This window comes from Streptosporangium sp. NPDC006013 (genome assembly GCF_040614275.1).
Lineage (GTDB): Bacteria > Actinomycetota > Actinomycetes > Streptosporangiales > Streptosporangiaceae > Streptosporangium.
This window is the reverse complement of sequence record NZ_JBEXUE010000002.1, coordinates 1-57671: the sequence shown is the minus strand read 5'-3', so window position 1 is coordinate 57671 and position 57671 is coordinate 1. Positions and strand designations below refer to the sequence as shown.

At 66.9% G+C, this 57671-nt stretch carries 39 protein-coding genes and 4 pseudogenes (1 of these 43 running past the window's edge); 20 read left to right on the top strand and 23 right to left on the bottom strand.

Going from position 1 to position 57671, the window contains the following annotated elements:
• The 3 genes in view from ABZ260_RS00730 to ABZ260_RS00720 are tightly spaced (at most 14 nt apart) and all read left to right on the top strand, a layout consistent with a single transcriptional unit that may run on beyond the window.
• Positions 1-902, top strand: the 3' portion of a protein-coding gene (locus tag ABZ260_RS00730) for an acyl-CoA dehydrogenase family protein (protein WP_355610964.1). The gene continues 232 nt to the left of window position 1, outside the view; 902 of the gene's 1134 nt are visible here — the last part of the coding sequence; its start codon lies off the left edge, out of view; it ends in the stop codon at positions 900-902.
• A 14-nt stretch (positions 903-916) separates the two neighbouring features.
• Positions 917-2098, top strand: coding sequence for an acyl-CoA dehydrogenase family protein (locus ABZ260_RS00725; RefSeq protein ID WP_355610961.1), 1182 nt, complete (start codon positions 917-919; stop codon positions 2096-2098).
• Positions 2095-2907, top strand: a complete 813-nt coding sequence (locus tag ABZ260_RS00720) for an enoyl-CoA hydratase-related protein (RefSeq protein ID WP_355610958.1) — start codon at positions 2095-2097, stop codon at positions 2905-2907. Before ABZ260_RS00725 ends, ABZ260_RS00720 begins: the two co-directional genes overlap by 4 nt.
• 410 nt (positions 2908-3317) lie before the next feature.
• Here ABZ260_RS00720 and ABZ260_RS00715 read toward each other — a convergent pair whose 3' ends face one another.
• Positions 3318-6203 (bottom strand): BTAD domain-containing putative transcriptional regulator, encoded by a 2886-nt coding sequence (locus tag ABZ260_RS00715; protein WP_355611030.1) that lies wholly within the window; start codon positions 6201-6203, stop codon positions 3318-3320.
• Positions 6204-6467: 264 nt separating this feature from the next.
• Between ABZ260_RS00715 and ABZ260_RS00710 the strand changes: the two genes are divergently transcribed.
• From ABZ260_RS00710 to ABZ260_RS00695, 4 genes are read left to right on the top strand one after another with little or no spacing between them, the layout of a single operon-like run.
• A complete protein-coding gene (locus ABZ260_RS00710) occupies positions 6468-6929 on the top strand; it encodes a hypothetical protein (protein WP_355610955.1) in 462 nt (153 codons plus the stop codon).
• A 3-nt stretch (positions 6930-6932) separates the two neighbouring features.
• Complete coding sequence (locus ABZ260_RS00705; RefSeq protein ID WP_355610952.1) at positions 6933-10739, top strand: GDSL-type esterase/lipase family protein; 3807 nt, start codon at positions 6933-6935, stop codon at positions 10737-10739.
• Positions 10740-10754: 15 nt separating this feature from the next.
• Entirely contained in the window at positions 10755-11210 is a 456-nt protein-coding gene (locus ABZ260_RS00700; protein ID WP_355610949.1) for a DUF2690 domain-containing protein, read from the top strand.
• On the top strand, positions 11210-11665 hold the full coding sequence (locus ABZ260_RS00695) for a DUF2690 domain-containing protein (RefSeq protein WP_355610946.1): 456 nt from the start codon (positions 11210-11212) through the stop codon (positions 11663-11665). Before ABZ260_RS00700 ends, ABZ260_RS00695 begins: the two co-directional genes overlap by 1 nt.
• A 648-nt stretch (positions 11666-12313) precedes the next feature.
• Here the strand turns inward: ABZ260_RS00695 and ABZ260_RS00690 are convergent.
• The 5 genes from ABZ260_RS00690 to ABZ260_RS00670 are packed head-to-tail and all read right to left on the bottom strand — an operon-like array spanning position 12314 to position 18983.
• A complete protein-coding gene (locus ABZ260_RS00690) occupies positions 12314-13795 on the bottom strand; it encodes an alpha-N-arabinofuranosidase (protein WP_355610943.1) in 1482 nt (493 codons plus the stop codon).
• A 3-nt stretch (positions 13796-13798) separates the two neighbouring features.
• Positions 13799-15922: a family 43 glycosylhydrolase gene (locus ABZ260_RS00685; protein ID WP_355610940.1), complete on the bottom strand. Its 2124-nt coding sequence runs from the start codon at positions 15920-15922 to the stop codon at positions 13799-13801.
• A gap of 3 nt (positions 15923-15925) precedes the next feature.
• The gene (locus ABZ260_RS00680; RefSeq protein WP_355610937.1) at positions 15926-16735 is read right to left on the bottom strand and encodes a carbohydrate ABC transporter permease; all 810 of its coding nucleotides are present in this window, start codon (positions 16733-16735) and stop codon (positions 15926-15928) included.
• Positions 16732-17655, bottom strand: coding sequence for a sugar ABC transporter permease (locus ABZ260_RS00675; protein WP_355610934.1), 924 nt, complete (start codon positions 17653-17655; stop codon positions 16732-16734). Before ABZ260_RS00675 ends, ABZ260_RS00680 begins: the two co-directional genes overlap by 4 nt.
• Positions 17655-18983 carry an ABC transporter substrate-binding protein gene (locus ABZ260_RS00670; protein WP_355610931.1) on the bottom strand — a complete coding sequence of 443 codons (1329 nt, stop codon included), beginning with the start codon at positions 18981-18983 and terminating at the stop codon, positions 17655-17657. Before ABZ260_RS00670 ends, ABZ260_RS00675 begins: the two co-directional genes overlap by 1 nt.
• A gap of 124 nt (positions 18984-19107) precedes the next feature.
• Here ABZ260_RS00670 and ABZ260_RS00665 point away from each other — a divergent pair, with 124 nt between their 5' ends.
• Positions 19108-20145 (top strand): LacI family DNA-binding transcriptional regulator, encoded by a 1038-nt coding sequence (locus ABZ260_RS00665; protein WP_355610928.1) that lies wholly within the window; start codon positions 19108-19110, stop codon positions 20143-20145.
• A gap of 296 nt (positions 20146-20441) precedes the next feature.
• Here the strand turns inward: ABZ260_RS00665 and ABZ260_RS00660 are convergent, their stop codons facing one another.
• The gene (locus tag ABZ260_RS00660; RefSeq protein ID WP_355610925.1) at positions 20442-21335 is read right to left on the bottom strand and encodes a carbon-nitrogen hydrolase family protein; all 894 of its coding nucleotides are present in this window, start codon (positions 21333-21335) and stop codon (positions 20442-20444) included.
• 90 nt (positions 21336-21425) lie between these two features.
• On the bottom strand, positions 21426-21956 hold the full coding sequence (locus ABZ260_RS00655; protein WP_355611027.1) for a DUF6879 family protein: 531 nt from the start codon (positions 21954-21956) through the stop codon (positions 21426-21428).
• Between the two features lie 12 nt (positions 21957-21968).
• Between ABZ260_RS00655 and ABZ260_RS00650 the strand changes: the two genes are divergently transcribed.
• Together ABZ260_RS00650 and ABZ260_RS00645 are read left to right on the top strand one after the other, a co-directional pair.
• On the top strand, positions 21969-22106 hold the full coding sequence (locus ABZ260_RS00650) for an integrase (RefSeq protein WP_355610922.1): 138 nt from the start codon (positions 21969-21971) through the stop codon (positions 22104-22106).
• A gap of 521 nt (positions 22107-22627) precedes the next feature.
• Positions 22628-23260 carry a DUF2637 domain-containing protein gene (locus ABZ260_RS00645; RefSeq protein ID WP_355610920.1) on the top strand — a complete coding sequence of 211 codons (633 nt, stop codon included), beginning with the start codon at positions 22628-22630 and terminating at the stop codon, positions 23258-23260.
• 489 nt (positions 23261-23749) lie between these two features.
• Here ABZ260_RS00645 and ABZ260_RS00640 read toward each other — a convergent pair whose 3' ends face one another.
• Both ABZ260_RS00640 and ABZ260_RS00635 read right to left on the bottom strand, forming a co-directional pair.
• Positions 23750-27196: an AAA family ATPase gene (locus tag ABZ260_RS00640; protein ID WP_355610917.1), complete on the bottom strand. Its 3447-nt coding sequence runs from the start codon at positions 27194-27196 to the stop codon at positions 23750-23752.
• Positions 27193-28428 (bottom strand): DNA repair exonuclease, encoded by a 1236-nt coding sequence (locus ABZ260_RS00635; protein ID WP_355610914.1) that lies wholly within the window; start codon positions 28426-28428, stop codon positions 27193-27195. Before ABZ260_RS00635 ends, ABZ260_RS00640 begins: the two co-directional genes overlap by 4 nt.
• Before the next feature lie 366 nt (positions 28429-28794).
• Between ABZ260_RS00635 and ABZ260_RS00630 the strand changes: the two are divergent.
• Positions 28795-28929: pseudogene (locus ABZ260_RS00630) on the top strand (IS5/IS1182 family transposase); the annotation flags it as partial.
• Positions 28930-29194: 265 nt separating this feature from the next.
• On the opposite strand, the gene ABZ260_RS00625 reads toward ABZ260_RS00630, so the two are convergent.
• Complete coding sequence (locus ABZ260_RS00625) at positions 29195-29923, bottom strand: DUF3800 domain-containing protein (RefSeq protein WP_355610911.1); 729 nt, start codon at positions 29921-29923, stop codon at positions 29195-29197.
• Positions 29924-30306: 383 nt separating this feature from the next.
• Here ABZ260_RS00625 and ABZ260_RS00620 point away from each other — a divergent pair.
• A pseudogene (locus ABZ260_RS00620) lies at positions 30307-31399 on the top strand (IS3 family transposase); the annotation flags it as partial.
• Positions 31400-31484: 85 nt separating this feature from the next.
• Here the strand turns inward: ABZ260_RS00620 and ABZ260_RS00615 are convergent.
• A pseudogene (locus tag ABZ260_RS00615) lies at positions 31485-32191 on the bottom strand (transposase); the annotation flags it as partial.
• Positions 32192-32273: 82 nt separating this feature from the next.
• Here ABZ260_RS00615 and ABZ260_RS00610 point away from each other — a divergent pair.
• The 4 genes from ABZ260_RS00610 to ABZ260_RS00595 all read left to right on the top strand — a co-directional run bounded on the left by ABZ260_RS00610 (position 32274) and on the right by ABZ260_RS00595 (position 41175).
• Positions 32274-33500: a helix-turn-helix domain-containing protein gene (locus ABZ260_RS00610; protein WP_355610908.1), complete on the top strand. Its 1227-nt coding sequence runs from the start codon at positions 32274-32276 to the stop codon at positions 33498-33500.
• Between the two features lie 54 nt (positions 33501-33554).
• The gene (locus ABZ260_RS00605) at positions 33555-34808 is read left to right on the top strand and encodes a hypothetical protein (protein ID WP_355610905.1); all 1254 of its coding nucleotides are present in this window, start codon (positions 33555-33557) and stop codon (positions 34806-34808) included.
• A complete protein-coding gene (locus ABZ260_RS00600; protein WP_355610902.1) occupies positions 34805-38107 on the top strand; it encodes a hypothetical protein in 3303 nt (1100 codons plus the stop codon). The genes ABZ260_RS00605 and ABZ260_RS00600 overlap by 4 nt, the downstream gene beginning before the upstream one ends.
• Before the next feature lie 167 nt (positions 38108-38274).
• The gene (locus ABZ260_RS00595) at positions 38275-41175 is read left to right on the top strand and encodes an RNaseH domain-containing protein (RefSeq protein WP_355610899.1); all 2901 of its coding nucleotides are present in this window, start codon (positions 38275-38277) and stop codon (positions 41173-41175) included.
• A 296-nt stretch (positions 41176-41471) separates the two neighbouring features.
• Here ABZ260_RS00595 and ABZ260_RS00590 read toward each other — a convergent pair whose 3' ends face one another.
• From ABZ260_RS00590 to ABZ260_RS00580, 3 genes are all read right to left on the bottom strand, one after another.
• A complete protein-coding gene (locus ABZ260_RS00590; protein ID WP_355610896.1) occupies positions 41472-41789 on the bottom strand; it encodes a transposase in 318 nt (105 codons plus the stop codon).
• Between the two features lie 156 nt (positions 41790-41945).
• Positions 41946-43064 carry a hypothetical protein gene (locus tag ABZ260_RS00585; RefSeq protein WP_355610893.1) on the bottom strand — a complete coding sequence of 373 codons (1119 nt, stop codon included), beginning with the start codon at positions 43062-43064 and terminating at the stop codon, positions 41946-41948.
• 16 nt (positions 43065-43080) lie between these two features.
• The gene (locus ABZ260_RS00580; protein ID WP_355610890.1) at positions 43081-43539 is read right to left on the bottom strand and encodes a hypothetical protein; all 459 of its coding nucleotides are present in this window, start codon (positions 43537-43539) and stop codon (positions 43081-43083) included.
• A 32-nt stretch (positions 43540-43571) separates the two neighbouring features.
• On the opposite strand from ABZ260_RS00580, the pseudogene ABZ260_RS00575 reads away from it, so the two are divergent.
• A pseudogene (locus ABZ260_RS00575) lies at positions 43572-43703 on the top strand (IS5/IS1182 family transposase); the annotation flags it as partial.
• 3 nt (positions 43704-43706) lie between these two features.
• Here ABZ260_RS00575 and ABZ260_RS00570 read toward each other — a convergent pair.
• The 8 genes from ABZ260_RS00570 to ABZ260_RS00535 all read right to left on the bottom strand — a co-directional run bounded on the left by ABZ260_RS00570 (position 43707) and on the right by ABZ260_RS00535 (position 54059).
• Positions 43707-44813: a hypothetical protein gene (locus tag ABZ260_RS00570; protein ID WP_355610887.1), complete on the bottom strand. Its 1107-nt coding sequence runs from the start codon at positions 44811-44813 to the stop codon at positions 43707-43709.
• A 4-nt stretch (positions 44814-44817) separates the two neighbouring features.
• On the bottom strand, positions 44818-46911 hold the full coding sequence (gene fxlM / locus ABZ260_RS00565) for a methyltransferase, FxLD system (protein WP_355610884.1): 2094 nt from the start codon (positions 46909-46911) through the stop codon (positions 44818-44820).
• Positions 46912-46951: 40 nt separating this feature from the next.
• Complete coding sequence (locus ABZ260_RS00560) at positions 46952-48229, bottom strand: lanthionine synthetase C family protein (RefSeq protein WP_355610881.1); 1278 nt, start codon at positions 48227-48229, stop codon at positions 46952-46954.
• A complete protein-coding gene (locus ABZ260_RS00555; RefSeq protein ID WP_355610878.1) occupies positions 48226-51312 on the bottom strand; it encodes a lantibiotic dehydratase in 3087 nt (1028 codons plus the stop codon). The genes ABZ260_RS00560 and ABZ260_RS00555 overlap by 4 nt, the downstream gene beginning before the upstream one ends.
• 97 nt (positions 51313-51409) lie before the next feature.
• Complete coding sequence (locus ABZ260_RS00550; RefSeq protein WP_355610875.1) at positions 51410-51574, bottom strand: FxLD family lanthipeptide; 165 nt, start codon at positions 51572-51574, stop codon at positions 51410-51412.
• Positions 51575-51682: 108 nt separating this feature from the next.
• Positions 51683-51856 carry an FxLD family lanthipeptide gene (locus tag ABZ260_RS00545; RefSeq protein WP_355610872.1) on the bottom strand — a complete coding sequence of 58 codons (174 nt, stop codon included), beginning with the start codon at positions 51854-51856 and terminating at the stop codon, positions 51683-51685.
• A gap of 377 nt (positions 51857-52233) precedes the next feature.
• Positions 52234-52779 (bottom strand): GNAT family N-acetyltransferase, encoded by a 546-nt coding sequence (locus tag ABZ260_RS00540; RefSeq protein WP_355610869.1) that lies wholly within the window; start codon positions 52777-52779, stop codon positions 52234-52236.
• 8 nt (positions 52780-52787) lie between these two features.
• Positions 52788-54059 (bottom strand): hypothetical protein, encoded by a 1272-nt coding sequence (locus ABZ260_RS00535; RefSeq protein ID WP_355610866.1) that lies wholly within the window; start codon positions 54057-54059, stop codon positions 52788-52790.
• Positions 54060-54226: 167 nt separating this feature from the next.
• Here ABZ260_RS00535 and ABZ260_RS00530 point away from each other — a divergent pair, with 167 nt between their 5' ends.
• From ABZ260_RS00530 to ABZ260_RS00520, 3 genes are all read left to right on the top strand, one after another.
• The gene (locus ABZ260_RS00530) at positions 54227-55069 is read left to right on the top strand and encodes an SAM-dependent methyltransferase (RefSeq protein WP_355610863.1); all 843 of its coding nucleotides are present in this window, start codon (positions 54227-54229) and stop codon (positions 55067-55069) included.
• A 485-nt stretch (positions 55070-55554) separates the two neighbouring features.
• Positions 55555-56544: an ABC transporter substrate-binding protein gene (locus tag ABZ260_RS00525; protein ID WP_355610860.1), complete on the top strand. Its 990-nt coding sequence runs from the start codon at positions 55555-55557 to the stop codon at positions 56542-56544.
• An 8-nt stretch (positions 56545-56552) separates the two neighbouring features.
• Positions 56553-57626, top strand: coding sequence for a methyltransferase (locus ABZ260_RS00520; RefSeq protein ID WP_355610857.1), 1074 nt, complete (start codon positions 56553-56555; stop codon positions 57624-57626).
• Positions 57627-57671: the final 45 nt, after the last annotated feature.

The window sequence follows — 57671 nt, the reverse complement described above, 5'->3', positions numbered from 1 at the left end:
CGGCCCGGTACGGCGGCATGGTTCCGGCGCTGCCCGTGCTGGCCTACGGCCTGCACACCCTGGCCAGGTACGGCGGCACCGGGCACCGGGACCTGCTGGGGAGCGTGGCCAAGGGCGGCGCCCTGGTGACCGGCGCGGTCCGCGGGCCCGGCGGCGGCCGGGCCCTGGACACGGACGTGACGGCCGAGCCGTACGACGGCGGCCACCGGCTGACCGGGGTGCGGACCCACGTCCCGTTCGGCGCGCAGGCCGAGGCGATCCTGGTCCCGGCGCGGATCACCAGCGGACCGGAGGACGGCACCGTCGGGGTCTTCGTGGTGGACGCCGCCGCCCCGGGGCTGGCCGCCGCGGCGCACCCGGTCACCGACCACGTGCCCACCGCCCGGATCGCCCTGGACGCGGTGGCGGTGCCCGGACACGCACTGCTGGGCGGGCCGGCCCTGGCCGCCGAGGCCGCCGGACACCTGGAGCTGTCCGCGCTGCTGGGGGTGGCCGCCACCGCCTCCGGCCTGCTGGAGCGCGCCATGGAGCTGACCGCCGGGCACGTGAAGGCCAGGAAGCAGTTCGGCCGCGCGCTGGCCCAGTTCCAGGCGGTCACCATGCAGATGGGCGACGTCTTCACGGCGCAGCGCATCCTGGAGAACACCTACCTGGCCGCCGCCTGGCAGCTGGCGGCCGGCCGCACCGCCGAGGCCCGGCGCAGCCTGTCGTCCGCCTGCTACCTGGTCTGCCACGACGCCGTCCCGGCGCTGCTCACCTGCCAGCACCTGCACGGCGGCACCGGCCTCGACATCGACCACCCGCTGCACCGGTACGTCACCGGCGGGCTCGCCCTCGGCCAGTTCCTGGGCGGCACCGAGGCCTGCCTGGACGCGGCGGCCGGCTCCGCCCGGGTCAGCTGAGAGAGGACACCAGCGTGTACATCGACCTGACCCCCGAGGAGCGCGAGCTCCAGCGGGAGGCGGACGCCTACTTCGCCGGCGTGGTGACCGAGCAGGAGCGCGCCCAGCTGCACGAGGACGAGTTCGGCCCCGCGTACCGGGCGGTGTCCCGGCGGCTGGGCCGCGACGGCTGGCTCGGCCTGGGCTGGCCGGAGGAGCACGGCGGCCGGGGCCTCGGCCCGATGGCCGACCAGATCGTGGTCAGCACCGCCTTCCGGTACGAGGTCCCCTACCCGCTGGTCACCGTCTACTCGGTCGGCCCGGCACTCCAGGAGTTCGGCACCCCGGAGCAGCAGCGGGAGTTCCTGCCGCGCATCCTCGCCGGCGACCTGCAGGTCTCCATCGGCTACAGCGAGCCCGGCTCCGGCACCGATCTGGCCTCGCTGACCACCTCCGCCCGGCGTGACGGCGACTCCTACGTCGTCAACGGCCAGAAGATGTTCATCTCCGGCGCGCACACCGCCGACTACCTGTGGCTGGCCTGCCGCACCGACCCCGAGGAGCCGCGCACCCGGGGCATCTCGATCCTGCTGCTCGACACCGCCCTGCCCGGCGTCAGCTGGACGCCCATCCGCACGCTGAACCGCTCGCACCAGGTCAACGCCGTCTACTTCGACGACGTCCGGGTACCTGCGGACCGGCTGATCGGCCGGGAGAACAAGGGCTGGTCGGTGGTGGTCGGCCAGCTCAACTCCGAGCGGTTCATCGTCGGCCCGGCCGGCAAGATCCAGGCACACCTGGACCGGCTCCGGCACTGGGCCGCCGAGACGCCGCTGGGCGGGCCGGGCGGGAGGCGCCGGATGGCCGACCTGCCCGAGGTACGCCGGGCGCTCGCCGAGCTCGACGCGATCGTCACCGCGAACGAGCTGCTCAACTGGCGGATCGTCGCCGACACCGGCACCGGCACGCTGGGCGCCGCCGACGCCTCGGTGAACAAGCTGTACAACTCTGAGCGGCTGGTCGAGGCCGGCGCCCGGATCGCACAGCTGGTGCAGCGGTACGGCGACCCCGCCGACGAGCTGACCGCCGCCGTGCTGCGCGACACCGACCACGCGTTCAAGACCGAGCTGAAGCTGCCGGTCGGCGGCGGCGTCAGCGAGATCCAGCGGGAGCTGATCGCCACCGTGGGCCTGGGCCTGCCCAGGGCGCCCCGATGAGCGCCTCCGGGACCCCCGGCGTCGCCGGGACGGGCGGGACCGGCGCCGGACCCGCGCTGGTCGGGTACGACGCGGACCGCGAGCGCGGTGTCGCGGTGCTGACCCTGGACTCGGTCGCCAACCGCAACGCGCTGTCCCGCCCGCTGCTGGACCAGCTGACCGCACTGCTGCGGCGGGCCGCGGCCGACGACGCCGTCCGGGTCGTCGTGCTGCGCGCCAACGGCCCCTCGTTCTGCTCCGGCGCCGACCTCGCGGCGGTGCGCTCCGGCGCGATGACCCCGATCGTCGAGGGTGTCGTCGAGGTGCAGCGTCTCGTCGTGACCATGCCCAAGCCGGTGGTGGCGCGGGTACACGGCACGGTCCGGGCCGGCGGCCTGGGCCTGGTCGCCGCCGCCGACGTCGCCGTCGGGTCGCTGGAGAGCAGCTACGCCCTCACCGAGGTCCGCCTTGGGCTGGCCGCCGCCGCGGTCAGTCTCACCGTGCTGCCCCGGCTCGGCGACCGGGCCGCCGCCGACTACCTGCTGACCGGCCGGGTCTTCGGCGGAGCCGAGGCCGAGCGGGCCGGGCTGCTGACCCGCGCCGTGCCCGAGGCCGAGCTGGACGTCGCGGTCGACGCGTACCTGGAGGACCTGCTGCTGGGCAGCCCACAGGGCCTGCGCGAGGCCAAGGCGCTGCTCACCGCCCCGATGCGCGCCCGGATGGACGAGTTCGGCCAGGAGATGGTCGACCTGTCCGCGCGGCTGTTCACCTCCCCCGAGGCCAGACGCGCGACCGAGGCCCTGCTGTCCCGGACCCGGCGCCCCCGCTGAGCCCGCCCGCCGGGCCCTTCGCCTCCTGAGGAGTTACCGATGACGTTCGAGCACGAGGAGTCTCGAAGCGGTTCATCACCGGCTCCGGCCTGCCGTTCTCCCTGGTGGCCGTCACCGCTCGCACCGGCTCGGCGCGTGGCGGGCGTGCGCTCCAACGCGCGGCATGGTAGTGGGCGCCGGCCCATCGCAAGCCTGACGGGTCGTTGCCGAGCGGTATCGAGATCTCCCGGGTCTTCGGGCGCAGCCGGGCGCACGCCCGCTGGGGACGCCGTCTGCACCGGCTTGATGCCGATCCGGCCACGGCGCCGCACGTACGGTGAATGTTCGCGCAGCGGCTGGCGGGTGTGAGCAGCGCATGTTGGTGGCGGAGAACGGGATGGGCCGACAGTCCCGGCGGCCCGCGCCCCTGGTCAGCGCTGGTGCGTTGTGAGGGCGGCCATGGCCTTGGCATGCCAGGCAGGGGCGTTGGACGTGGCGAAGATCTCGGACGCCGTCTTCAGATGCTCGATGTGCCGGCCGTCGACGATGTGGCCGAGGGCCAGGTGCACCCGCCCCTCGAAGGTCTTCCCGTTGAGCCGGCGGCCTTGCTCCAGAGCCAGGGTGAGGGTGGCCCTGCCCTGGGCGAGATGACCGGCTGCCACCTCGGTTTCGCCCAGAATGAGTAGCGCTTCGGCTTCCTGGAAGAGGTCGCGCCGCGCGCGAGCACCCCGCACGACGTCGGTCAGGATGTCATGGGCCTCCTGGACACGGCCTTGGCGCAGGTAGGCGTCGCCGAGCGTGCGGCGCAGGTGGAGTTCGAGCTCGGGAATCCCCGAAGGCAACAAGGCGAGCCCTCGTTCGGCTGCGGCCTGCGCCTTGTCGAAGTGATCGCGTCGTTGGTGCAAGGCGCCGAGATGGAACAGCACATACGCAGCGGACGCCAGGTCGCCGAGATCCTCGAAGATCTCGAAGGCCTGCTCGAACGCTGCCAGAGCCGGTTCCCAGTCGGCGAGCACGCGGTAGGCGACGCCGGAGTCCGCCAGAGCCAGCGCGTGTCCGCGCTTGTCGCCGAGGCGCTCGTACAGGTCGACGGCCTCGCTCGCGCATGCGGCCGCGAGTGACAAGTTGCCCATCTGGTGGTGGAGGCCGCCGTGGCTCAGGAGGAGGGCGGCCGTGCCGCGGAGATTGCCCTGCCGGCGGCACAGTTGTAGGGCGAGCTCGTAGTCGGCGAGCTGGTCGTCCTGGTAGCCGCGCCTTTGCCGCAGCATCGAGCTGGTGGCGGTCAGCTCCCAGCACGGTTCGGACCAGCCTGCCCGGGCGGCCTGCTGGGTCATGGCGGAGAGGTTGAGGCGTTCGGCATCGAGCCAGAGCATCGGCTCGGGGACGAGTGCCGCGTGGTTGTCGGGTAACCAGCGTGCGCAGGCGCCTTGGACTTCGTCGATGTCCTCGCCGCGGAAGGTTCTGTCGGCGTGGGCGGTGAGCGCCAGCATGGCTCCGAGGGCGCGGAGGGTGGCCGCGTGCCGTTCCTCTTCCGGCTCGTCCGTCTCGGCGCGTTCGGCGGCGTAGAGCCGCACAAGATCATGGAAGCGAAAGCGTCGCTGCCCGACGCGGTCCACTCCCAAGGGCTGCAGCAGTTGCGCGTCGACGAGGTCATCCAGCAGGGCGTCCGCTTCGAGCAGGTCCGGCTGATCGAGCAGCGCCGCGAGGTGCCAGGCCGCCAGCCCGCCGGGTGCGTCGAGCAGGCTCAGCAGCCGGAAAGCGCGCGTCACCGGTTCGGGAAGGTCGCGGCAGGACAGCTCGAAGCCGCTTCGGACCTGCAGCTCCTCTCCGTTCAGGAGGTCGAGTCGGCGTTGCCGGTCAGTCAGTTGCGCCACCAGCTCCGCGATCGTGCCGGTCCTGCGGCTGGTCAGCCGGGCGGCCGTCAACCGCAGGGCCAGGGGAAGGCCGTCACACAATCGGGCGAGTTGCTCGGCGTCGTTCCGTTCCCGTTCGACCCATGGGGTGCCAAGCACTCCGGCGAGCAGGTCCACGGCTTCTCGGTCGTCGAGGGGCGAAAGTGGAACGGCTGCCGCGCCGTACTCGATGAGGAGGTCTTCCAGCCGGGGCCTGGCCGTGACCACTACGCGGCAACCTCGTGCACCCGGCAACAGCGGTCGGACCTGGGCGGCCGAAGCCGCGTTGTCCAGCAGGATCAGCACCCGCAGCGGGTGCAGGATGCTGCGGTACAGCGCCGTGCGCTCGTCGGTGTCGGCGGGGATCTGCTCGCTGTTGAGGCCCAGCGCGCGCAGGAACCGCCCCAGCAGGTCGTGTGGTGCGACCGGTTCGGCCAGGCGATCGTAGCCGCGCAGGTCGGCGAAGAGCTGGCCGTCGGGGAAGCGTGACAGGTTTCGGTGGGCCCAGTCGAGTGCGAGCGCGGTCTTGCCGACTCCGGCGATGCCGCTTACGATCGCCACCGGTGTCGGGCTCTCGGGGGCGATCAGTCCATCCAGCGCGCGAGCCGCTTGCGCGCGTCCGGTGAAGGCGGAGTTTGGCGGAGCCAACTGCGCCGGTACCACGGCCGACGCCGATCTGAGCGGCCTGACTGGGTACGTCTCCTGACGGAGGATCCGCTGCTGGAGGTCGCGGAGCTCCGGTCCGGGATCGAGGCCGAGTTCATGCGCCAGGAACTCGGCGGCGTCGTGGTAGGCGGCCAGTGCTTCGGCCTGCCGGCCGTCACCCCACAAGGCGGTCATCAGCTGGGCGCGCAGCTTCTCGCGCAACGGGTGGGCGAGAGCCAGCGACTTCAGCTCGGCGACGATCTCGCTGTGGCGCCCCAGGGTGAGTTCGGCGTCGAGGCGCTCCTCGGTCACGGTGAGCCGCAGCTCATCCAGGCGTGCCGCCTCCTCCCGCACGACGGCCAGCGCCTGCAGATCGGCGAAGGCCGGGCCACGCCACATCCGCAGGCTCCGGTCGAGCGTGGCTACCCCGGTGACCAGGTCGCCGAGGTTGATCGTCTGCCTGCCGTGCCGTACGGCCCGCTCGAACTCCAGTGAGTCCAGCGCGTCGTCGTCGACGGCGAGCAGGTAGCCGGAGGCCGCGGTGGTCACCCGCGAGGCGCCGAGCGCCTGGTTGAGCCGGTGGACATAGATGCGCAGGCTCTCGCGTGCGGAGGCCGGCGGAGCTGACTCCCACACGGCCTCGATCAGGTCCGTCGCCGGGACCACGGTATTCGGCCGCGACAGCACTGCGGCCAGAAGACGCCGCACTTTTGGTGGCATCGGCACGACGTCTTCCCGGTATCGCGCCTCCACCGCGCCCAGCACGCTGAACGTCAGCATTGTCACCGCCTTTCCCCACCCGAACCGGCCCACAGATGTCTCACGGATCTCTCACGGCATCCTCACGGCTGCCCGGTCAATATGGGGCCGGTCCGCAGAGATCGTTCTCGAACCTCGACATCGCCGGACTGGATCGAGTGTCGCCGCCCAGGCTCTGCCAGGGCAGTGCTCGTGCCCCAGCCGCCCTCCACCTTTCTCGAACGGAGCCCGATGGAACCGACTCGTGTCAGCCTTCGCCGGTCCTCGCTGATCATCATGAGCTCAGTGCTCAGCCTTGTGGCCGCATCGGTCGTGGTGGCCGCCCCCGCGCATGCCGCGATTGAGACGTGCGCCGTGAATGCCAACTACCAGCAGTACTACTACCCCCGAGCCGGAAACCACGGCACGACCCAGGTCTCCAGGGGCATCGACAAGCTGCGGGTGGCGATCAAGTCGGCCCAGATCCGTCCAGCCGGTGGCTCCGGTTACGACACCCTGGGCTGGGCGCTCCTCGTCGGTGACACCCGGGCGGTCAAGAGCACCGACCGGGTCAAGATCCAGATCTCCGAGAACGGCGGCAACTCCGTGGGCCGCGACTGTGGGTGGTCCGGGCCGCAAGGGTCTCCGACGAAGTTCGCCGTCAGCAGGATGTGGATAACCCGCGCCGACGCCAAGTTCGTGTTCCGCGCCTGCCACGGCTCCACCATCAACAACCTGACGGCTGTCACCTGCACGGCCTGGTGGTAGCCGGTGCGTACCCCGCTCGTGTCCGCCGCGCTCGTTGGCGCCGTGCTCGCGTCGGTGCTGGCCGTGCCGGCCGCACCCCTCACGGCGCCGGCCTCGGCCGCCGTCGAGGAGCCGGTCGGGTCCGTCCCCCCAGACCGGCGGGACGAGATGCTCGGCTCGGGATGGTCGGGCTCCGGCGACCTGGCCTGGACCGCCACGGGCGATTCCACCGGCTTCCACCTTCTGGTCGCCAGAGCCTCCGAGGGCTATCGGTGGCGAACCGCCGCGACGCTGTCCGAGGGCGGCTTCGACACCGACAGGTGGGTCGGCAACGTCTGCCTCACCGGCTCAGCCAAGCGGGCGGTGGTGGCCTACGCGCCACGCCAGTTCACCAACTCCGAGGCGCTCTTCCAGCGTGGCGCGTTCACCGCGCTGGTCGACCTGGAGTCCGGGCGGATCACCAAACTGGGACTGCACGCGAGCCTCGCGTACCACAGCCCGGGATGCGGCGCCGGTGAGAGCGCCGTGTTCAGCCAGGCGGGCGGGAAGGAGAGCACCGCCACCCGGCTGCACCTGGTGGATGCGGCGACCGGCAAGACCGCCGCCCCGGTCGAGGTGCCCGGCCAGGCCACCTCGGCGGTCCCGATGGGGGACTCGATCGTGGCGGTGGCGGGCGACGGCCTGGTGGAGGTCTCCGGCTCGGGGAAGGTGCGCCGGTACGCCCGCCCGGTGGGCACGCCGAGCCACCTGCGTCCGCACCGCGACGGCGGCTTGACCTTCCTCGCCGCCCACGGCGACGACCTGGCGACCGTCGAGCACCTGCCCGCAGGCGGGCAGCGGCCGGAGCGGCTGGCGAAAGGTCCGCTCACCCAGCTGGGCCTGGTGGCGGGGGCCGGCGGCACGGCCTACCTGACCGGCCGCCCCACCGAGGTCGGCGCGTTGCCCAGCCAGGTCGTCCAGGTCGCGGCGGGCGCGCACGACGAGGTCTCCACCGGCGGCGAGCTGTTCTTCTCCCACGCCGACGCGGGCGTGGGCGCGCCGGGGTCCGCCTCACGGGTGACGCTCAAGGCGCGCGTGGCCCGTACCGGAGCCGGCCTCGACTTCACGCTCGTCGCCGGAGGCCCACGGGCCGGGACCGGCCCCCGAGCGGCCGGAGGGCCCGCCCCGCAGACCGACAACCCCATCGAGCCCTGCGCGATCCCGCGCAACGACGCCCGCCGGCAAGCGCTGCAACCGCACTGGAAGCAGGTCGAATGGGCGGTCAACCTCGCCGTGCAGGGCGCGCTCACGACGCCGCGGCCCTCCAACTGGAACCAGTCGGGGCTGCCGTCCTGGTCGCCACAGGGCTTGCTCCCGCCCCTTCAGCTCAAGGGCGGCGGCCGGGTGCCCGCGCAGATCATGCTCGGCATCCTGGCTCAGGAGTCCAACCTGTGGCAGGCGTCCTGGCACGCTCTGGAAGGGGTCACCGGCAACCCGCTGATCGGCGACTACTACGGCAGGCGCGCCTCCGACGACGGCTGGAGCATCCTCTGGCGGGAAGCCGACTGCGGGTACGGCGTCGCGCAGGTCACCACCGGCATGCGCAAGGGCGACCAGGCCGAGACCATCCAGCGGGCCATCGCCCTCGACTACGCCACGAACATCGCCGCGGGACTGCGCATCCTGCAGGACAAATGGAACCAGGTCTACGACCACATCAAGATCAACAACGCTGACCCGGCGAAGCTGGAGAACTGGTTCGCCGCCGTGTGGGTCTACAACAGCGGGTTCCAGCCCGACGCGCGCTTCGGCAACGAGACCGGCTGCCGGCCCAGCCCCACCTGCACCGACCAGTACGGGAACTGGGGCCTGGGCTGGTCCAACAACCCGGTGAACCCCGACTACCCGCCCAACCGCGAGCCGTTCCTGGAGAAGAGCCAGGCCGACGCCGCCAACCCGCAGCGCTGGCCGTACCCGGAGAAGGTCATGGGCTGGGCCGCCCACCCCATTGTCAAGTACGACTTCCGTGACGAGTCAACGCACTCTGGCTATAACCAGGCGTGGTGGGGTGACGTCACCATGCGCGAGGGCGTGAAGCCGCCCCGGACCCTGTTCTGCGACGGCAGCAACTCCTGCACCCCCGCCGCGCAGCCCTGCCTCAGGGAGGACTTCCGCTGCTGGTGGCATAAACCGGTCACCTGGAAGGAGGCCTGCAACTACGAGTGCGGCAACGAGAACATGCGCTTCCCGACCGACTATCCGGAACCGGAGTTCGCCCTCCATCCAGGCGAGGTCGAGCAGAAGAAGATGCCGGTGGAGCACTTCCGGCCCAACTGCGACCCCTACACCACCGGCTTCAACGGGAGCAACGCCGTCCCGGCCGGTTCACTGATCATCGACGATGTGCCCGACACGGTCGCCTCGGTGCGGCCCGGCTGCGGCCGTCGCTTCACCAACGCGGGCTCGTTCGCCCTGGACTTCGCCAAGGACGACGAAGGGCAGGAACGCTCGAAGATCGACTTTCACCAGGCCGGAGGCGGGCTCGGCGGCCACTTCTGGTTCGCCAACACCCGTCGGCCCGCCGACGGCGCCTACCGCGTCACCGGCACCTGGACCCTCGGCCGCACACTCCACCAGTGGGCGCGGGTGATGGTGCACATCCCCGACCACAACGCCGCCACCCAGCAGGCCGTCTACACGGTCGACACCGGGGACGGCCGGCGGAAACGCGCGGTCCTGCAACGCGTCCGGCAGCACCGCTGGGTCTCCCTCGGCGTCTTCGATTTCGGCGGCGTGCCCTCCGTCTCCCTGTCCAACCTCACCGAGGACGGCGACGGCGAACAGCGGATCGCCTGGGACGCCGTCGCCTTCCAGCTCCTGAGTTACGAGCCCCGGCACCAGATCGTCTCGCTGGGCGACTCGTACGCCTCCGGCGAAGGCGCCTCGACGGCGGCGCAGCACGACTACTACACCGAGACCGACAGTGACGGCGGCGGCGTCGAAGGCACCTACAAGGACCCCGACTACCTATGGAAGTACGGCAACGCCTGCCACCGCTCCAAGTACGCCTGGGCCCGCGCGGGCAGCCTCGCCGACCGCCTGGCCCTGAGCATCGGCGAGCGGCACGACACCTGGGACCCGAGCCTGGAGCACCAGTTCCACGCCTGCTCGGGCGCGGTCACCGGCAACCTGACCGGCGAAGGGCAGTTCCGCGAACCAGGCCAGCTCGACAAGGGCTACCTGGACGAGAACACCACGCTCGTCACCCTGTCCATCGGCGGCAACGACGCCCGCTTCAGCACGATCCTCATCCACTGCGCCAAGCACTCCCTGACCAGAGGGCCCTGCCAGGAGACCACCTTGGAGGAGGACGGCGACGTCCCGCTCGGCCAATCTGTTCCCCGGCAGATCAAGGACGTCGTGCGCCCGGCCGTCCACGACACCCTGCTGGAGATCCACCGCAAGGCGCCGAACGCGGCCATCGTCCTCATGGGCTACCCGCGGCTGTTCGACGACGCCTGCGTCTGGGGCGTCTGGGGCATCAACGCGGCCACCGCCCAATGGCTCGGCGAGATGGCCGGCGTCCTGAACGAGGCCCTGCGCGCGGCCGCGTCCGCCGTCTCCGCCGACACCGGCGCGGTCGTGTCCTTCGCCGACCCCCGTGAGGAGTTCGCTGGCCACGGGGCGTGCGGGGATCAGGAGGCCATCCACGGCGTGATCGTGTCCCGTACGCAGGGTGAGAGCCCGGACGGCCTCCCGGTTTCCCAGCAGTCCTTCCACCCCACGAAGGAAGGCAGCTCCGTGCTGTACCGCAACGTGTTCAACCGGGCCCTGCGCGACATCAACCGCTGACGAAAAGGAGACATCATGCCCACCAGCACCACAATCGGACGCGCGCTCGCCGCGGTGGCGTTAGCGTGCGCGACCCTCGCCGTCACCGGCGGGCCATCGGGCGCCACCACGGCGCTGTCCTGCAAGGGAGCCACCTGCGTCGGCAAGGACCCGGCCGCCTACGGCTGCGACGACGACGCCGAGCGCATGGACATCGCCTCGTCCGACAACTGGAGCAAGAGCGTCCGCCTGATGAGGTCCGCCAAATGCTCCGCCTACTGGGCCGTGGGGGTCGACCAGAGCTCGTGCTGCGGCTACACGGTGGTGAAGGCGGTCCGACAGATCAAGACGACCTACGGGTGGTACAACCAGCGGGTCCAGACGGTCGACCACAGCAACGGCGCCGGCACACGGTGGACCCCCATGAACCAGAACACCAGTGGCGACCGCCACCAAGCCTGCTACTACGTCTGCACCTCTTGGAAGTCCTGATGAAGATGCTCACACTCGGCCGCGCCGCACTCGCGGCGGCCCTCGCCGTCACCGCGCTCGGCGGCGTCACCGCCTCCGCCCAGGCCGCCGCAGGGTGTTCCGGGGCGTCCTGCGTGGGCAAGAACCCCTCCACGATGGGCTGCACCGCGGACCAGACGATCCTGGAGCGCGTACGGATCGACTCCTATCTCGAGTTCCAGCTCGTCTCCTCGGCGGCGTGCGCGGCCCGCTGGGGAGCCTTCAAGGTCAGCACCACCGGTTCCGCGGGCAAGGTGACGTTGACCGCGACGAGGCAGGTGAAGACGCCGTACGGCTGGTACAAGAACGGCGAGGAATGGGTCGTGGCGGACCTGTCCAAGAAGGGCACCACCCGCACCGAGATGAACCGCAATACCGGCGACGACCGGCACAGAGTCTGTGCGAACGGGTTCGGCTGCACCGGCTGGAGATCGTGAAGCCGGACGTGCCTCCTCCCGGACATGCGCCAGCCACCGCCCGTCAGGGCCGTCGTCGCTGTCGGCCGGCCGTCGGGCACGAGCGGCTGATCGGGTTGTCCCGCAGCTGGACCGATGGCTCGGCCGGCTGTTCGCGCCGCACAACCTGGACCGGACTCTCGACGCTCTGGCGGCCGCGCAGAATCTGGTCACGCTGGAGGCACAAGCACTCGCCGGGGCGCCGGCAGATCGCCGAGTGTGGATCGAAAGCTCGCTCAGCATCGGGCCGCCCTTGAAGCGGGGGCCAACCCGGTGCTCGTCGCCGGATGGATCCAGGAAGAGCTCGATCGCAAGGCTGTGGCTGAGGAACGTCTCAAGCGCGCGTAAGCCCGTTGGGCCCTCCAACTGCGATGACGACATCTACGATCACTGCAGACCTCCCGCGAGCCGCCGCAGCGCCTCTTCGATCAAGGGGGCGAGCGGCACCGGCGGCTCGACGCGCAGCCAGTGGCCGACGGCGACCTGCGTCGTGGTGATCACCGCTATGTCCTCGACCCGGACGTTGTCGAGGCCGTGCTCCAGCGCGAGCTGGACCGCGGCCTCGACAGAGCGTCCCGGGTCTCCTGCTTCTTGCGTTCGCGTAGCCCGGTCATGCCTCGGGTCTACAAATTATTGCTGATCGCGCAAATTTTCGCACTCCGCAAGGATCATCGTCCACGAGGCGGCGGGCAACCGCGCCGTCAGCCGGTCACCGTCAGCCTGTACGGTCAGCGGCTGCGGAAGGGCCTCCACCCGGTGCGGGTCGTCCCCGGCGGCGATCACCGAGGCCGACACCGGCCTGACCGCCGCCGGGAGCCGGGCGGTGAGGTCGAGGTCCTGGTCGGGCGACCGGTTGACGGCGAACAGCGCCACCTGGGACCCGTCGACGGTGGCCACCGCCGACAGCGCGGGCGCCTCGCCGTACCGTTCGGTCTCCAGGAGCGGCCCGAACGGCTCCACCCGCAGCACGGTGCCGCGCGCGTGCCGGGCCGTCAGCGCGAACGGGTGGAAGATCGTCTGACGCCAGGCCGGGCCGCCGGGCTCGGTCCTGATCGGCGCGATGATGTTGGCGAGCTGAGCCTGGCAGGCGATGCTCACCCGGTCGGCGTGCCGCAGCAGCGTGATCAGGAAGTCCCCCACCACCACGGCGTCGGCGGCGGTGAAGGTGTCCTCGATCAGCTCCGGCGCCTCCTGGAACGGCGAGCGCTCGCGCCCGGTGAACCGGCTCTGGTACCAGACGTTCCACTCGTCGAAGGATAGGTTGATCTTCTTCTTGCGCCGGAGTTTCGTTCCGATGTGGTCGGCCGTGGCCACGATGGCCGAGATGTAGCGGTCCATGTCCACGGCGCTGCAGAGGAAGCCGGGCAGGTCGCCGTTCTCCTCGTAGTAGTTGTGCAGCGACAGGTAGTCGACCGCGTCGTAGGCGTGTTCGAGCACGGTGGCCTCCCACGCGCCGAACGTCGGCATCCCGCTGTTGGAGCTGCCGCACAGCACCAGCTCGATGTCGGGGTCGACGAGCCGCATGGCCTTGGCGGTCTCGTTCGCGAGCCGTCCGTACTCGTGCGCGGTCTTGTGGCCGATCTGCCAGGGTCCGTCCATCTCGTTGCCGAGACACCAGAGCTTGATCCCGTACGGGTCGGTCACTCCGTGTGTGACCCGCAGGTCCGACCACTGCGTACCCGAGGGGTGGTTGGTGTATTCGAGCAGGTCACAGGCCTCCTGGATGCCCCGGGTGCCGAGGTTGACGGCCATCATCGGCTCCACCCCGGCGGCCCGGGTCCAGGTCATGAACTCGTTGAGCCCGAACGCGTTCGTCTCGATCTGCCGCCAGGCCAGGTCCAGCCGGGAGGGCCGGTCGGGGCCGACGCCGTCCTCCCAGCGGTAGCCGGAGACGAAGTTGCCTCCCGGGTAGCGGACCACGCTCACGCCCATCTCGCGGGTCAGCTCCAGCACGTCGGTGCGGAAGCCGTTGTCGTCCGCCGCCGGGTGGCCCGGTTCGTAGATGCCGGTGTAGACACACCGGCCCATGTGCTCGACGAACGAGCCGAACAGGCGCCGGTTGACGGGGGCGATGCGGAAAGAGGGGTCAAGGGTCAGGTGTGCTTGCGGCACAGGTCAGGCTCCTCGGTAGACGCGTACGTAGTCGAAGTCGGCGTTGACGGCCGGCTGGGCCCCTCCGTGGGCGACCAGGCCGATGCGCACGGCCGTGTCCTTGGGGAAGGTCCACACGCCGCCCCAGGTCCAGGTCTTGCCGTCGCGGCTGGATCCGGCGCGGAACTCGTGCTCCCCGTTGGCCGGGTCCACGTGGTGCGCCAGCCGCAGCCAGGTGGTCTTGGCAGGCGGGCCGACGATGTTGCCGCCGTAGGACAGGCGGTCGGCGAAGGTCAGCTCGCGGCCGTACTCGACCTGGCGGGTGTTCCAGATGGCGACCTGGGAAAGGCGGGCGAAGTCGTCGTCGGAGGCGTAGGCGACCAGCCCGGCCTGCTGATAGTTGCGTACGGTGTCCTCGCCCAGGTCGAGCGTGACTTTGGTCTCCACGACGTAGTCGCCCTTGGGGGCCTCGCGCAGCAGCACCGACGCCTTGTTGTCGGCCCCGACCAGGTCGGCGCCCTGGACGGGCCAGCGCAGCACGCCCTCCTCGATCTTGGCCGCAGCGTCCTGCCGCACCCAGGTCCAGCGGGAGTCGAGCGGCCCGTTGAACTCGTCGGCGTCCAGCAGCCTGCCCGTACGCGGCGGCGGCGCCACCTTGGTGACGGCCTTGAACAGCGGGGCGGCGGAGACGTTGTCGAAGTCGGCGCCCCCGTCGGAGACCAGCCCGATCGTGCCGTTCGCGTTGCCCGTGACGGTGACGCTCGCCTTCGGGTCACGGAGCCGAGCCTCGGTCACCTCGGCGGTGATCGTCCGTCCCTTGACGGTGACGGCCAGGTTGTGCCAGGTCGCGACCCCTCCGGGGAGCGCCACCGTACGGGACGCGCTGCCCGAGGTAAGCGTCAACCCGTCGCGTGAGACGACCGCGGTCGTGCCGCCGATGCGAATCCCGGCGGACTTGTCCGTCTTGAGGTCGGTCTCGACGCGGACGTCCCCGCCGAGCGACTTGCGGCTGATGAGCGTGCCCTGGCCACGGACATATCCATCCTGTACGGTCCAGCCGGCCGTGTTCCGCCAGCCCGACAGATCGCCCGCGAACCGATCGTCCACGACCCCGCGGGTCACCGGCCTCTCCCGAGACTGCTCGGACGGCCCGGCCCCCGCACGCACGGTCGGCCAGCCGTCGATCCAGTCCAGCCGGTCCAGCAGCATGGGCCGCTCGTTGATCCCGTACGGCTCGTCCAGGAACGGGTCGCTTCGATCGATGGCGTGGTAGAGCATCCAGTCCTGACCGGAAAGGTCGGTGAGCTGGGCGTGGTGGCCGGTGCCGATGAAGCGGTTGCCGTTCTGGGCCAGGACAGGGGTGCCACCGGCGCGCGAGGCCAGCAGCGGCACGCCCTCGCGGTCGACGAACGGCCCGCGCGGGCTGGTCGAGCGCCCGGCCAGCACCGAGTAGCCGGTGGTCGGCCCGGCGCAGCAGTTCGCCGAGGAGGCGAGCAGGTAGTAGTAGTCGTCGTGGCGCACCACGTACGCGCCCTCGAACTTGTTGTCGATCGCCACCTGCTGCGGCTGCCCGGTGGCGTGCAGCCCGTCGGCGGACAGCTCGGTCACCCACACGCCGCCGAAGTACCCGCCGAAGTACAGGTACTTGCGCCCGTCCATGTCGGTGAACTGCGAGGGGTCGATCGTGTTCCAGTACGAGTTGCCCGAGGGACGCGGGGCGACGACCGGGGCGTCGATGTGCGTCCACGGCCCGGTCGGCGTGGGTGCCGTGGCGGCGCCGATCGAGTAGTCCCAGTTGGCGGGCGTGGTGGCGGTGTCGGTGACGGTGAAGTACATGACGTACCGGCCGTCGAGGTAACGGATGTCCGGTGCCCAGAACAGACTGCCCGGCGCCGCGTACGACGGCAGGTTGTCCGGCCCGAACGCGTCGCCCACGTAGGTCCAGTTGACCAGGTCGCTGGAGCGGGCGATCGGCAGCGTGTGCATGACCTTCTCGCCCTCGCGCAGCGGGTCCGACGTGCCGTAGGAGTACCAGTAGCCGTCCTGCCCGCGGATCACCGCCGGGTCGGCGAACGTGTCGGAGAAGGAGTTGGAGACCGGATTGGTGAAGAGGGAGAGGATCAGCGTGGCAACGACAGCCAAGTGCATGGGTCAGCCTTTCAGGCCACTACGAGAGATGCCTTCGATGACGTATCGCTGGGTCAGACTGAAGAGGATCAGGACGGGGATGCTGGCCAGCGCCGCGCCCGCCATGATCACCGGATAGTGGATCGTGTACGCGCCCTGCAGGATCGACAGGCCCGGCGGCAGCGTGAAGTACTCGGGACTGAAGATGACGTAGATGGGCCAGATGAACTCGTTCCAGTTGGACAGGAAGCTCAGCACGGCCAGCGTGGCCAGCGCGGGCCGCGACAGCGGCAGCGTGATCCGCCAGAAGATGTGCCAGTGGTTGGCGCCCTCCATCAGCGCGGCCTCGTCCAGCTCACGCGGCAGCCCGAGGAAGAACTGCCGCAGGAAGAACACCCCGAACGCGCCCGCCGCCCCCGGCACGATGAGCGCCGTCAGGCTGTCCAGCCAGCCGAGCTGGTCGACGATCAGGAACTGCGGGATGAGGAAGACGAACCCCGGCACCAGCAGCGTGCCGACGATCATCCCGAACATCAGCTTCTTACCGCGGAACTCCAGCCTGGCCAGCGCGTACGCGGCCAGCGACGACACCGCGAGCACCAGCAGCATGTGCCCGGTGGCGGCGATGAGACTGTTGGCGAACCAGCGCAGCACCGGCGTGTCCGTGGTGCCCTGGAAGACCGTCCCGTACGCGGACGTCGTCGGCTCGGCGGGCAGCAGCGTGGGCGGCACCCGGGTGGCCTCGGTCTGCGTCTTGAACGACACGCCCAAGGCCCACACCAGCGGCCCCACGAACAGCACGGCGAGGGCCACCAGGCCCGTGTAGCGCTTCATGACCGGGTCCTGAACAGCCGGAAGTTGACCACGCTGACCAGGATCAGCAGCAGCGTGAGCAGGTAGCTCATGGCCGAGGCGCCGCCCATCTTGTACTCCCTGAGCCCCTGCTGGAGGATGTACATGATCGCGGTCCGCGTCTCCCCGCCCGGCGCCCCCTGGGTCAGCAGGTACGACTGCCCGAACATGTTCGCCGAGGCCAGGATCGTCGTCGTCACCACGAACAGCGCGACGGGCCGCAGCCCCGGCAGCGTGACGTGGGCGAACTCGCCCCACCGCCCCGCGCCGTCCACCTTCGCCGCGTCGTACAGCTCGCGCGGGATGTCCTGCATCCCGGCCAGGTAGATCACCGCGTTGAACCCGATCGTCCACCAGACCGTCACCCCGACCAGCGCGATCCAGGCCCACGGCGTCGCGGTGGTCCAGGGGATCGGCGTGCCGAGTATCCAGCCGACCAGGCCGAGGTTCGGGTCGAGCAGCAGCCGCCACATCAGGCACACCACCGCCACGCCCAGCACGAACGGCGCGAAGAACAGCCCCCGGAACAGCGTCCTGCCCCGGAAGGGCCGGTTGAGCAGCAACGCCACCCCGAGCGGCAGCACGACCAGGAACGGCACGCTGAACAGGGTGAAGATCCCGGTCGCCCGCATCGACATCCAGAAGTCGCCGTAGACGGGCGACTGGTCGTCGAACAGCGCCGTGTAGTTGTCCAGGCCGACGAACGGCTTGCCGTCGAGCATGTAGTCCCAGTCGTGCAGGCTTACCCAGATCCCGAACAGGGCCGGGGCCACCACGAACACGGAGAACAAGATCAGGTACGGCGCCAGGAACAGGTACGGCGTCGCCTTGCCCGATCGGGGAACGCGCACGTCCCGCCCCGACGTCTCTTCGGCCGCCCCCTTCGCCGAGATCGCGACCATCAGGCGCCGTACTTCTTCCGGTTGGCCTCAAGGATCTTGTCGGCCTTGGCGGCGGCCTCCGTGAGCGCGTCCTTGGGGCTCTTCTTGAGCAGGATCGCCGCGTTGATCGCCTGGTCGACGACCGCGGAGGCGTCCCCGATGCCCGCCACCGACGGCAGGAAGTACAGGTAGTCGATCTGGGTGCCGATCGTGGCCTGCTCCTTCAGCGCCGCGAACTCCGCGCCGTCGCGGATCGACTTGCGTGCCGGCACCTGGCCGCCCTTGGCCCAGTCCAGCGAGTGGCCGCTGATCCAGTTGATGAACACCTTGGCCGCGGCCAGCTTGTCCTGGTCGGGCGTGCGCTGCTTGAACACCACGAACTGGTGCGAGCCCGCCCACGCCGCCGGCGTCGACCCGATCTGCGGGAGCGGCGCGACACCCCACTCCAGGTTCTCGATCTCCTTGAGCGTGTTGATGGACCAGATGCCGTTCCAGTTGAACGCGGCCTTGCCGTTCTGCAGGGCGATGAAGTCGGCGTCCTGGCCGACGTTCTTGGGGCTGTAGCCCTGGTTGACGAGGTCGACGAGCCAGGTCAGGGCCTGCACGCCGGGGTCCTCGGCGAAGCGCGAGACGCCGGCGTCGTCGGCGAAGAGCTGGCCGCCGTTCTGGTAGAGCAGCGTCCCGAACTGCATGCTTCCGGTGAACGGGAACGGCGTGACCCAGTGCCCCTGGATGTCCGCCTTCTTCAGCGCCTCCAGCGCCGCGATGTACTCCTCGCCGGTCTTGGGCGGCTGCTCCGGGTCGAGCCCGGCCTGCTTCATGACCGTCTTGTTGTAGAACATGCCGAGCGGGTGCACGTCGAGCGGGATCGAGTAGCGCGCGCCCTTGTAGACGCCGGCCTGCCAGACCGGCGGGGAGAAGTCCGCCTCGGTGAGGCTGAGCGCGTTGGCCACGTCGTCGAGGGGCAGGACCACCTGCCGTGCCGCGTTGGTGGCGACGCTGTCGACGTGCATGATGCCGAGGTCAGGTCCTTGACCTGCGGAGACGGCCGCGGGGACCTTCGCGTAGTAGTCCTCCCACTTGTAGACGTTCATCGACACCTTGATGTTCTGGTGCTCGGCGTTGAACTGGTCCACCAGCTTCTTCATGACCGGGCCGTCGCCGCCGGTGAAGCCGTTCCAGAACTTCAGCGAGACCGAGGGGCCGGTGTATTCGGTGGGCGCCGCCGTGCTGGCCGGCGCCTGCGCCTGCTTGGGGCCGCCGCCTCCGCCGCAGCCCGCGGCGCCGATGACCAGCGCGCCGAGGCCCAGGCCCAGTGCGTGCCGCCTGGAGAGGTTGTCGAGGGACATGCCAGATCACTCCTGCCCATGAGGTTACGGACGTTTTACATCGTTGGTTCCAACGTTGTAAATTGCCTGGCGCCAGTTCGTTACATCGTTGTAAACCGGGTAGGGTTCCGATGGCGAAGGGGGCATGGTGCGGCCGAGGCTGAAGGACGTCGCTGAGCTGGCCGGGGTGTCGATCAAGACCGTGTCCAACGTGGTCAACGACTATCCCCATGTCAGTGACGAGACACGCGCCCGGGTGGAGGCGGCGGTAGCAGAGCTCTCCTACCGGCCGAACCTGTCGGCGCGCAGCCTGCGCGCGGGCCGCTCCGGCGTGGTCGCGCTGGCGGTGCCCGACCTGGACAACCCCTACTTCGCCGAACTGGCCACGAACGTCATCGAGGCGGCCGACCGGCGAGGCTGGACCGTGCTCATCGACCAGACCCAGGGCGACCGGGCCAAGGAACGCGTGGTGATCTCCGGGATCCGCGACCACCTCATCGACGGGCTGCTGTTCAGCCCGCTCGCGCTCACGGGCAAGGACCTGGCCGGGCGCGACGAGCGTACGCCGATGGTGCTGCTCGGGGAGCGCATCGGGACGGGCCGCTCGCCGTACGATCACGTCGGCATCGACAACGTGGCCGCCGCGCGGGCGGCCACCCTGCACCTGGCCGAGCGCGGCAGGCGCAGGATCGCCGCCATCGGCGTGCAGCGCACGGCCGCCGCCGCGACGGGCCGCCTGCGGCTGAAGGGCTACCAGCAGGCGCTCGTCGAGGCCGACGTCCCCGCCGACCCGTCACTGGTCGCGCCGGTCGCACGCTGGGGGCGCGCCGACGGCGCCGAGGCCATGAGCCGCCTGCTCGACTCCGGCGCGCCGGACGCGGTCTTCTGCTTCAACGACACGCTCGCGCTGGGCGCCCTGCGGACACTGCTCAAGCGAGGGTACGAGGTGCCGGGCGACGTGATGGTGATGGGGTTCGACGATATCCAGGACGGCCGGTTCGCCACGCCCACACTGTCGACCGTGGCGCCCGACAAGGCGCTGATCGCGCAGTCGGCGGTGGACCTGCTGGCCGAGCGGCTGAGCGGCGGGACGGACAAGGCACACGAGGTGTGCGTGCCGCATCGACTGGTATTTCGGGAGAGCACGGATTTGCCCGGGAAAGGGCATTCCCGAACGCTCTAGTGGAGGCTCGGGTTCAACCCGGCCTCCACATGTGCAAAGGATACGTGTCCGAGGGGGGACTTGAACTCTCGGCACCCGGGGACATCGGGGAGCATCCGGATACCTAGAAACACGCCGCGAGCTGCTCTAAAGCCGTTTTCGATCTCTGGCATGTGCATGCAAGAACGCCCGGATACATAGGCGGCAGTATCACGCCCAGAATCAGGACAGGCGGCTTCTCTCTGGTGCCGTGACCGGGAACGTACATCGGATTGCTGTTGTGCCGAAGCCTTTCGCCGAGTGTCGCGGTCGCCCGATCAGAACGCCGTACGTGTCTCGCTCCGAGGATCCCCCAGCACCATCCGGTCGTCATAGAGCCCCGCGCGTGCCAGGCGACGCCATGGCCGGGCGAGGCGAACGGACACATCGATATCCTCATCTGTCGCGTCCAGGTCGAGATCGGCCACGGCTAACGCTGGCCGGCCGTCCCCCGGGCAGCGCGCCAGCCAGCGACCGCCGGGTGCGACGATCCCTGCGGGCACAGTTGCGCTGAACTGGGCCGGGATGGAGTACCCGAGCCAGTAGTCGTACAGCCTGCCGTATGCCTGTGCGACAACCGCTCGGGCCGCGTCGTCGACCATCACCGACAGCAGCACGCAGTGCACATTCAGTCGCTCGTACTCAGCGAACACCTCGGGAAACTCCGCTTCGATGCACAAAGCGCACCCGAACCGGATCCCGTCGATCTCGAAGACGATCGGCGACGAACCGGGCGAATACATGAAAGAAATCTCGGTGTTCGACAAGAATCGCTTGTCATACCGTGCAATCAGGTGCCCCTGGTCGCTGACCACATACAGGCTGTTATGCGGACGGTTCGGCGGGGTCAGTGGGTGGATCGAGCCGAAGGCCACCCAGAGGCGAAGCTCTCCGGCCAGGCTCGCGATCGACTCGGCCTCCTCGCGCAGCACGTCCCAAGGGATGCGGCTCCAGTCCGCCGCTGCCAGCGTTCCAGGCGGGCCGGAAGACATCACGTGCTTGCTCGGATATGTGATCGCCCCTTCCGGGAACTGCACCAGTCGCGCACCGGCCGCGGCGGCCTCCCTCATCAGGCTGCGCACTTCCGCCCCACTCGCCCGTAGCGTTCTCGGATCGATCGGATCCTCAGGCACCGTGGTTTGCGCGACCGCCAGCCGCAATGTCCTCGCCATCCCAGGACGATACGACAGGAGGCGAACGACGGCCACGACTCATGATCTGCTCTACCGCGCCTTCAAATGGCAGCGCGCCATCGGGCGCTATTAGCCATCCACGGCTTGGATCGCCTTGGTGATCAAGGCGCGAGCGACTTTGCCATACACCGCCAGGGCGGCCAACTCGGCGAACGCCCCGGCATACAGGGCGATCTCGTGGGGCTGTGTGATCGTGAGGTGGCCGGAGACGAGTTCGACGGTGACCTCGGCGTCGTCGAACGACCAGAAGTCGTTGCCGGGCAAGGCCAGGTCGGTTGCCCTACGGCGGGGAAGCCAACGAACCTGCTCGCCGGCCCGGAGATTGGGCACGGTGATGTCGTACTCGTACCTGATGTAGCTGCTGACCGGCTCGGAGACGATCCGCGCCCGTCGGTCTTCCACACTGCGAGCAACCGTGTTCACGATGTTCTGGAGCCACGGGCGCCACCATGAGGAACGGTCGTCGAGATCGATGCGGTGGCCCGCCTGCCAGGCATCGAACTTGGGATCGTTCAGGGTGTACACGTCGCGCATCTCAAGGTGCACGGCGGAGAGCCGGCAGTCGGCGAGGAGTCGTTCAAGCGTCCGTCCGGCCGGCAGCTGATTGCCGGCGTGAACCCGAAGATCGTGAGCGAGCGTCTCGGGCACTCGACGGTGAGCATCACGCTCGACATCTACTCGCACTGCCTCCCGACGATCCAGCGTGAAGCCGTCGAGAGGTTCGCCGCGATCATGGGCGGTAACGGCTGATCAAGGCCGGGAAGTATCAGAGCAGTATCACGGCTCGTTCTGGTGGCGAAAATAAGAAAGCCCCGAGCTTGTGACCTGCACAAACTCGGGGTCTCCTGGGTGTCCGAGGGGGGACTTGAACCGTTCGCCCATCTCCTGAGCAGCACCGACGCTCCGTGGCTGGACCTCTCATGCCCGGAATAGGCGCGCAGAGAGAGGGTGGTGCCCACACCCACCTCAACGAGATTAGGTCCTACCTCGCGGCACACGCCCATGCCGGGGAAGCCCAGCAATCGCCAGTTCAGGATCCTCAGCAGACGATCTCAACTGCGCTCAGGGCAGCGGTGGTAAGGGGGCAGGAGCTCGGTGATCGCAGCACCGAACCCCTTCCTGCATCCCAGCAACCTGATCAACCCGGAAGCCAGGCCGTGCGCCGCCCCTCGACACCAGAAATCGCCGGGGAGGTGGTTCCGGTCGAAGGGGCTTGGGTCGAGCGTACTCAGCGCGATCGGTACGGGGACCGGATCATCTTGGGATTTGCGGTGGCTGTCCTGCTGGCGGTCGCCGGCGCGGCCGCCTACGTCTCGTACCACCACTTCTACGGTCTGGCGATCGCTCTGGGTGAGCGGCACGACATGGCCATTCTGTATCCGGCGATGTCCGACGGTGTGATCGTCATGGCGTCGCTGGTGATGGTCTACTGCTCGCGTCGTCGGCTACGTGTGCCGGTGCTGGCGTGGGTGGCGCTCGCCTTGGGCGGGGCGGTGACGCTGGCGGCGAACGTGGCGCACGGCTGGTCCGGCGGACTCGGGTCGCGCCTGGTCAGCGCTCTGGCACCGCTGGCCTTCGCGGGCGCGTACGAGCTACTGATGTGGATCGTACGCAACAATCGGCGACCCTTGGAGTCGGTCGGGGCGCGAGAGCACGTGTGCCAGCCCATGGAGACCGTGGTCGAGGTGGAACGGGTGGTGCCGATGCTGCCTTTCGACCGGCATGAAGCGGCACGGCTCAGCTACATCGACAGCCTTGGCGAGGGTAAGCAGCGCATCGGTCGGCGCCCACTGATGCGCCGGTGGGGACTGGAACAGCGCGAAGCGGAAGAGATCATTGCTGAGGTAGAAAAGGAAAGGACGCAGTCCACCGCTGTGGAAACGAACGAGGCGCCCGATGCGTAGGACCTCATGCCCTTGAGCCCCACGTATGGGGGCGGGGCGTAAAGGGCGCCAATCGCTGAGATGTGCAGGTGTCGTTCTCGCCTGCCATCAGCGAAGACCACGATGGGTAGGTCCGCATTTCCCTCTCCACCGCCCTGGTGGAGAGGGAAGTGAACTACTACTCATCCGTCCGTGTCAGGGTTCCGATTGGATGGGCCAGCGCACGGAGTCGCTCATCCATTGCGGAATTCGGTGGAGTTAAGGGTGCTGTGCGTGGGGGGCGGCGCAGAACGACCTGTATCGCTCTCAAGCCCGAGGAGATCGCAGGTGTGATCATTGGGATGATCCCGGCATCAGCAGGCAGGTGAGGGCAGCCCGGTCGGCTGCACGCTCCTGCGTGCCGCCCATCTCGTGCGTGCTGACCCTGCGAACAGGTCACGTGGGGGCGTGGCCGCAGTGAGCGATCCAGCCGGGCTCTGTGAGTTACCGAGGCTGGTCAGTCGCTCGCGGTCAAAGTGGTACAAACCGCGGCAGTCGGTGGACGTGCACACGGTCACTGGGAAGCTCTGCCTGAGCGAGCTCGGCCAGGTGGTCGTGGTGGGTGAAGACGATGGTTTGGAATCGGTCCGACATCTCGTCCAACACTTCTAAGGCGGCACGGGTTCGTTGGTCATCGAATGTCATGAAGATGTCGTCGACGATGAACGGAAATGCGCGATCCTCCTCGGCGTAACGCTCCAAAGAAGCCAGCCGCAGCGCCAGGTAGAGCTGGTCACGGGTACCCTCACTGAGCCGGTCGGCGGTCAACAGCTCAGAACCGCGTCTTGCCAGCACGATCGGTGAGTCCCCGTCCTCGTCCAGTTCCAGCCCGCTAAAGCCGCCGAGCGTCAAATGCTCGAACAGCAGGCTTGCCCGCGTAAGCACTGGGTCCTGCTGTGCCTGCCGATACTCCTCCATGCAGGACAGGATGATGTTCCGCGCAACCTGCAGGCGGAGGTACTCCTCGCTCTCCTCCAGAAGCGCGGCCGCGGTGGTCTCCACACTTGCGGCCGCCTGCGTGGCGGTGGCGGAACCATCAAAACGGGCGAACTCCGTCTTCTTCTCACCGAGTAGTTGGGACTGGCGGGTCCGTTGGTTGTCGAGGTCGGTGACGTGATCGGTGACTGTGAGAAGCCGGGCCTTGAGTTGGTCCTCGTCGACATCGGGGATCTCCGCCTTGAGCGTTTCGGCGTCAGCCGGAAGCGCTGCGGTGACATCCGCGAGGCTTGCCTTCCGATTCCTGTGGGATTCACTCCGCTGGACGGCTTCGCTCAGTGCCTCGATGCTGTCTACCCCGGCCCTTTCACACAGTTGCGCGAGTTCGGCCCGCAACCCCGCGAGACCCTCCTCAAGGCCACGGGCCACAGTACTTAGCTTGGCCTGGTCGTCAAGAAGAACGGCTCGTCGGTCCGCAGTGGAACGGTTCCTTTCCGCCGCCCTGTAAAGACTGCCCACAAGCTGGTGACGCTCGATCTCGTCGCCCGGCATCGCACGACCGCATGCGGAGACGGTTGCCGCAAGCAGTGAGTGGAACCGGTCAAGTGCGGTGGCAGCCTTCTCAGAGTCACGCTCGTTTTTGGCCGCATTCGATACCCAGATGGCGATCTGCCCGAGCCGTTCCAGATCGGTGAGGGCGGTGGCGGTGTCCCGATCCGTCGGCAGTTTGGCCTGCTCGAGCAGCTTGTGCCAAGCGGTCTCCCAATCGGCCAGGCTCCGTTCGTGATTGGCGACTTCGGCTTCGGCGGCGGTCAGCTCCTCGCGGGCCGCGATGAGCTGACCTTCATACGCGTCGTGCGCACGTGCCAGCTCGTCCTGCTCAGCCAGTCGCTGCTCGGCGATTTCGCGCAGTTCGGGAAGTTCTGCCAAGGCGTTCTCAGCCCCCAAGGACGGGATCCCCTCCGGCGACCTCAGCACTTCACGGAGCCGTGCGATGTGCAAGGCTGCTTGCTCACGCGAGGAGGAGAGGCGAGCCCGGGCGTTACCCAGATCCCTGAGGCTTTCGCGGAGTTTCTCGACACCGTCCAGCGCGGATGCGGCGGCACTGGGCTTGGGCACAGGCCCCAGGAACCCTTCCCACAGGCAGTCCCACTCTGCGTTCAAGTGGTCGGCGCGATTGTCCTGGCTGGCCTGCTCCTCGTCGAGCGCGGTCAGCGCCTTTTCGCCATGGCCGATCTCGAGTTCCAACCGGTAGCGGTCGGCGATCCGGGACGCGTCCCGACGCATCCGGTCGGCGATTTGATCGGTACGGTCGAGGGCCAGCTCGAATTCTCCTGCCCGGTCGTGCTGCCCGTCGCGGATCTCGAGCCAAAGCTCATACCGGACGGACCTGGCCTCCGCGAGCTCCGCTTCGGTGGGAGGTGGATCATCGCTCAGAAGAGCCACCAGGTTCAGGCGCTTGTCATCCAGCTTGGCGATCAGTGCCTTCCGCTGCTTGACCAGCTCGCGCCCGTCCCGCTTCAGGTCCTTGCGTGCCTCGACGTGCTCGTCGATCTCAGTCCTGGTGGGCACGGTCATCGCGTCGACATGCTGCGCCGGGATTCGCAGCTCCAGCAGGAGCCGCTCGACGATGCTGTCCAGACGCCGGACGTCTTCGTCGGCAGCGGCCATGCGGGTGAGCAGGTCTTGGGGGACGGCGTTGAGCGCAGCGTGAAGTGGCTTCGTATCTTCGAGCGCGGCAAGCTCGCTGAGCCGTTTCTCCGTCGCCTCCAGCTTGCGCCGGCGGTGGTCTACCGCCTTAAGGTCTCGCGCCAGGTCCGCGTCGATGACGGTGCGCTGGGCGTGCAGGTCTTGGATACGTCTCTGCACCGACGTGGGCACCGTGTACAGGTCGGTGTCGTCCAATGTCGCGCTCACATGGATCTGGGTAAGGGTTGAGAGCGCCTGATCACGGAGACCCGTGACGGTGTCGGAGGAGTTCGTGAGCCGTTCGGCAGCTTCCAGAGCCGCCTTGCGGTCCTGATAGAGGGTGTCGATCGCGTCCTGCGCGGAGAGGAGATCGTCGTCGACGACCAGTTCGTTCAGTTCGCCCGCGACATCGTCGAGGCGCCGCCGAGTGTCAGCCAGTTTGCTCTCCGCCAGCCGCAGGTCCTCGCGCATCTTGGGAAGGCGTACCACGATTTCCGCAGGGACGATCGGCCCGGCTGCCTCCAGATCCTTGAGGTCGGCCAGCAGGGCGGTTTGGCGGTTGAGCGCCGGTAGCGCCCCGACGAGCCGTTCGAAACGGGATTGCTCGGTCCTGAACTGTTCGAGTTCCTTGCTGAGGGTGTTCAGGGCTTGCTCGGCGTCCTTGACCTTCTTCTCCCTGTCGAGGTACTCCTGCGGGCGCAGAGTTGCCGCACGGACCCGGTTTTGCGCCTGCTTCAACTCGGTCAGGAGGACGTTGATCCGAGGGTTCTGGCCACGTCGCTTGTACAGCTCGCCCAGACGCTCCTCGATCGTGCGTAAGGCGTCGGACAGGCGGCCCCCAGACTGGGTGGCGGCCAGCGCTTGCTTGAAGTCCCCGCCTCCGCGCGCCAGCGCCTCACCTCCCCGCCGCAGCTCGGCACTGCTCAAAGCGAACACCGACGTGAAGGTCGATCGGTCGATGCCGCCCAGGATCGCATTCAGCACCGACTGGTCCAGCGGCTCTCCGTCGATGCGGCGGAGCGGCGTCTTGCGCGCCTTGACCCTGATGAACTCCAATGCGGCGCCCTCTGTGCCCCGCACCAGCGCGCCGAGCCGCAGCGCGGTCTTGTCATGGACGAAGTCGTAGCGCGATCGCTCGTCGATGCCGTAGAGGAGCTGGTCGAACGCGTGCAGCGCTGTCGACTTGCCAGCCTCGTTCGGCCCGGCGATCAGGTGGATGCCGGGTGCGGACAGATCCAACATCATCCCGCTGAAGGGGCCGAACGCGATCAGGTCCAGCCGGTCGACTCTCATCGGGTCCGTCCCTCCACGAGCATGGATTCCAGCAGATCGATGGCGTCGTCGCCGAGACGCCGCAGCCACTCCGGATCTCCGGGATGGATGCCGTCCTGGTTGTTCACCTCCGGCGGTAGCTGGGGGTAGAGAGGATCCTCGGTGACCATCCGGTGCAGAGCATCGGTGTCCGAGCGAAGCGCCGCCGCTGTGCGCCGGAGGCCGACGAGCAGTCCTATGGTGCCTTCGTCGGGCATGTCGGGTAGCTGGGTCTCGATGCGTACCTTCTCCACCCACAGGTCACCGAGGTCGTTTGCGAGTGAACGGATCTCGTTGACGAACTGATGCCGTCCGTTCCACAGTTGGAGGTGGGCGTTGCAAGGACCGAAGAGGCTGACCCGTACGGCCTGCAGCTTGCCGGAGGGCAAGCCTGCGAGCCGGGACTGCACCAGATCTGCGACGGCATCGACATCTCCGGCCCCGGAGACGTCGATGCGTAGATGCTCCCAGCGTGCCACGTCCAGGTCGTGGTGGACGGCGGAGCGCACGCGTAGGTCGGCGCCGACCGTGACCAGGGTGCAGCCCTTCGGGCCGGTCTCTCGAGCGTGGCGGCCCTGGATGTTACCGGGGAAGACGATCCACGGGTCCTCCTGGACGACCTCGCGGTTGTGTACGTGACCGAGCGCCCAGTAGTCGTATCCCTTGCCCATGAGGTGATCCACGGTGCAGGGTGCGTACTTGTCGTGGCCGTCACGGCCGTTTAGCGCAGTATGCAGCAGCCCAACGTTAAAGAGGTCCCGACAGGGCGGGGGATAACCGAGGGCGAGATTGTCGGTGATGTCCCAACGGGGGAAACCCTGTCCGTGCACGGCCAGCCCGATTTTCTCGTTGCGCACGGTCTCCGGCTCCTCGACGTCAAGCATGTGGACGTTGTCCGGCAGCGGGAGTCGCCGAGTCATCTTGTTCTGCGCGTCGTGATTCCCCGAAACGAGGTAGACGTCGATGCCCTCCGCGCGCAGCAGGGACATCTGCTTGCCGAAGAACAGCCCGGTCTGGAAGTCAGGCCAGTCGCCGTCATAGATGTCACCGGCGAGGAGAACACCATCGACCGACTCTGAGATCGCAAGCTGGACGAGGTTCTCCAGCGCCCGCCGGGAGGCGGTGCGAAGGTCTTCGGCCGGTGCGCCCTCATAGACCGACAGGCCGCGGAGGGGGCTGTCGATGTGAAGATCGGCGGCGTGGATCAGTTTCACGCGTTCTCCTCCGAACCGGTTGATCCTTTGATGATGGCGTGTACGTAAGGTGAAGGTGGGGCGATAGGGAAAATTGATGGGTACGTTCCAATCTGGCGCGATTAGGTGAAATGTGTGGCGAAAACCATGTGGAGGGCGTGCTGGTCCTGCGAAGGCGAGCGCACGAAACCAATCTCCGGGAAGGCACACTAAATGATCAAGGTATAGGAACGTACTAGACGGTGCTTTGATCAAGTAGAAGCGGGAGACTGCTCGTCGCTGGGCCGGACGCATTCCGACCGCCTGCTGGGTCGCCCAGCAGGCCAGGAGCTTGCTGATGGGCCTGGGAGGGCGGGCCGGGTGAAGGGTGCCATTATTCGGTTCTGGCTCGATGGCATCGTCATCGCCACTGAACGCGTGGCCACGCCCGGCCTCAACGGCGCGGACCTGTGGTGGTCCGGCAAGCACAAGCACCACGGCGGAAACATCCAGGTCATCTCCGCTCCCGACGGCCGGCCGCTGTAGGTCTCCGACGTACGGTCCGGCTGCGAGCACTACGTGACCTGCGCCCGCGCCCACCAGATCATCCCTGTTGGCCGCGGTCCGGGCCCTGGCTGACCTCGGCTACGAAGGCGCCGCAGCGACCGTCCACATCCCGGTCACGAGGAACAACGGTCGCAGGCTCACTGATCGGCGAACGCGCGAATGCCCCGCTCACCGTCACCTTCAAGGCACTGCGCCGGGTCAGTCTCGATCCCTGGCGCATCGGCGCGATCACCCGCGCGAACTAAATGTCAGTGGATGGAACCGACCGTGCCGGGACGGGATACCAACACATCTGGTGGTGGATCTTGCTGGTGATTCGCGCCCAGAGCTCTTCGTTGGCCTGCTGTGCGCGCGGGTCCTTTTCTTTGCGTTGGCATCGTTGATGAAGAAACGCGACAAGATCCGCCGCCTGGAGCAGACGACTTGCTGAGGACGGCGCGAAGTGGATCGTGTCCACCACCCGTGCGATCTTCTGCGCCCTGTATCCCCATGTCCCGTTGGCTCGATACCAGGCCAGATCGCTGCGATAGCGGGCTTGGCCGTCAACCTCGTCAGCGATCATCAGTGCGTACTCGCCCCGCTCGGTGGCGTAGTTGTCGATGCGCTCCAGCAAGTGCGTTAGGACTACGCCGTGCGGTGGATCGGGCTGGGAGTATCTCTCCTCAAGGCCGATCTTGTCGACACCGCGGATAATGATCGCCACGTCGTGCACGGCGATCGCATCCAGGGCCAGACCGTAGATCTTGACGAGTTCGGGCACGGTGAACTTGGCCCAGGGGCCTTTTCGGTGGAACATCTCGTGGGCGTGAAGCTCGGCATCCATTGGCAGGGAACTGTGCATCTCCCATGCGGCCGCAACCACTCCGTCCAAGGCGGTCGTCAGGGAGGTCGCCGCCTGCCCTGGAACGAGCAGTGCCGTGATGAAGTGGAACGCCTTGTTATAGCTTTCGTCGGTGTAAGCCAGCAGCACGGGGCTGAGCATACGGATGGCCTGATGAGTCGTCGACTTCCTGTGATCTGCCGATCGTGTCTTGCCCGCTGTCACGGCCGTGATCGTGTGAGCCGGCCACGGGGCCTTGGCTTGGGCCAGGACCCGGCGTGCTGGGAGCAGGAGAAGACCCTCGGTGCGGTGGCGGGAGTTCAGGACGACGCTGCCCGGGCCGATGGTGGCCTCGACGCCATGACCCCTGAAATGTCGTAGGCCCATGCGACGATGCGGCATGTAAGCCGACGGGTCCAGCAAGACAGTGGAGTTGACCCGGTTTGCTGGACACCTGATCTCTGAGGAATCCTGGTTCCCGGAAGCAGGAGTTCACTGTGCCGAACAACTATCCGCCGGAGTTTCGTCGGCAGATGGTGGAGCTGGTGCGCGCGGGACGGTCACCGGAGGAGCTCGCCAAGGAGTTCGAGCCCTCTGCGCAGTCGATCCGCCTCTGGGTGCGCCAGGCCGACCATGATGACGGCCGCCGCTCCGATGGCCTGACCAGTGCCGAGAAGGACGAACTGGCCCGGCTGCGCCGCGAGGTCAAGCTTCTCCGGGAGGAGAAGGAGATCTTGCGTAAGGCCGCGGTTTTCTTCGCGCGGGAGACGGATCGGCCGAGATGAGATTCCGGCTGATTCATGCGGAGAAAGACCACCATGGTGTCTCCCTGCTGGCCCGGGTGCTGGGTGTGTCGCGCCAGGGCTACTACGCCTGGGCCAAGCACGGGCCCTCACGCCGAGCTGTGGAGGATACGCAGCTCACGGTGAAGATTCGCCATCACCATGCGGTCTCTGGTGAGATCTATGGGGCGCCACGGATCCACGCTGATCTCCGCGAGATCGATGGCATTCATATTGGGCGCAAGCGGGTGGCCCGGTTGATGCGCTGCCGGGCTGGCCGGGGTGAGCCGCCGTGAGGGTTGCCGCACCACCAACACCGACCGGCAAGCGGTCGCGGCCGGTGACCTGGTACACCGGAAGTTCACCGCGGCCGAACCGGATCTGGACCGCCGACATCACGTACGTGCCGACCTGGTAAGGCTTCCTCTACCTCGCGGTCGTCTTGGACGTCTTCTCCCGCAGAATCGTCGGTTGGGCGATGGCCGAGCACATGCGCACCGAGCTGGTCACCGACGCGCTGGCGATGGCGATCGCTCAGCGTCGCCCCGATGCCGGGGTCATTCATCACAGCGATAAGGGCGGTCGATATACCTCGCTCGCCTTCGGCCGGCGCTGTGAGCAGGCCGGCGTGCGTCCCTCGACCGGCCGCACCGGCACCTGCTTCGATAACGCCATCACCGAGAGCTTCTTCGCCTCCCTGGAGTGCGAGCTGATCGACCGACGCACCTTCCATACCAGGTCAGAGGCCGAGCGTGCGGTGTTCGCCTACATCGAGGGCTTCTATAACCCACGCCGCCGTCACTCCGCGAACGGACAGCTCAGCCCCGCCGAATACGAACGACGCCAAGCCCTCAAGCCCATCCGCGAAGACAGCTATGCTGCCGCGTGGCCGAAAGCCCTGATGTGCCTACCGAACCGGGGCAACTCCAGCCCAACAGGATGCGGTGGCGGAGTGGTGCGAAACCGGCGCAGCCGTGCATCTGGCGCATGATGCGCTTGATCTTGGTGTTCACGCCTTCGGTGCCGCCGTTGTGGTGGGGCAAGGTGACGGCCGCACAGACGGCATCGCGGTCCTGGTCGAGGCCGCGGGTGAAGGCGTGCAGGTGAGGAAGATCGGCGGCGCGGGCGGCGGTGATCCACGTGTCGAGACGGTCGGCGTTGCCCTCGCGCGGCCGGAGCAGGTCAGCGAAGGCGCACCAGCCCGGCCAAGTCGATCATCCCGGGGCAGGCAGCGGTGAGCTCGTCACGCAGGTTCTGTTGGTTGCTGGTGAGGTTACCGGGCCGGGTGAGCGGGAGCCGGGCCAGGTGGCGCGGCGAGATGGGCGGGCGTCGCCTTCGACGTGATGTAGCGATACAGGAGGTTGAAGCTGCCCGGGTAGCCGAGGGGCTTGATCTCGGTGAACAGGTGCAAGATGGGGAGGGCAGCGCCGCAGGTGGTCACGGTAAGGGTCGATCAGGGCGGGCTGGCCTTGGCCCAGCAGGCGCTGTGCGCGGCGACCTCTTTCATGACGACCTTGCTAAGGCCGTGCCACAGGTGCCACCGATCACCGGCTTGGACCGTTTGCGGGAGGGCGCGGCGGATCGCCTCGGCTTAGGCGCCGGAGCCGTCTCGGCACACGACCTGCGCTCCGGAATTTGCTAGGCACCTCAGACTGCCAGGCAGAGTTGTAGCAGGGCGGCCAGTTGCAGTGAACAGTTCGCTGCGTTTTCCTAGGAACATGGCGCAGTCGATCTCGTCCCAAGCTCTCGCGCGTCAGCGCGAGTTCGTGGGCATGAGTGTGACGGAGTTGGCTGAGGCCGTTGGCGTTACCTCGCGCGCCGTCCGCTACTGGGAGGCTGGAACGCGGACAGTGGGTGATCGTTACTTTGGGCGGCTGCTTAAGGTATTGGGGTGTGATGCACAAGATCTGACTGGACGTGAGCAAGGAACCGAGACCCTCACGGACCTGCGGCGCGCCGCGGGTATGAGCGCGGAGGAGACCGCATCCGCGCTGCGAGGTAAACAAGCTGCGCAGGGGTTGAATGTCAGTGCGGAGAAGATCCGTGACCTGGAGTCGGGCAGGCAGGTGTGCGGCTGGACATGGCGATCTCCGGAGACTCTTGGGCAGGTAGTGCGGTTGCTGGTCCAGGTGTACGGGGTCCCTGATCGCTTGGTGATGGACGCCTGGCGTCGTAGCCGCCCACAAGATCCCCTTCCGGTACTTCCTGCCCGACGACCTCACCAGAAGTCAACCGAATCTCTGACTGCTTGGCATAGCCTCAACGAGCGGCAACGCATTTATCTGACCTGCATCTTCTCGCAGGACCAGGAGGCAGAAAAGGAGCAGCGGCGCAAGCAGCACGCCGGCGAGGTGAGCCAGTCGGCAGCTGTATGGCGACGTATGACTATGGCGCTCTCGGCCCCACCCAACATCGTTGGGTACACCACTTTGCAAGAGCGGTTGCGCCGAGCCGGTGTTCATGATCCGGGGGCCGGATCCTCAATGGCAGCGCTGGAGCGGCGCGATCTGATCAAGGCATATCGGGACCGGGTTTACATCGACGGTCTAGGGGATGTACCACGTACTCGGGTGGAGATGACCCGGCGTGGCAGGGCTGTCGCCCGTGCGGGTCTCGGTGTTCCTCGCGAAACAGGGGCGCCCGCGCCGCTGCTTTCGCAATGGTTGTGGAAGATCACGATCCGGGTCGCGCGGGCTGGTGAACAGGGTGTGGACGGTAGCTTGGCCGGGCGTGGACCGCACTACCTGGCCGTAGGGCAAAGTCCTGACGGACGCACTCCGAGCAGGGGGTTCATAGTGCTCCGCCACCCGAATGGAGTAACTCACGGACCGTACCGGTGGTTCCTCAGCGACTCCGGAAAGCGTCACATTATCGACTATCTTGATGCTTACCGGACCATGTATCCGGAAGTTGACACTGAGGGCATCGAAGAGATCTCTCGTTGATCCTTTCGGGGGTTCTCCGCTTTTTGTCGGTGCCTTGGCATAGGGTTCCGGCTCGTGACGCAAGCTGATGACACAACCGACATTCAGCAGACCCACTCCCTTCTGGAAATCGTCAAAGCATTCGCCGTATGCGAGCACGCGATAGCTGGCAAGGATCTGGATGGTCCGAAACGTCTGGGGCATCTGATCGAGGCCCACGCCATCCTGATGGCGGTTTGCGGGCCTGGGCATCTGATCCGGTTCGAGGAACTGCTGGGCAGGCTCACCGGTGACCGAGCCGGTTCCCTTGAGGGCCTGCTGCCCGACTGGATTGACACCGAGGCTCTCACGGGTGTGAGGCTTCTGGACAGCGAAGGCGTGGCTACTGGGGACGGTTTCGACTTTCGGCACGAAGCTCAGCGCGTTATCCGAGCCGCGGAGAAGGTTGGGAGGTTCAGCGGTCAGGTGACGAAGCCCAAGCTCGACGACGAGTACAGTCAGGAAGCCGTCTTCAGTGCGATCAAGGGTCCCTTTTATGAGAGGCACCGCACCACGTTGGTGGAGAATCCGATAGTTCGTGTCGGTGGACTCACCGATCTAAAATTGCCGTCCCGCGCCAATGGCTTCTACAAGCCGGTCCCGCAGTACGCGCAGCACAACGGATGGTGGTGGCCCTGTCCCGCCTGTGGGTGGCCGATGAAAGTAACGGTCACCCGTTCGGGCGCACGTACCCGCGGTAGGGTCCGGTGCCTGTATCACTGGCATGAGGAGACGGGGGCGTCTTACGAGTTCGTGACGACCTCCAGGAAGAAGACGGCGCCTGAGCTGAGTCCGACCTTTGAGTGCCGAGTGCCGTCGGGACGGTTCGCCCGCCTGTGGACGGGTGCCGTGCCGCGCTTGCCGGAGGCCAAGCCTGTCGAGGACTACATGGCGCTCGTGCGACCCGTCTGGCGGTACACAGTTGTTCCGGGCTTGCCGGAACTGAGCCTGCATCGGGCTGTGGCAGATGCGCTGAAGGGTACTTCTTGGACGTCTCATCTGTGGCCCAATGGGGACCAGTGTGATCTATGGATCGCCCACCAGGACGGCGAGAAGCCGAGGTTTCCCGCCGACTTCAAGGACTATACGTGGGTGAATCATCTGGTCAGCAAGCTCCACCTCGACGGCGGTGACGGGGGAGGTGCGGAGTATCTGGTTGTTCCTGATCACCGGCAAGAGCAGGTGGCGCAGCTCGACATGGTGTGCCGCATGCACGGGATGAAAGCGGCGATGACTGCAACCGCCTATCTGGAAATGATCGTCAACGGGGTCAGGGAAGGCCAGGTATGAGCGGGGAGATGACGGGGCGCGAGGCGGGTCTGGCGGGGGCACTCGCGCTGGCGGCGCTCTACTTCCCCCGTAAGGACAATGAGGACCGCATCCTGGCGGGATTCGAGGAGGCCACGTTCTTCGCGCACCGCAAGCCGCAGGCATGGTCGGGATGGGGCAGCCTGCCGACAACGGAGCGTGACGTCATACGCCAGGTGATGGTCTTGATGTCGCCGGAATGGACGGATCCAAAGAAGCTCAAAGTGGCAGTTCTCGCCCTGCTCGGTACGCATGCCCCTGATCCGACCCCGGCCGACAAATCAGGTGGTTCTCTGCGTCTACCAGAAGGCGATCCCTACTTGGCTGACGCGGTCATCCCCCGAGTGGGAGGGGCCTACCTCGCGTACGCACAGCGTGTCACCGGCCCGTTCTTCACCTTCGGCAAACGTCCTAAAGCCCAGGCACTCGCGGGTCCGGGAACCTACAAGACCAGGACCGCCTACCTGGGTAAAGAGCACGGCACGACCAGCCGCATCATCCGCATCCCAGAAAACCCTGGCTTCCTCGAAGCACCCGGCCACGAGGCATTGCCTCAGGTGAGAACCCGCCCGCAGCGGGACCGGGTGGCGCCGTCGGTCGTGTCCCTCCTCAAGGTCGCCAAGACACTGAGCGAGCAGGACAAGAGCGTCGCCTATTTGCATCAGACCCTCAAGCGCTTCTTCAAGGGCATGAAGACCACCCGAGGAGAACTGACTGAGCTCGACTTGACGTCAGGAGACCTTCAGGTTCTGAATGCACCCACAGGAAGCGGCAAGACGGTACTCGTCAGGGTTCTGGCATCGTGGGCGGCTCTCAACGACATCCGGATCGCTCTCGCGGTGACCGACGTTCGTGCCACCCTGGACATGGCCTGGGACATTAACAAGGACCTCGCTTACTTGCATCGGATCGAAAAGCTCGCTGGTCCAGCGCACTGCACTCCGCTGATGTCGCCGACCAGCATGCACCGTCGGGCCATGGACTACGCGGCCCTCAGCCCGTCTGGCCGGATAGACCAGTGGGATCTCCGGACCAGGACCGATCTCGGCTTACTGTCGGCGGGCTGCGCCCAGCGAGCCTTGATGGATCCGCCGACCCTGTATCCGTATGGTGAGGAGAACTGCACCTCACTGACCTCCGCAGCTAGCGGCTCTGTCCGTCACACCTGCTCTTTCGCACCGGTGTGCGGCAAGTTCCAGCAGTTCTACCAGGCGACTGACGCGGCCGTGATCGTCACCAACCACGCTAACCTCCTGGAAGGACGCACCCGCATCGGCGTCGTCATGGACGGACAGGAGTTCCACGGCAAGGCCCGCGGCACCAGCGGCATGAGCGTGCTGGAGCTGGCGCTGCGGTCCTGCGATGCCCTCATCATTGATGAGATCGACGCCTTCCAGACGCAGGCCATCAGCCGCTGTACCTCCGAAATCACCCTGGCGTCCCGGAAGCGGTCTACCGCGCTCCGAGAGATCGATCAGGACGCTAAGAACCTCCCTCTCGCCCATGAGATGGAGCTGGTGTCCCCCGTCAGCCATGCCAGGCTCATGGCGGAAATGCTGCTGTTGTGGCTCTGCTCCGATAGCGGATTGAAGCTGAACCCGGGCAACGAAACGGACGGCCCAGATGGGGCCAGCCGTGACAACGCCGGTTGGCGGCTGGCCCGCTCCCGTGACCGAGAAATCCTCCAACTGCTCTTTCCGGAGGAGACCTCAGCCGAAGAGATACCCCCAGAACTCTTCTTGCTCCTCGACGAGCTCATGCCCGCACGCTGGTACGAAGACTCCTCGCCAGGTGAGAGTCCCGGCTTCCCCGCTGGGGCCGATTGGGAAGCCATTCAGACTGCCCTCACGATCCTTACCGCACAACGCGGTCAGGACTACCTCACCGAGACCCGCGAGGAAATGCGTAAACTCCTCGCGAACATCGTGCCGAACGCGCACAAGCGGTCCGCCGCAGTGAATCTCTTGGTCACCCGCAGCGTGCTGCGAGAACTCGACACTGCTTTGGATAATCTGCGGGAACAGGCGCAGGCATTGCGCTATCTCGATCTCGGGTCCGTCCGCAAGATCCTCGAAACCATGCGGAGCGGCATGGTCGTCACTCTCTACCCGCTGGCGATGCTGGGCCGATCCATCCACGGTTATCAGGTCAAGGGAATGGAGAACAAGGAGAGGGAAGCCGAACTCCTCTCCCGCTCCTTCGGCGGCGATCCGCACACCTTCGTCTCCGAACTCGGGGGCCTCACCTCCTTGCTGACCGCCGGGGTGCAACGCCCGATCATGGGGCTATCCGCAACCGCTTATCTCCCGCAGGCAGTGCAGGAACACATCCACGCCCCCGTCCGCTGGTGGCTGCCCGACACCCGCCCCGAATCCATCGTCACCGTTCCTACTCCCGTCCGCGGGCACAACGGTGATGCTATGAGGATCGGAGGCCTTCCAGCGGAACGGAAACCCAACGCCCTCCGGGATCTCGGCAGGGGTCTGTACGAGCAGCAGCTTGCCAGGCGGTTGGCTTTCTTGGAGCGGAAGGACAAAGACCGGGCCCGCGTCATCCTCGCCGTCAACTCCTATGAACAGGCTGCCTATCTCGCCTCCGGGGTGGCTCAGGCCGACGGCCTTAGCCACCGGGTATGCCTCCTGGTGAAGAAGTCCGAGAAGCAAAGCTACGAGGAGCACCTCCCCGCGCAGGTCGACAGGATGGTTCGGGAGGAGTTGAAGGACTTCCCCGAACGTGGAGAAATACTGATCGCTCCCCTCGCGGTCATCGGACGGGGCCTCAATATTGTGGTCGGCACCAGATCGGCGGTCAGCGACATCTACCTGTGTGTTCGCCCTGTCCTAAGCATCGAAGACACTGACTGGCTGCACGCGAGCGTCAACGCCGTCGGTATCAATTCGCTCCCACCAGGCGGGAGTGATGAGCCCCTTGCCGCCCTCATGACAGCCAGCGAGGCATCCTGGAGGCAGCTCTCCAAGATCCTGCGTTCGCCAGCCCGGTTCTCCAACATGGACCACGACCTCCGCAAGGAACTCGTGGCGGGCATGTTGGTCATGCTCATCCAGCTCGCGGGCCGTGCCCGCCGAGGCGAGACCGATATGACGCTGCACATCGTGGACCACTCGATCCACGACAAGAAGTTCAGCTCCGACCTAGCCACGATCATCAAACAGATCCACGCCGACTGGAACCCGGAACAGCGCGTGGTGATGAACGAGCTCTACGGCCAGGCACTACAGGCATTCCTGACGTACGCGGGCCTCGACAGCGCCATCATCTGAACTACAAGCCTGTCTTCGTCTCCCCCGGGACGGAGGTCGGCATGCTTCCCACTTCCGGGGGAGGAACCCGAAAGGCGAGGTACCCCACGATGGGGCGAGGCAACACGCGACGGGATCTCACCGCGCACACCACATCGATCAAGTGCACTAGGGAACTCCTGGACGGCATGACAGCCCTAGTCTGGAACTTCGGCGATTTCTACTCGCCGACGCGCCAGGCATGGCGGGACCTGGGGAGCCTGGCCGCGCGGAACCAGAAAAGGATCAACGGCGAGCAGGAAGCCGACCCGTTCCTCATCCCCTATTCCATCGCTGTCACCGTGCTCCAGCAGATCACTGATGGCTATGTCTACCTGGACAAGAACTTGGCATTCATGGTCACGCTCAACCCTGTAGAGCCCGCGATCCTCAAGAGCGTCTTCACCTACCTGGAAGGCGTCGTCCGTAGGATTCCTCTTGACGAGATCCCCTTCATGGACCCGCCCGACCTGGCCCACCGGATCTCAACTACCAGCGCACAGCGTCTCAGCCTCGCTGACAACATTCTCGACAAAGAGGACGGCCAACCCACCAGCCCGGACCGCTGGGCCTATGAAGCGGTGAGGTGGCACATAGCCAAGAAGTTGGCATCTGTGTCGTTCCTTGACCGGGAAATGGAGCGGATCCGGGAGGAATACGAGGGCAAGGACGGCGAGACCAAGTACAGAACAGTCGGCTGGAGGCCCTCGGGCAACGTCGCGGCCGTGGACTACCGGCCGACCAGCGACGGCGACCTGATTGCTTGGGGAAACCCGATGGGTCCGATCCCAGCGCGTCTCGCCCATCCGGTCAAGCTCAGTGACGTGGCCACTGCCCGCCCCGAGAACCCCACCCGGGCTCAGGTTCAGTACGCGCTGTCCCGCCTCTCGATCAAGATGGCCACCTACACAGCCGAACCTGTTCCGATCCTGAACCTGGACGCCCATGTCCGTCGCATCAACAACACCGTGATCCACGCCAGCACCGTCCTCGTAGATCAAGGAAAGGGTCGGCCGCTGCTGTCGCTTTCTTTGGGCGGGCGCGGCCTACGCCGGACGAACAAGCACGCGCTGGAAATCCTCTCGAAGATGGACGCCGATAGATCCTCTCTCGACCTCATCGAAGACCGGGTAGAACATGAGCACAGTCTGCTGAAGGTCTTGGATGAAAATGGCAAGCGAGTGGAGATCCTGACCCCGGCGCCTGGAGCGGTCAAGCCGACCATGCCGAAGACCGGCCCCTTCGCCGTCGGCGCCGGGGCGGGCATCCACCATCTGGCGCTGCTCAGGGAACACCTCGAGCGCGTATTTGGGGACAAGGTTTCTCCCTTCGATCTGCGGTCGAAGGGAGACGTCTTCGGGAAGAGAGCCCACGAGCCGGCTAGCGCCGCCGAAGGCAAAGAGCGCACGCAGAAGAAGGAGAAGGGCGAATACCTCGACCTTGTAGGTAAGCCGTCCCCCGAGAGCATCCTTCGGTCGATTGAGGCAACTGGATATCAGAAGCTTCGTATCCTCTGCCTGTGGTATCGGCACGAGACCCGGATGCGGATGCTCCACGGCCTCGCTCACTCCTACGATCTCAATCCAAATGATCTTGACCCTGTCGACGGTGAATTCCTCTCGGTCGCGCCTGGAATCGAGGCCGTCTTTCATGACGCCCGAGATCTTCTGGAACACGGACCCGGCACTCAGCGAGCTGCGGACACCGAAAAGATCACCAGCCGGTTCGCGGAGCCGAACGTCCTCCTCGTTGCCTGGTGCGAAACAGAGTTCCCCGTGCAAGGCAAAGCTCATGAGGGCATGAAAGCCGCTGATGCGAAGAAGGCTCTGGAAGAGAGCGACGCCAAGCACCAGGTCGTGCGTGAGCTCGCCAAAGCAGCGGTGCCATCCCAGTTCCTCATCGGCCGCTCTTACGACCCCTTCACCAAGACCTTCAATGTCATCAAAACGCCTGAGAAGGCATTTGAGGACCATCGCGTTTACATGGGGCTGCTGGACCTTTACCGATCCTGCGGCGTTGTGGACGACCGCTTCGAACGCGCGCTCTACCCCGACGACGACCCCTACCCACTGCCTCGTCTTGGGTTCTGCGGCATCCACATCCGAAAGCAGGCCACCGACTTCAGGTATAAGGGCGCACCTAAGAGGATCATCACCGCCTGCGCGATCATCCCCTCCGCCAAGCCCGGAGACCCCTGGCGTATGCTCGGCTGGAGCAACATCCACCCGGAATGGGAGCATTACGCCCAAGCCCAGGGCCATTTCCATGCTGTGGACTATCCCCTTCACACGGAGGACGGGGATAGTGACTTCCAACGCTGGGCGCAGGCTGGCGAAGACGTCCGCATTGCGCTCAAAGAACTCCGGGACGAACTCGACGGGCTTCCATACGTTCTGATGATCGATGGCCACGCGTGCCGCCGGGTATGGCCTGGCCTTCAGAACAGCAGGCAGGGCCTTGGGAAGAAGTCCGACGATCCGCGGCTCTGGCTCCCCGGAACCGGACTCCCTCCTTCTTGGAACCCCGTCAGCATCATCCGGATGAACTGCGCACAGGAAGAAATGCCGCGCCTAGCCTCCGTTATCGAAAAGCAAAAGAATGGCAAGATTGTTCCGCTTAAGACCTCCAGCGACCTGTACTACCCGGCCGATCAAGCCGAAGGCCATCCGTGGTTTCTATTCACCGAACCGAGAAACTACGGCAAGAAGCGCCATGGTCAATGGAAGACGCGCTGGCGCGCCGACCCAGGTCAGGCGTCAAACAACGCTGATGAGCGCAAAGAAAACGAACTCAACGCCCCGTGGTACGCCATGACCACCCGCGAGATCACCCCGATGCACACGAGAGACGGCTACAACCGGGAAATCCTCGCTGTCGCCGCAGCGCGGCTGAGCCACCAGGCCCTCTCATGGTCGGACCGGACCCGATACCCTGCCCCTCTCCACGCCGCACTTCAAATGGATCTCGGCCACCCACAATACCGTCGCTCCGCGCCGAAGGACCTTGAGAGCATGGAGATCCTTAGGCAAGCCACAGGTAACGACGCGTAGGAGGCAATCTCTGCCTCTCGGGGGGCGTGATCTTGTCGTCACCTGGCTCGGTCGACCGAACGTCTCTGAGGCTGACGTTTCATGAAATCTTTGATGTCTCGCCGGGGAGGAACATCTGAGAGAGCGGGGATTTGAGCTTCCCTCAGTAGTCCGGACACCGGCCACAAAGTCCAGACGCGCGCCATCGGCATAAGCCAGCAGGTTGATGGCCAGTTCGCCTTTGGTGGCGAAGGTCAGCTCCAGAGGCAGCGCGGTGGTGATCGCCTTGACCGGGTCGCTGATCTGCTCGGCGGGGATCATTGGTGCGTACCGATCAGCGCGTGGCCGGCTTCGGCGCGGACATAGGCCAGGTGCACGGTGTTGATGCCGTTGTCGATGCCGCCCGCGCAGCCCATGTGCTGGCGCTTGACCCCTGCTGTGGCGCTGCCCTTCTTCTCCTGACCGGACTCATCCAGCACCCCTACGGTCAGGCTGCCCGGCCAGGCGCCGGCGTCCAGGCCGGCGATGGCGAACCGGCGCACGGCGCTCATCGCGCCCTGAGCTGCCCCCCGCAGGACGTCCTCGGTTGGTTGCGCGTTAGGCCGCCAGGCCTCATCATGCAGGGGCGTGATCATCAGCTCCGGTGCGTGCGCTCCCGCCAGGCCGTGGGGTGGGCTCTCCAGTAGTGTCGTCCCACGGCCGCGCCGCCCGGTTCGGGCCTGCGCCGGGCGGTTGCCGTGATTAGAGTGCGGGGTTCGCAACCACGGCCGGAGTAGCGATCATAGGTCGGTTCAGGCCGCTCCGTGTAGCTCGGCAAGCAGGGCGCGCAGGCTGTCCTCGCCGTGACGGACTGCGGCAGTGAGGGCATCCAGGTGGGCTGCTGGGAGGTGCCCGGCGCCGAACCCCGAGGCGGTGAGCACGCCAGCGACTTCCTGTTCCTGCTGCGGGGTCATGCGGGAGCGCATCCCGTGGTGCCCCATGACCTCTCGGGCAGCGTAGGCATCCGAGCAGGCCACGCCGATGACAGTGGACCGTAGGTCGGAGTCGTGTGCCGTGGGTCGGTCGGCGGTCAGGTCGAGCACGGTCAGGGCGAGCCGAGTCCGGAACGCGGCGGTCATCGGGTCGGGATCGGTGATCAGCGCGAGAGTTTCCCGCCCCGCATGGTCTAGTTCGTCCTGTGGTGTTGGCGTGGTCGGAGGACGGCAGTAGACGCGCAGGATGGCGGCGACGGCGTTCTCCCAGGGCTCTGTGGGAACGCTGGAGTCGATCATGGTGGCGGCCTGCTGCGGGAGGCCCTGTTCCATCAGCGACATGATCGTGAGCTGGCGGCCGTCGAGAAGCCGCTGACCGACGCCGCGGTGCGCGGCCATGGATTCGGCCGCCTCGGTCCAACGGCCGACGCTTGCGAGGGCTCTGGCGCCGTCGATCAGCAGGGTGACCCACAGCTCCGTACAGATTGTGCGGTGGTCTGCGACGGTCCGGATCAACGGCGACAGGTCGACGGCGTGATCGCGGATGACGGTGGCGCCGCGCTGCTCGGCGGCCCGGTACAACTGCTGCAGCACCGCGAAGGCAGCGCTACCTTCACCTTCGCGGATCAGGAGTCGGGCGATGTTCACCAGCGGCATCAGCGACATCACGGCGATGTCCTGGTCCAGGCTCTCGGCCTCGGCGAAGACCTTGTGCTGCCGCCAGCACAGTTCGGCTGCCAGGTCGGGCATGCCGCTGTCGGAGGCGATGAGCGCGGAGAAGTTGAGGACACCGCAGGCGCGGGCCACCCGCTTGGAGTGGTCCGCGCCGGGCGTTTCGGCGGTCAGCGCGGTGAGCTCCGCAATGCGCTTGTCCAGTGGAAGCCCGGGGGGTTTGGGACGGCAGACCAGCGGGATACAGGCGGCGATCGCAGGGTTCATCACGCTGCTCCCCTTCCTACGGCCAGTCGATGACGAGTCGGCCGTTGGTCTTGTCGATGACGAAGCGTGAGTCAGCGGCCTTCAGCAGGTCGCGGTTGGCGGCCGTGGCCATGCGGAAGCCGGGGGCCGGGGCGTCGTTGCCGTAGTCGCGGTCCCATTCCTGGATCGCGGCGGCGACCTGCTCGGCGAGGTCGGCGGCGCGCGGGCCGTGACCGATGACGCCGATCTCCCAGAACCGGCCCACGGTGTCCTCACCCTCGCGGACGGTCAGATAGGCCAGGCTGTCGCCGTTGAGCGCCGCCATCGAACCCCACCCGAAATGCGGGGTGAACCCGGGCCGCCGGCCAGGTACCCGAGACAGACCGTTGGGCAGGACGCACGCCAGCCACAGATAGACCCACTCCCAGGCTGAACCCTGCCGGAACTTCACGCCCGTGTAGACCTGGTGGGAGGGCTCGTCCAGGACGGTCCGCATCGCCTCCCCTACGCACACTGCGCTGCCTGAGCGAACGCGGCTTCGCCCTGCTCACCCAACGCTGGCGCACCCTGCAGCACATCACCACCAGCCCCAGCAAGATCGGCAACATCGCCCGCGCCGCCCTCGTCCTCACCCAATTCGAGCACGGCAGACTCATTTAAAAGTCACTGAGATCGCCTCAATGAGTGGGAAAGCACTGCTTCGCTGGTGTTCAGCGCGATGAAAAGACCGGCCCTCGACCGCACCGGAAATCTCCGGTGTCCCATAGCGCAGACCTCCACCACTCCGGCGAGCTTGCGCGTCTGCTCGCCGGTGAGTAGCGCGGCGCACCCCTCATGGGCCAGCACCTCACGCGCCGCGTATCCATCGCGGGACGCTATCGCTCGCTGAATCAGCGTGGCGGCGACATTCCTCACCCCGGGATGCTCTGCGCCCTCAGCGGCGTCGAGAATGGACAAGCCCAGCCGCACGCTGAACACCGTCAGGCCAGGCGCGGGAACGAGCCGCTGGTAGCGGTCCACCAGCACGGCCAGGTCGTCATCGACCGGTTGGTGGGCAGCACGACGGGACAGCACGGTCAGGCACGCCGTCACCGTATTTTCCCACGGCTCACCAGGAACGGTGTCCGCGAGCAGCGCCAAGGCGCCTTGAGCGTCGCCTGCGGTGCTGCTCGCGATGACCGCGACCTGGCGGCCGTCGAGCATCCGTCGGCCGACACCGTTGTGCTGTTGGAGATGCGCGAGCGCGTCCTGCCAGCGGCCCGCGCTGGTCAGGGCACGAGCCCCCTCGGCTAGCAAGACGCCCCACAACCACTGGCGAACCTCTCGGTGATCGTCGGTGGTCGAGGTGAGCGTTCCCGCCCGCACCGGTAGACCGTCGAGGACGGTGTCGGCGCGGGTGGTGACAGCCTCGTACAGGTCGGTGAGGAGCCGCAGAGCGCCGTCGCCGTCACCATCGCGGATGCGCAGGCGAGCGAGGTTGACGAGGGGTTCCAGCGCACGGCGCGCGGCCTTCCCGTTTAGAGGACAGGCATGCAGGTAGAGCTCGGCGTGACGGTGACACCAGGCCCGCGCGAGGTCCGGCAGCCCGAGATCGGAGGCCAGCAGGGCGGCCTGGTTGAAGACGACGGAGGCCGACGATGGATCTCCGTCGCGCTCGGCCGCGTCGGCGAGGGCGCATAATTCGCCGACGCGGGCATCGAGCGGTGTACAGGCCGGGCGTGAGCGCGCGACGAGGGGAAACCGGCGTGCTACTGGCCCGGCCGGATCCATTCCGCTACTCCCAAATGACCGTTATGGGGTGGTGTGGCCGATCCAGGACGAACCGGCCCGAGGCGGGATTGGAGGTCTCGGGGTTATCGGGCATTTCGAAACGGACGGTACGGGTGCGGTACTCCGTACCCCAGATCCGGACCTGCTCGGCCACCAGTTCCGCGAGGTTCTGACCGGTGGGCCCGTGTCCGATGACGCCGATCTCGTACAGTTTGCCGCCATCGGCCGACGGGGGAGTGGCGGGGCGGATGGCGAGGTAGGCGAGGTCAGCGCCTCGGATGGTGGCCATGGAGCCCCAGGGGAACATGGGGGTGACCTGGCCACGGTCCTTGGCCGCGGGCTCGACGTTCATCCGCATCAGGGCATTGTCGAGGCGCAGGCACAGCCACAGTTCCATCCACTCCAGCAGCACTCCCGGCGGGAAGAGCACTTCGGTCCACCTCTCGTGCCGTCCGGTGTCCAGTACCCCAGCCAGGGCGTGGCCGTCGACGGCCTGGTCCTTGTGGACCTGCAGGGTCACGTCCTCCTCGGGGGTGAGGGTGACGATGCGCCGTGCGTCGTCGCCGATCCCGCGCAGCGGCATGAAGACCGCCAGTTTGCTGCCCACGCTGTGCCAGCGGTCTTCGCCTCGCTCGAAGGCAATGGTGCGCGAGTTGGTTCCGCGCAGGCGAAGCGGCACAAGCAGGCGCCCGCCGGGGGCGAGCTGGTCCAGCCATGCGGTCGGTGCCTCGAACGCGCCGACGGTGGCGATGATCCGGTCATAGGGGGCGCGCTGGGGATGGCCAAGCGCGCCGTCACCGAGGATGACCTCGACGTTGTCGGCCCCGGCGGCGGCCAGGTGCTCGCGGGCGCCGTCCACCAGATCTTCGTCGATGTCGATCGTGACAATGTGGCCGCTCTCACCGACGATGGCAGCCATGATCGCCGCGTTGTAGCCGGTGCCCGCCCCGGCTTCCATGATTCGCTCGCCGAGGCTCGGAGCGAGCTGTTCGAGCATTCCGGCGACGATCCACGGCTGCGAGGCGGCGCTGATCTGGGTGCCATCCTCGGTCGTCTTGGTGTAAACGGGGTTGTCGGCGTACGCCTGGCCGAGCGGTACGCCAGGAAGGAACAGGTGCCGGGGGGTTCGCCGGAAGGCCGCCTCGACGGCGGGGGTGCGAAGCACCTTCTGCTCGCGCAGCCGGTCGGTCAGTTCGGCGCGGAGCCGGTCGGCGGACAACGCGGGGTTATCGCTGAGAGTAGTCATTCGGTTGACCTTAGTTGTTTCGGAGGTGGTGGCAGGTCGAGACGCGAGGTCCCGGTCTGTGGTGAACACGGTGTCCAGCGCCAGCGCGGCAAGGGCGGATTGGTCGGTTGCGGGGAGCCCGGCGCGGTTGGCGTGGAAGATGATGTGGTGGGCGAGGACGGCGCGCAGACCTCGCGTCAGCCGTCCATGGCGCGACAGGTCCGCCAGGGCTTGCCCGGCCTTCTCGAAGGCGGTGACCCACCCGTCGTAGCCCACGAGGGGACCGGCGTTCGCCGGATCGCACAGATCGCGGACGTTGACGGTCATAAGGCGACGCATCGCCGAGGCCAGCCTGGCAGCCCGCTCGGGGGCGACGGTCCCGGGCTCGGCGGGGCGCAGCTCGGCGACCTTTTCCCAGACGTCGCCTTGCTCGTAGAGGTCCAGACCGGCGGCGCGCAGCATCGCGCTACACAGCAGGGCCGTGGTCTCACGCTGTCCCAGCGCCGGACCGTCGTGGCGTGCGGCGCGGGTGAGCAGGTGGTGGCTGTCATGGTGGAACAGCTCGTGGGCGACGCTCATGGCCGCGGTCCCGCCGAACGCCGTCGTTTCGGGCTCGTAGATCCCGAGCGCCCAGCTGACGATTCGGCCGTCGGCGGTCAGTTCGTCCAGCAGGTCGGCGACGACGGTGGAGGTGGGGTCGTCGGGCAGGTAGCGCAGCCGCCAGGGGTGCTTGCGGACGAACCACCAGCCGTGCAGGAGACCCGCGCCCTGGGCTGCGGTCAGCGTCGGGCGCAGATCCCAGATGGCGACGTGTTCGGCCGTGGCGCGGTCGGGGACCTCGATGTTGTACTGGCGCCAGTCGGTGGTGAGCATCAGGTGGGGCGTCCTCACAAGGTAGGGCGGTCGCGGGCGGTCAGGCGATGAGCAGGCAGGCATCCCAGCCGGATCGGGGCAGGGTCGCGGTGCTGGGGGCAAGGGCGGCCAAGGCGACGCCGGCGGCGCCGTCGAGAAAAGCCGGATCGCATCCAACGTCACCCAGGAGAGCGGCGGCGGTGTGTTCGGGATCGCCAGCGGCGGGCTGGACGGCGTCCAGCAGGTCAGGGACGAGGGCATGCAGCCGGGCCGCGGCGTCCGGGGTGGCGTCAGAGGCCGAGATGGTGGCGACATGGGCGAGCCCGGCGTAGCCGTGGCACAGCGAAGTGTCGGTGATCGCCGCGCGATGGAGAGGGTCGGTCAGAGCGTGGATCAAGGCGCCCTCCGCCAGGTGTCGGCGGTCGGCGTCGCCGGTTGCCAGGGCGGCGAGTTGCTGGGCGCGTGCCAGGCCGACCGTGCCGTAGCACCATGCGGGACGTTGCGGGCCGCCGAGGTCGCGATGTCCGGCGCGCAGCTGGGAGCGGTTGACCCAGTACGGCCATAGCGGGCCGGCGCCGGTGTCGGTGCGCCACTGGTCCAGCCACGCGCAGATCCGGTCGATGGCGTCACGGTGGCCGGGCACGGTGACGTTGCGCTGGGCGGCGAGCGCCAGCAGGGCCAGCGGGCCGCCGATCCCGTGGGCCACCCCGCAGTTGCCGTGTCCCCCGGCGAACCGGACGCTGTCGCGCCCGGAGGGCCCCGAGGCGCTCCACCAGCCCGGAAGTGTCTCCCCATTGATCTTCAGGGGCTCGGTCAGGCGCACCATGTACTCCAGGACGGCGCGGACCACTTCGCCGCCGGGGTCGCGCCGCAGCAGGTAGGAGCCGACGCCAGTCAGGCCTCGGATCACGTCGAACTCGGCCAGTGCGGGCAGGCGCCCCGCGGTGATGCGGGCCTGCGCGAAACCAGCCCGGCGCCGGACATCAGCGGTGATCACCCTGTCGAGGCCTTCCAGGGCCTTGTCGTAGGAGCCGGGCCGGGCGGTGGCCGCGCAGGCGAGAACGTGAGCGAGAGCCGGAGCACCATGAAACAGGTGGCTGTCGGCTCCGGCGGTGAGCGGAACTCGGGTGGCGTAGGTGAGCCAGTCGTGGGCGCGCTGCCACGGTGCGAGGCCTACGGCGGCGCGTTCGATGTGCAGCAGGGCGATGCCCGGCGCCCCGTGGGCCAGCGACTGGCGCCACCACGGCTGAGCGGTCGACGGCCCGGGAACGGCATCGGGATGCGCCAACTGGTCAGCGACCGCTTCGGCGAACGCGGCGGCGGGGTGGTCATCGGTCACGAGCGGCCACCGCAGGTGCGAGCACGCCAGGCCAGGGCCGCAGCGCGGGCGAGGTACATGCCCACGGCCTCGTCGTCGAAGTCGATGCCAAAGGCGCGCACGAAGTGGATGTGCATCAGGGAGCCGAGGACGTCGTCGACGTCGATGCCCACGGCGTCGGGGCCGGACAGGTGGGTACGGTAGTCGGCCAGGGTCTCGTCTCGCGGCCTCCAGGCGGCGACGATCGCGGCGCCGCCCGGGGCCGCGCGCAGCGCCGCCCAGTCGTCGTGGGGGTCGGCGATGCGGACGGCCTCTGTGAACACCGGCCGCGCGACTCGGCCCGGTGCGGTGGCGGGAATGTGGTCGATCAGCCACTGCATGCCCGTGGCGACGCTGCCGGTGAACGCCACGGCGATCGCAACGTTATGGGCGGCCACCAGCGCTTGGTGGTGGGGGCGGACCGGCTGGCCAAGTTGGACGAGCAGGGCGCGCGAGTCGGCGCCGAACACCGCCTCGGCCGCGTCGATCGCCACCCCGGATCCCCAGCGGCCGGTCTCGGGGTAGGAGGTGGGGTAGGTCACCTCGCGTAGCAGACCGGCCCGATGCAGTTCCTCGGCCCAGGTACTCACCGTACGCACGGCCGGACCGAATCCTGTCGGGTCGGGCAATGCGATGCGCAGGCGCAGGTGATGGTCAGGGTCGCGGTAGCGGATGTACCACCAGGCCGGTTGGCCGAGCCGGTTGAGCAGGATGGGCAGGTGCTCGGTGAGGACGACGTCTTGGCGGTGGATGTCCCCATACAGGCTGGCGAGCAGCACACGGGAAGTGGCAGGCATCTGACCTTGGGTGCGGCTGACGATCCGTGCCCGGGTGGGTGTCGGCAAGCGCGGCCACGGCGGCGGTTCGACGGCCATCAGCGTCACGATCACCTCATGAGGGCGTCCCTCGCACCAACCGGCGTCTTCGGGGGCTGAGACTTCGGTCAGCACGGCATGCGACGCGGTGTTCAGGTGCGCGCGCAGCAGCGCCCGATGCCCGGCCACGTCCAAGTCCAGAGGCAGCAGCCGGTCCCCCTCGGCCAGGCGCACCAGGCTCGGCACCCGGCGCCGCACCTGCCAGGCGGTCAGGGCCTCATCCCATACCGTCCACGGTTGCGAGCGAATGGGCAGCTCGGCCGCCTTCAGTCGCCACCTCGCCGGGGACAAGATCGTGCGGCCGAAGCGTAACCTCGGCAAAAACGGCAGACGCGCGGCGGCACCCCAATCGAACATCGCCACCTGGGCACACTGGGCGCGGGTGAGTTCGGTCAGGAAGCGGGCGAGCGGCGGTGTGTGGGTCTGCAGGTTCAGCGCGTGCATCCCTGCGGCCTCCAGCCGCTGTCCGAGCGCGGGCGCGGCCAGGTACATCCGGCGGCCGTCGCAGCCCACCGCCAGATCCTCGACAGTCAATATCTTTTCGTCGGCGCGGTGCTCGGCCAAGCTGATCACGGTCGACAGGATCTGCGGAGCTCGGGTCACGTGTGTGGTCGCCGGGTCCAGAGGCGGAAAGGACAGCTGCGCCGCCATGGTGTCGGGGTCGCCGCCCGGCAGATCAGACAGCTCAGCGGCCAACTCTTCCCGGTCCCGCGGGTGAAGGACGCTCAGGAATCGGCCGGTCACCACCCCCGCAGCTCGTGAGAGAGTCATGATCTCCAGGCGGAAGTTGCCGCGCTGCAAAGCCTGCTGGTCGGCGGCATGAATGCGTACTCCCAGCTCCAGGTGCGACGGTGGCCGCAGCCGTTGGGAACCCAGCTCCAGGGCCGCGATCAGCTGTTCGTCCAAGACCACCTCGGCGCGGCCGTCGAGTGCCGCGTCTTGAGCCAGCGCCAGCAGCACCTCGTCGCGGCTCGACATCGGCGAGCGCTGCGCGGGTGTCACCGTGCCCGGGTATCCATCAGGCCAGCCGATACCGCTGTCGCTGACGACGTCCAGCAGCGGCACCATCGACCCGATGCCGAACCGTTCGTAGAACCGCTGGTGGTAGGCCCTCCAAGCGGGTGTGCCGTAGGGGTAAGCGCTCAGACGTACCAGGGTCAGCGCGGCACGCTCTGCTTCACGGGCGACCTCTTCGGGGAGGACAGCCTGCGCATCCAGCCGCAGATCCACCGCGAGCGGGTGTTGCCTGGTTTGGGCGAGGCGGCGCATCCGCGCGGTCGCGTCCGTGCGAACTACGCGGCCCTCGCTCGCAGGCGCCTGGTTGTGACGCTCAAGGAGTGCGTGTACCTCTTTCAACTCGACGGCCAGGTCGGCGACCGGTGCCACCGTCGCGGCCCCAGCTGCCTCCAGTTGCTCCACCAAGTGGCCCAGGGCGTCGGGTTCGGTGCTGGGCGCATGCAAGCTGGTGATCAATGCGCCACGAGTGACCAGCTCGATGAGCATCGCCGAGATCTTCGCCGACGTGGCCGCCGGGAATTCTGCCTGGATCTTCGCTTCCAGGTCCTCCATGCGGATTGGTGCGCGGGCCGCGTTGATCGCGGCGCGCACCGCAGGGGTGTTGCGCAGTGAAATCTCTATCGCCCCTGTTCCCCGCAGCTGGTAGGGCACGATCAGACGGTTTCCGCGCACCATCAGCGTGGTGTTGGCCACCACCGGCAGCCGGGTCATAAGGCTGGAGCATCCCTCCAGTTGTGTGACGACGTCGGCCAGCCATTCCGCCCCTGCTCGGGCAACGGCGTGATGCCGGGTACCCCAGCTCAGTTGCGCGGTGGCCCCGAAGGACGCCGGGGCCACTCCGGCGAACAAGCCGAACGGCGTCGCTCGCCCCACCATGCGCTGCAGGTAGCGGGCCACGGACAGCAGCGCGCGCCACGTCTCGCGGACGGCGGGTTCCTCGGCCGCGCAAAGGGTCCGCACCTGCGCTGCGAGCACTGGGCTGGCGTGGTCCAGGGCTTCGGCGAGACCGTTGACCGCCCATACCTGCCGGAGCCAGTGCGCCCAGGAAGCGACGCGCTCGGGCGCGGGGTCGGTCAGGTCAGGCCACGGCGGCAGATCTGGCCAGGAGTGGGCACCTGCACGGATGAGAGCCGTGCCGGCAGATCGGAACCCCGGACGAACGTGGGAGGGCATGCATGCCTCCGTGATGTCGCGGTGATCAGGGGATGGCCGGCGCCGCTGCGGGAGGGCCCATGCAACGGCACCGGCCTGAGATCAGGCGTGCGCCCGATCAGGGGGCGTTGGTAACGCAGGCACCGCAGGTGCTGGTGCAACCGTCATCGGTCATGTTGATCAGACCGGCCGAGTCCGCTACCTCCAGTGTGCGGACGTCCAGGTCGAAGAGGTCCGACTCGGCCGGCTCCTCAACCTGCAACTCCAGTACTGTTGCGGTCATCCGAAATCTCCTTTCCGCTCGATTGCGGAGCTTGGAATGGCCCCGCCCTAAGTTCCGTACGAGAGCGGATGCCTGGCGATATGCACAGCCAGCACCCACGTTCGCTGGTTACGTGCTGCTGACGCAGCTGCTGCCGCACGTGGACCCGCACCCGCCGTCTGTGGTCGAGATCAGGCTGTTGATCTGACCGCTGCTCTCCACGACACGGATGTCCAGGTCGAAGAGGTCCGAGTCGGCCGTCTCCTCGACCCGCGACTCCAGCGTCATCGTGCTGGCGCTCATCAAAGGCTCCTTCCGATTTAACGGTTGATTGGAAGTGCTCCGTATTGCATGCCTTCCACTTGGAGTTGTCAAGAGTTTTCTTTTCGACACTTGTTTGGCGCGACACTATTTTCGGCCGCCTTCTCAAATGCCGGGCACCCCAAAGAAGCAATCGACGATGATGTAATGCCTAACTGCGGGCACGCTTAACGTTGAGCTGCTTGTTGAGCATTTATTGCAAGGGTTACGGAATGAAAATTTCGGGTTTACGGAAAGTTGAAGTGATTAAAGGTAATCCTACCCGCGAAAGCGGCATGCAGATATCGCGGCCAGACCCTATTCGATCCTGCGGCTCCGGCCGGTGGACGTCTATGTATTCGCTGACATCCTGCTATGGATCAGCGGCTCTTTATGTTGAGGACCATTGAGTCATACAGCGGCGCCTCGTCCCAAGGTCGCGACTCCCCAACCTTCTTATATCCCCATGACTCGTACGCCAATTGAGCCGGTCTCGCTTCTGGCTCAGGTCGCATTGTCAACGTAACCCGCTCGACTTCCAGACCTTCTATCAAAGCGGTGTGAAGCTTTTTGGCAATGCCGCGCCGCCGCCACGGGTTTCGGACAGCCAGTTCGATGATGACGAAGGTTCGGTCCCCGGTTTCCCGCGTGAACTCCTCCGGCGCCGGTCGAAGCAGCCCTCGCCACCACTGGGTGTCCGGCGGCAATAGGTATCCGAAAGTGAAACCGACAACCTCCATATCCTCATACGCGATCGCGAGCCGGAAACCCGGACGTTCGACCTGACGCTGGAAGCGCTCGATGAACTCTGCGACATCCCGTGGCCCCTCCAGGTACGGAGGCTCGGCGTATACCTCTTCGTACGCTGAAAGGATCGCGTCCAGCTGCGCCACCGCCCCGCTGCCGTCCCATCGCTGGATGGTCACCTGATCAGTCATATCGCCCTCTCTGTTAGGTGATTCGATAAGACCTCAACCGAACCGGCTGTTGTTCGACTGTCGGTCTTCGTGAGAAGATTGCGGACTTCCCTCAGCCGCCGGATTACACGCCCGGATTCAACTTCTTCCAGATGAGGCAGAGAAGCAACCGCTTCGGAAGCGGCCTCGTCAGCCTCTCCGGCCAGTACCAGGCTACGGGCCAGAGTGAGCCGATAAAGAGCAGCATTACGGGTGTAGGTGCGCTCTTGATGGGCCAGAGCAGCGCGCAGAAACGGAACAGCCGCGTTATGGTGCCCGGTTTCTGCGTAGATTAAGCCCTGCGTGTAACCAAGTTCGGCCTGTCCATGGAAGGCTGCCCATGACGGTGCCGGCCGCTCTCGGTCGGAACGTTCAATCACGCGCATCGCACAAGCGAGTTCCCGTCGCGCACCGCTGTTGTCTCGCATTTTCGCCAGAGCGCGAGCTTCACGTGCGACGATCATCGATACCAAAATTGGCGACTGCATAGCCTCAGCACGCAACCGGGCCGCACGGGCTAGGTCATAGCCGTCTCGCGGCCGGTCCTCGTGAATGGCTTGCATGCTGAGGCTGGCGAACACCATAACTTCAAGACTTGGATCACGCAGCATGGTGGCGGTGGTCAATGCCTCGCCCCAGAACCGGCGAGCCTCGTCTTGCTGGTCGGCGTCGTAATGTAACCAACCACAATGCTCCGCTGTTTCTCCTGCCAGAAGCTGGAGTTGTCGGCCGACACTAGCGGGGTAGCTTCCAGTGTTGATCACACGACGAATCCGCTGTAGATGCCGTATGGCAAGAGATCGCACATCACCCCCGCCATAGGCATCGTCGAGAGCATAGAGCGAACGCAAAACCTCGCGCAGCTCAGCGATATGGGTGGTGCCTACAGAGGCGGAACCGGACAGGCTAATACTCGCAGCAGTGCCGAGGGTATCGGCCAGGAACATTCTACGGTCCAGGCCGAACGTGTTTTCGGATGTCCGCTCAATGTATTCCGTTCTACTCGGAGGCGGCGACGGAAATCCCAGTTCAGCAGGACTCATGCCGAACATCGCGTGCAGCACCCGCCATGCTCGGGGACGCGGAAGGGGCGGATTCGGTTTGCGCCAACGACGTAATTGTCGCTCGGTCAAATTAGCCTCCTCCCCCATCAACTGCGCTGACCTCGCGTATTCCGCAAGGAACGCGGCCGCTTGTCCCCAGCCACGCAGTCTGCACTCGCGATCGAACGCCGTCCACTGCTCGGTCATGTCCGCCTCGGGGTAGTCATCGTTCCTCACGGTAGCGCAGGACTTTTCCAGCGAAAGTCCGCCGAGAGACGGAAAAGTCCGGTGAAAGGTCCCCCTTCGCGTCCGGTCTGGTGGCCCGCCCGCACAGTTGCATGGAGGGGAGGGCAAGCAAAGGCAAGGAGAACACGATGACCAGCCCGGAAAGTTCCATGATGAGTGAAGACCTCAGACCGTACGTTGAGCTGCCCGGTTCGCCTCCTACATCCGCTGGCGTGTATGACACGCTGCGGGGTGGCAAGGACAATTTCGGGGGCGACCGCGCTACGGCTGAGCAGCTCACCGAGATCATTCCTGAACTGCCCGAGCTGGCCCGCGCCAACCGACAGTTCCTCATCGAGAGCGTTGAGACCCTCGCCCGCATGGAGATGCGATGGTTTCTCGACCTGGGGTCGGGCCTGCCTTCGAACAGTCCCGCCAAGGATGATCTGCATCGGGTGGCCCAGCGGATCGTGCCTGACGCCCGGTTCGTGTATGTGGACAACAACCCGAACGTCGCAGCCCACGGCCGGGCGCTGCTCGCGACGAACGACCTGGTGCGCATCGTCGAGGCCGACGTCCGAAACACCACCACGTTGCTGCAGCACCCGGACATAGAGGCACTGCGGTCCGGTGGTAAGCCGGGTGCGGTTATCGCCGGCGCGCTGTTGCACTTCATGCCCGACGACGAGCCGCGACGGATCCTGACCACGCTGCGGGAGTGGATGCCCGAGGGTAGCCACCTGGTGCTCTCACACGCCTGCCCTGGTGCCATGAGCAAAGAGGATCTGGAGAAGGCGACCGCCGCCTACGTGGCTGCGGACGCGCAGATCTACCCGCGCCCGATGGAGGAGATCGTCGGGTTGTTCGACGGGTTCGAGGCGCTGGAGCCGGGAGTGGTACCGCTGGAGCCCCACAGGCCTCGTCGGACAAATGCACCGGTGACGCAGAGCGGGCACTTCGTCGGGGGTATCGCCGTGCTGCGGAATCGATGATGCACAGCGAGGGCGTCCCCGGTCGGCCGCGAGCGCCGCCCACCTTCACACGCTATCTATCGACCTCATGACGAAACCGGCGGTGATCAACGTGATGGACCAGCCCGGCGACGAGATCATTCTGCGTGCCCTTGGCCAGGCGGTGGAGGGCAGAAGATTCCAGGCGACCCTCACCACGCGATCACATCTGTCTCTCGTCGTTGTCAGGCGCGACAACGCCGCCTTCGGAGGACGGATCACCGTGAGACCCCGGCAGGGTAAGCCGTGGCTGTGGTGGATCTGGGGAGCGCCCATCGCCCCCGCCAGTGAGATCGAGGCCGCCACCTCGCATATCGCACGAGCTCTGACGCGTCCGATCGTTTCCCTTCGATCTCACCCCACGGCTTCGCTCAGCCCTCTCATGAGAGCTAAGTTCCCCCCTCTTCGCTGAGCGGCAGTCGGCCGCCCACTCATCTGACATTTCCTTTTACGATTCGGAGCGGTCCTTGCGTTCCCCCCAACGGACACTTTCAGTAATTACCCTATTGCTTACTGTCGCTATATCGGCCTGTAGCGCCACGGATCCCTCCAAGGACGTCGCAGAGTCTCCGCTGACCGAGATCAAGGTCGGTGCGTTGCCGGTCCCGGACGCCTCCACCGCTCACATCGCCAAAGATCGCGGTTACTTCCGCGCTGAAGGGCTCGACGTCAGCATCGCGCCTATCCAGGGCGCCGGTCCCGCCCTGGAAAGCCTCATCGGCGGCAGCTTCGACGTCATCCAGGGCAACTACGTCACGGTCATCCAAGCCGCTGACGCCGGCCGAAAGCTCACCGTGATCGCCGACAATTACCAGGCTATGCCCGGCACGTTCGTCGTCATGGTCCCCAAGGGGTCCGCCATCAAGAGCATGGCGGACCTAAAGGGCAAGACCATCGGAGTCGCGACGCTGCGCAGCATCGGGACGCTAACGGTCACGGTGGCTCTGCGGCAGGTCGGCCTGACCGCGAATGACGTGATCTTCAAGGAGTTCCCGCTCCCTGAGATGAAGACGCATCTCCTGGCGGGCAGGGTCGATGCCGCGTGGGTCACCGAGCCCTACAGCACGCAGATCGGCTACTCCGGTGGCACACAGATCGGGGACATGACCGCGGCTAGTGGCCCTCTGGATATCTTCCCCATCGCCGGGTGGATCGTCTCCTCAGAGTGGGCGGCCCGGAACCCGGACCTCGTCGCGAGGTTCCGGCGCGCCATCGTGCGGGCTCAGCATGACGCCGCCAGTGACCGCAACGCCGTCGAGGAGATCCTGCCGACCTACACCAAGATCGACCCCGCAACCGCCGCCGTCATCGCCCTGGGCACCTGGCCCGTCACGCTGGAACGGAAACGCCTGCAGCGCGTCGCCGACACCATGCGCGAGATCGGCTACCTGACCACACCGTTCAACGTGGACCAGCTGCTGACGACGCCGACACCAACCTCAACGCCGAAAGGGTAACCGCACCCATGAGCCAGGCCAGCCTGCCCCGGCGCGTTCGCACCACTCCACCACCCAGCACCGACCATGTGAGCGCCCGGCAGCAGGAAAACATTCAGGACATCATCGACGGCATCGCGCTCTTCGGTGCGCTGAACGCCTTCTGCGAGCTCGGCGTCGCCGACGCCCTGGACGCGACCGACGAGAAAATCCTTCCGGTCCACGAGGTCGCCAAGCAGTGCGGCGCCATCCCGGACCTGCTGGAGCGGATCCTGCTCCCGATGGTCGCCGCGGGCGTCGTCACCCTGACCCCCGGGGGCGTCAGCTTGACCGACCTGGGGGCCGCGTTGCGACGCGATGTCCCGGGCTCCATGCGGCACGCGGTGACCTGGGCCGCCACTCCCGTCAGCTGGAGCGCCGTGCCCCAGCTGGGTGAGGTCATTCGCACCGGCCGGCCGGTCCTTCCCGGCGGCAAGCACTCGCTGTATGCGTACCTGGAAGGCCACCCGAAGCAGAGGGAGATGTTCGGCGAGTTCATGTCCTCCCGCTCCCACCCGGTCGCGAGAGCACTCGCCGATCAGGACTTCTCCAACGTGCGGACCATCGTGGACGTGGGTGGCGGCACCGGCATGATGCTCGCGACCGTCCTGGAGGCCCACCCGCACCTGAACGGAGTTCTGCAGGAGCTGCCGTCGGTCGCCGAACGAGCCGAGGCGGCCATGGCCGCTCGCGGGATGGCCGACCGCTGGCAGGTGTTGGCAGGCGATGCCTTCGAAGGCGTCCCCTGCCTCGACGCGGCGCCCGGGAGCGGGGTGTACCTGCTGGGCAGCATCCTGCACAACTGGGGTGATGAGGACGCGCTGCGGCTCTTGGCGCGGGTCCGTACCGCCATGGTCATGTCGCAGCGCCCGACCGCGCTGTGGTGCATCGACAAGCTGACGCTCAACGCCCTCCTGGACGTCACCATGATGAAGTTCTTCCTCGGCGGACAGGAGCGCACCAGCAGCCAGTACACCGAGCTGTTGACCAAGGCCGGGTTCGTGCCACGGCGCAACAAGCCTCTGGCCGGCGGTCTGAACCTGGTGGTCGCGACGCTCAAGTGAAGCTCGGCAACGTCAGCGCGTGCGTACGGACCCCACACCGTACGC

Bases quoted from the DNA above. Each gene is read 5' to 3' on its own strand.
- ABZ260_RS00720 (WP_355610958.1), top strand. From the start codon at position 2,095: ATGAGCGCCTCCGGGACCCCCGGCGTCGCCGGGACGGGCGGGACCGGC.
- ABZ260_RS00715 (WP_355611030.1), bottom strand. From the start codon at position 6,203: ATGCTGACGTTCAGCGTGCTGGGCGCGGTGGAGGCGCGATACCGGGAA.
- ABZ260_RS00700 (WP_355610949.1), top strand. From the start codon at position 10,755: ATGCCCACCAGCACCACAATCGGACGCGCGCTCGCCGCGGTGGCGTTA.
- ABZ260_RS00695 (WP_355610946.1), top strand. From the start codon at position 11,210: ATGAAGATGCTCACACTCGGCCGCGCCGCACTCGCGGCGGCCCTCGCC.
- ABZ260_RS00685 (WP_355610940.1), bottom strand. From the start codon at position 15,922: ATGCACTTGGCTGTCGTTGCCACGCTGATCCTCTCCCTCTTCACCAAT.
- ABZ260_RS00680 (WP_355610937.1), bottom strand. From the start codon at position 16,735: ATGAAGCGCTACACGGGCCTGGTGGCCCTCGCCGTGCTGTTCGTGGGG.
- ABZ260_RS00675 (WP_355610934.1), bottom strand. From the start codon at position 17,655: ATGGTCGCGATCTCGGCGAAGGGGGCGGCCGAAGAGACGTCGGGGCGG.
- ABZ260_RS00670 (WP_355610931.1), bottom strand. From the start codon at position 18,983: ATGTCCCTCGACAACCTCTCCAGGCGGCACGCACTGGGCCTGGGCCTC.
- ABZ260_RS00665 (WP_355610928.1), top strand. From the start codon at position 19,108: ATGGTGCGGCCGAGGCTGAAGGACGTCGCTGAGCTGGCCGGGGTGTCG.
- ABZ260_RS00660 (WP_355610925.1), bottom strand. From the start codon at position 21,335: ATGGCGAGGACATTGCGGCTGGCGGTCGCGCAAACCACGGTGCCTGAG.
- ABZ260_RS00640 (WP_355610917.1), bottom strand. From the start codon at position 27,196: ATGAGAGTCGACCGGCTGGACCTGATCGCGTTCGGCCCCTTCAGCGGG.
- ABZ260_RS00610 (WP_355610908.1), top strand. From the start codon at position 32,274: ATGGCGCAGTCGATCTCGTCCCAAGCTCTCGCGCGTCAGCGCGAGTTC.
- ABZ260_RS00600 (WP_355610902.1), top strand. From the start codon at position 34,805: ATGAGCGGGGAGATGACGGGGCGCGAGGCGGGTCTGGCGGGGGCACTC.
- ABZ260_RS00595 (WP_355610899.1), top strand. From the start codon at position 38,275: ATGACAGCCCTAGTCTGGAACTTCGGCGATTTCTACTCGCCGACGCGC.
- ABZ260_RS00590 (WP_355610896.1), bottom strand. From the start codon at position 41,789: ATGATCACGCCCCTGCATGATGAGGCCTGGCGGCCTAACGCGCAACCA.
- ABZ260_RS00585 (WP_355610893.1), bottom strand. From the start codon at position 43,064: ATGAACCCTGCGATCGCCGCCTGTATCCCGCTGGTCTGCCGTCCCAAA.
- ABZ260_RS00580 (WP_355610890.1), bottom strand. From the start codon at position 43,539: ATGCGGACCGTCCTGGACGAGCCCTCCCACCAGGTCTACACGGGCGTG.
- ABZ260_RS00570 (WP_355610887.1), bottom strand. From the start codon at position 44,813: ATGGATCCGGCCGGGCCAGTAGCACGCCGGTTTCCCCTCGTCGCGCGC.
- fxlM (WP_355610884.1), bottom strand. From the start codon at position 46,911: ATGCTCACCACCGACTGGCGCCAGTACAACATCGAGGTCCCCGACCGC.
- ABZ260_RS00555 (WP_355610878.1), bottom strand. From the start codon at position 51,312: ATGCCCTCCCACGTTCGTCCGGGGTTCCGATCTGCCGGCACGGCTCTC.
- ABZ260_RS00550 (WP_355610875.1), bottom strand. From the start codon at position 51,574: ATGACCGCAACAGTACTGGAGTTGCAGGTTGAGGAGCCGGCCGAGTCG.
- ABZ260_RS00545 (WP_355610872.1), bottom strand. From the start codon at position 51,856: ATGAGCGCCAGCACGATGACGCTGGAGTCGCGGGTCGAGGAGACGGCC.
- ABZ260_RS00535 (WP_355610866.1), bottom strand. From the start codon at position 54,059: ATGACCGAGCAGTGGACGGCGTTCGATCGCGAGTGCAGACTGCGTGGC.
- ABZ260_RS00530 (WP_355610863.1), top strand. From the start codon at position 54,227: ATGACCAGCCCGGAAAGTTCCATGATGAGTGAAGACCTCAGACCGTAC.
- ABZ260_RS00520 (WP_355610857.1), top strand. From the start codon at position 56,553: ATGAGCCAGGCCAGCCTGCCCCGGCGCGTTCGCACCACTCCACCACCC.